Source organism: Mycobacterium sp. (genome assembly GCF_035506235.1).
Lineage (GTDB): Bacteria > Actinomycetota > Actinomycetes > Mycobacteriales > Mycobacteriaceae > Mycobacterium.
Genome location: NZ_DATJPU010000139.1, coordinates 1 through 45,254 on the forward strand (window position 1 = coordinate 1; position 45,254 = coordinate 45,254).

At 69.0% G+C, this 45,254-nt stretch carries 46 protein-coding genes and 1 pseudogene; 26 read left to right on the forward strand and 21 right to left on the reverse strand.

The features are described 5' to 3' along the window. Both VMD50_RS12600 and VMD50_RS12605 read left to right on the forward strand, forming a co-directional pair. A partial coding sequence (locus VMD50_RS12600; protein WP_325428085.1) for an AMP-binding protein occupies positions 1-1,272 on the forward strand: 1,272 nt, incomplete at its 5' end. Positions 1,273-1,436: 164 nt separating this feature from the next. Continuing rightward, positions 1,437-2,234: an IclR family transcriptional regulator gene (locus tag VMD50_RS12605; RefSeq protein ID WP_325428086.1), complete on the forward strand. Its 798-nt coding sequence runs from the start codon at positions 1,437-1,439 to the stop codon at positions 2,232-2,234. Here VMD50_RS12605 and VMD50_RS12610 read toward each other — a convergent pair. Continuing rightward, on the reverse strand, positions 2,222-3,061 hold the full coding sequence (locus VMD50_RS12610; protein ID WP_325428087.1) for a polysaccharide deacetylase family protein: 840 nt from the start codon (positions 3,059-3,061) through the stop codon (positions 2,222-2,224). The two genes, VMD50_RS12605 and VMD50_RS12610, sit on opposite strands and share 13 nt — an antisense overlap. A gap of 205 nt (positions 3,062-3,266) precedes the next feature. Here VMD50_RS12610 and VMD50_RS12615 point away from each other — a divergent pair, with 205 nt between their 5' ends. Continuing rightward, entirely contained in the window at positions 3,267-5,096 is a 1,830-nt protein-coding gene (locus VMD50_RS12615; protein ID WP_325428088.1) for a PE family protein, read from the forward strand. On the opposite strand, the gene phtC is transcribed toward VMD50_RS12615, so the two are convergent. The 5 genes from phtC to VMD50_RS12640 are packed head-to-tail and all read right to left on the reverse strand — an operon-like array spanning position 5,093 to position 8,615. Next, entirely contained in the window at positions 5,093-5,809 is a 717-nt protein-coding gene (gene phtC, locus VMD50_RS12620) for a 3,4-dihydroxyphthalate decarboxylase (protein ID WP_325428089.1), read from the reverse strand. The two genes, VMD50_RS12615 and phtC, sit on opposite strands and share 4 nt — an antisense overlap. After that, a complete protein-coding gene (gene hcaB, locus VMD50_RS12625; protein WP_325428090.1) occupies positions 5,806-6,600 on the reverse strand; it encodes a 3-(cis-5,6-dihydroxycyclohexa-1,3-dien-1-yl)propanoate dehydrogenase in 795 nt (264 codons plus the stop codon). The genes phtC and hcaB overlap by 4 nt, the downstream gene beginning before the upstream one ends. Then, positions 6,584-6,826, reverse strand: coding sequence for a dihydrodiol dehydrogenase (locus VMD50_RS12630; RefSeq protein ID WP_325428091.1), 243 nt, complete (start codon positions 6,824-6,826; stop codon positions 6,584-6,586). The genes hcaB and VMD50_RS12630 overlap by 17 nt, the downstream gene beginning before the upstream one ends. Further along, positions 6,823-7,338 carry a 3-phenylpropionate/cinnamic acid dioxygenase subunit beta gene (locus VMD50_RS12635; RefSeq protein WP_325428092.1) on the reverse strand — a complete coding sequence of 172 codons (516 nt, stop codon included), beginning with the start codon at positions 7,336-7,338 and terminating at the stop codon, positions 6,823-6,825. The genes VMD50_RS12630 and VMD50_RS12635 overlap by 4 nt, the downstream gene beginning before the upstream one ends. Further along, complete coding sequence (locus VMD50_RS12640) at positions 7,335-8,615, reverse strand: aromatic ring-hydroxylating dioxygenase subunit alpha (protein WP_325428129.1); 1,281 nt, start codon at positions 8,613-8,615, stop codon at positions 7,335-7,337. The genes VMD50_RS12635 and VMD50_RS12640 overlap by 4 nt, the downstream gene beginning before the upstream one ends. A 301-nt stretch (positions 8,616-8,916) precedes the next feature. Here VMD50_RS12640 and VMD50_RS12645 point away from each other — a divergent pair, with 301 nt between their 5' ends. The 5 genes from VMD50_RS12645 (at position 8,917) to VMD50_RS12665 (ending at position 13,044) form a co-directional block, all read left to right on the forward strand. Next, the gene (locus VMD50_RS12645; RefSeq protein WP_325428093.1) at positions 8,917-9,855 is read left to right on the forward strand and encodes a Rieske (2Fe-2S) protein; all 939 of its coding nucleotides are present in this window, start codon (positions 8,917-8,919) and stop codon (positions 9,853-9,855) included. Further along, positions 9,852-10,337: a hemerythrin domain-containing protein gene (locus VMD50_RS12650; RefSeq protein ID WP_325428094.1), complete on the forward strand. Its 486-nt coding sequence runs from the start codon at positions 9,852-9,854 to the stop codon at positions 10,335-10,337. The genes VMD50_RS12645 and VMD50_RS12650 overlap by 4 nt, the downstream gene beginning before the upstream one ends. A gap of 199 nt (positions 10,338-10,536) precedes the next feature. Beyond that, the gene (pcaH, locus tag VMD50_RS12655; protein WP_325428095.1) at positions 10,537-11,292 is read left to right on the forward strand and encodes a protocatechuate 3,4-dioxygenase subunit beta; all 756 of its coding nucleotides are present in this window, start codon (positions 10,537-10,539) and stop codon (positions 11,290-11,292) included. Continuing rightward, on the forward strand, positions 11,285-11,821 hold the full coding sequence (pcaG, locus tag VMD50_RS12660; RefSeq protein ID WP_325428096.1) for a protocatechuate 3,4-dioxygenase subunit alpha: 537 nt from the start codon (positions 11,285-11,287) through the stop codon (positions 11,819-11,821). Before pcaH ends, pcaG begins: the two co-directional genes overlap by 8 nt. Continuing rightward, entirely contained in the window at positions 11,818-13,044 is a 1,227-nt protein-coding gene (locus tag VMD50_RS12665; protein ID WP_325428097.1) for a lyase family protein, read from the forward strand. The genes pcaG and VMD50_RS12665 overlap by 4 nt, the downstream gene beginning before the upstream one ends. On the opposite strand, the gene VMD50_RS12670 is transcribed toward VMD50_RS12665, so the two are convergent. Further along, complete coding sequence (locus VMD50_RS12670; RefSeq protein WP_325428098.1) at positions 13,031-13,678, reverse strand: TetR/AcrR family transcriptional regulator; 648 nt, start codon at positions 13,676-13,678, stop codon at positions 13,031-13,033. The two genes, VMD50_RS12665 and VMD50_RS12670, sit on opposite strands and share 14 nt — an antisense overlap. Positions 13,679-13,845: 167 nt before the next feature. On the opposite strand from VMD50_RS12670, the gene VMD50_RS12675 reads away from it, so the two are divergent. The 3 genes from VMD50_RS12675 (at position 13,846) to VMD50_RS12685 (ending at position 15,837) form a co-directional block, all read left to right on the forward strand. Further along, on the forward strand, positions 13,846-14,583 hold the full coding sequence (locus VMD50_RS12675) for a polysaccharide deacetylase family protein (protein WP_325428099.1): 738 nt from the start codon (positions 13,846-13,848) through the stop codon (positions 14,581-14,583). A gap of 92 nt (positions 14,584-14,675) precedes the next feature. Next, complete coding sequence (locus VMD50_RS12680; RefSeq protein ID WP_325428100.1) at positions 14,676-14,957, forward strand: DUF1876 domain-containing protein; 282 nt, start codon at positions 14,676-14,678, stop codon at positions 14,955-14,957. A 76-nt stretch (positions 14,958-15,033) separates the two neighbouring features. Continuing rightward, on the forward strand, positions 15,034-15,837 hold the full coding sequence (locus VMD50_RS12685) for a ribosome hibernation promotion factor (RefSeq protein ID WP_325428101.1): 804 nt from the start codon (positions 15,034-15,036) through the stop codon (positions 15,835-15,837). An 87-nt stretch (positions 15,838-15,924) separates the two neighbouring features. Here the strand turns inward: VMD50_RS12685 and rtcB are convergent, their stop codons facing one another. From rtcB to VMD50_RS12720, 7 genes and pseudogenes are all read right to left on the reverse strand, one after another. Further along, positions 15,925-17,346 (reverse strand): RNA-splicing ligase RtcB, encoded by a 1,422-nt coding sequence (gene rtcB, locus VMD50_RS12690; protein ID WP_325428102.1) that lies wholly within the window; start codon positions 17,344-17,346, stop codon positions 15,925-15,927. A gap of 13 nt (positions 17,347-17,359) precedes the next feature. Further along, positions 17,360-17,782 (reverse strand): archease, encoded by a 423-nt coding sequence (locus tag VMD50_RS12695; RefSeq protein ID WP_325428103.1) that lies wholly within the window; start codon positions 17,780-17,782, stop codon positions 17,360-17,362. Between the two features lie 14 nt (positions 17,783-17,796). Continuing rightward, positions 17,797-18,474 (reverse strand): annotated as a pseudogene (locus VMD50_RS12700) (dienelactone hydrolase family protein); the annotation flags it as partial. A 23-nt stretch (positions 18,475-18,497) separates the two neighbouring features. Further along, positions 18,498-19,622: an Rv2629 family ribosome hibernation factor gene (locus VMD50_RS12705; protein ID WP_325428104.1), complete on the reverse strand. Its 1,125-nt coding sequence runs from the start codon at positions 19,620-19,622 to the stop codon at positions 18,498-18,500. Positions 19,623-19,714: 92 nt separating this feature from the next. After that, entirely contained in the window at positions 19,715-21,052 is a 1,338-nt protein-coding gene (locus tag VMD50_RS12710) for a nicotinate phosphoribosyltransferase (RefSeq protein WP_325428105.1), read from the reverse strand. A gap of 8 nt (positions 21,053-21,060) precedes the next feature. After that, on the reverse strand, positions 21,061-22,911 hold the full coding sequence (locus VMD50_RS12715) for an AMP-dependent synthetase/ligase (RefSeq protein ID WP_325428106.1): 1,851 nt from the start codon (positions 22,909-22,911) through the stop codon (positions 21,061-21,063). 84 nt (positions 22,912-22,995) lie between these two features. Continuing rightward, positions 22,996-23,256, reverse strand: coding sequence for a hypothetical protein (locus tag VMD50_RS12720; RefSeq protein WP_325428107.1), 261 nt, complete (start codon positions 23,254-23,256; stop codon positions 22,996-22,998). Positions 23,257-23,558: 302 nt separating this feature from the next. Here VMD50_RS12720 and VMD50_RS12725 point away from each other — a divergent pair, with 302 nt between their 5' ends. From VMD50_RS12725 to VMD50_RS12735, 3 genes are all read left to right on the forward strand, one after another. After that, positions 23,559-24,503 carry a GNAT family N-acetyltransferase gene (locus VMD50_RS12725; RefSeq protein WP_325428130.1) on the forward strand — a complete coding sequence of 315 codons (945 nt, stop codon included), beginning with the start codon at positions 23,559-23,561 and terminating at the stop codon, positions 24,501-24,503. A 95-nt stretch (positions 24,504-24,598) separates the two neighbouring features. Further along, the gene (locus VMD50_RS12730) at positions 24,599-25,081 is read left to right on the forward strand and encodes a flavodoxin family protein (protein ID WP_325428108.1); all 483 of its coding nucleotides are present in this window, start codon (positions 24,599-24,601) and stop codon (positions 25,079-25,081) included. Positions 25,082-25,084: 3 nt separating this feature from the next. Next, on the forward strand, positions 25,085-27,886 hold the full coding sequence (locus tag VMD50_RS12735; RefSeq protein ID WP_325428109.1) for an AMP-binding protein: 2,802 nt from the start codon (positions 25,085-25,087) through the stop codon (positions 27,884-27,886). Positions 27,887-27,959: 73 nt separating this feature from the next. On the opposite strand, the gene VMD50_RS12740 is transcribed toward VMD50_RS12735, so the two are convergent. Then, positions 27,960-28,226 (reverse strand): hypothetical protein, encoded by a 267-nt coding sequence (locus VMD50_RS12740; RefSeq protein ID WP_325428110.1) that lies wholly within the window; start codon positions 28,224-28,226, stop codon positions 27,960-27,962. Between the two features lie 210 nt (positions 28,227-28,436). On the opposite strand from VMD50_RS12740, the gene VMD50_RS12745 reads away from it, so the two are divergent. The 3 genes from VMD50_RS12745 to VMD50_RS12755 all read left to right on the forward strand — a co-directional run bounded on the left by VMD50_RS12745 (position 28,437) and on the right by VMD50_RS12755 (position 32,882). Next, entirely contained in the window at positions 28,437-29,714 is a 1,278-nt protein-coding gene (locus VMD50_RS12745; RefSeq protein ID WP_325428111.1) for an alpha/beta hydrolase family protein, read from the forward strand. A 10-nt stretch (positions 29,715-29,724) separates the two neighbouring features. Next, positions 29,725-31,128, forward strand: a complete 1,404-nt coding sequence (locus tag VMD50_RS12750) for a wax ester/triacylglycerol synthase family O-acyltransferase (protein WP_325428112.1) — start codon at positions 29,725-29,727, stop codon at positions 31,126-31,128. Between the two features lie 86 nt (positions 31,129-31,214). Further along, a complete protein-coding gene (locus VMD50_RS12755; protein WP_325428113.1) occupies positions 31,215-32,882 on the forward strand; it encodes an HAD family hydrolase in 1,668 nt (555 codons plus the stop codon). Here VMD50_RS12755 and VMD50_RS12760 read toward each other — a convergent pair. Beyond that, positions 32,879-34,291, reverse strand: a complete 1,413-nt coding sequence (locus tag VMD50_RS12760) for a WS/DGAT/MGAT family O-acyltransferase (protein WP_325428114.1) — start codon at positions 34,289-34,291, stop codon at positions 32,879-32,881. The two genes, VMD50_RS12755 and VMD50_RS12760, sit on opposite strands and share 4 nt — an antisense overlap. Positions 34,292-34,372: 81 nt before the next feature. Next, entirely contained in the window at positions 34,373-34,579 is a 207-nt protein-coding gene (locus VMD50_RS12765; RefSeq protein ID WP_325428115.1) for a hypothetical protein, read from the reverse strand. 211 nt (positions 34,580-34,790) lie between these two features. Between VMD50_RS12765 and VMD50_RS12770 the strand changes: the two genes are divergently transcribed. Next, complete coding sequence (locus VMD50_RS12770; protein ID WP_325428116.1) at positions 34,791-35,411, forward strand: SRPBCC family protein; 621 nt, start codon at positions 34,791-34,793, stop codon at positions 35,409-35,411. Between the two features lie 51 nt (positions 35,412-35,462). On the opposite strand, the gene VMD50_RS12775 is transcribed toward VMD50_RS12770, so the two are convergent. Beyond that, positions 35,463-35,897, reverse strand: coding sequence for an Hsp20/alpha crystallin family protein (locus VMD50_RS12775; protein ID WP_325428117.1), 435 nt, complete (start codon positions 35,895-35,897; stop codon positions 35,463-35,465). A gap of 137 nt (positions 35,898-36,034) precedes the next feature. On the opposite strand from VMD50_RS12775, the gene VMD50_RS12780 reads away from it, so the two are divergent. The 6 genes from VMD50_RS12780 (at position 36,035) to VMD50_RS12805 (ending at position 42,333) form a co-directional block, all read left to right on the forward strand. Beyond that, positions 36,035-38,155 (forward strand): adenosylcobalamin-dependent ribonucleoside-diphosphate reductase, encoded by a 2,121-nt coding sequence (locus VMD50_RS12780; RefSeq protein ID WP_325428118.1) that lies wholly within the window; start codon positions 36,035-36,037, stop codon positions 38,153-38,155. Between the two features lie 119 nt (positions 38,156-38,274). Continuing rightward, positions 38,275-38,706, forward strand: coding sequence for a CBS domain-containing protein (locus tag VMD50_RS12785; RefSeq protein WP_325428119.1), 432 nt, complete (start codon positions 38,275-38,277; stop codon positions 38,704-38,706). A 46-nt stretch (positions 38,707-38,752) separates the two neighbouring features. Further along, positions 38,753-39,904 (forward strand): site-2 protease family protein, encoded by a 1,152-nt coding sequence (locus VMD50_RS12790; protein WP_325428120.1) that lies wholly within the window; start codon positions 38,753-38,755, stop codon positions 39,902-39,904. Between the two features lie 24 nt (positions 39,905-39,928). Beyond that, positions 39,929-40,720, forward strand: a complete 792-nt coding sequence (locus VMD50_RS12795; RefSeq protein ID WP_325428121.1) for a universal stress protein — start codon at positions 39,929-39,931, stop codon at positions 40,718-40,720. Between the two features lie 174 nt (positions 40,721-40,894). Next, a complete protein-coding gene (locus tag VMD50_RS12800; RefSeq protein ID WP_325428122.1) occupies positions 40,895-41,587 on the forward strand; it encodes a GAF and ANTAR domain-containing protein in 693 nt (230 codons plus the stop codon). Then, positions 41,584-42,333 (forward strand): GAF and ANTAR domain-containing protein, encoded by a 750-nt coding sequence (locus VMD50_RS12805; RefSeq protein WP_325428123.1) that lies wholly within the window; start codon positions 41,584-41,586, stop codon positions 42,331-42,333. Before VMD50_RS12800 ends, VMD50_RS12805 begins: the two co-directional genes overlap by 4 nt. 4 nt (positions 42,334-42,337) lie before the next feature. Here the strand turns inward: VMD50_RS12805 and VMD50_RS12810 are convergent, their stop codons facing one another. The 3 genes from VMD50_RS12810 to VMD50_RS12820 all read right to left on the reverse strand — a co-directional run bounded on the left by VMD50_RS12810 (position 42,338) and on the right by VMD50_RS12820 (position 44,430). Further along, a complete protein-coding gene (locus VMD50_RS12810; RefSeq protein WP_325428124.1) occupies positions 42,338-42,937 on the reverse strand; it encodes an MBL fold metallo-hydrolase in 600 nt (199 codons plus the stop codon). A gap of 20 nt (positions 42,938-42,957) precedes the next feature. Next, positions 42,958-43,860, reverse strand: coding sequence for a universal stress protein (locus VMD50_RS12815; RefSeq protein ID WP_325428125.1), 903 nt, complete (start codon positions 43,858-43,860; stop codon positions 42,958-42,960). A gap of 138 nt (positions 43,861-43,998) precedes the next feature. Then, positions 43,999-44,430, reverse strand: a complete 432-nt coding sequence (locus VMD50_RS12820; RefSeq protein ID WP_325428126.1) for a DUF2249 domain-containing protein — start codon at positions 44,428-44,430, stop codon at positions 43,999-44,001. Between the two features lie 53 nt (positions 44,431-44,483). Here VMD50_RS12820 and fdxA point away from each other — a divergent pair, with 53 nt between their 5' ends. Together fdxA and VMD50_RS12830 are read left to right on the forward strand one after the other, a co-directional pair. After that, positions 44,484-44,840, forward strand: coding sequence for a ferredoxin (fdxA, locus tag VMD50_RS12825; RefSeq protein WP_325428127.1), 357 nt, complete (start codon positions 44,484-44,486; stop codon positions 44,838-44,840). Further along, on the forward strand, positions 44,837-45,254 hold a 418-nt coding region (locus tag VMD50_RS12830; RefSeq protein ID WP_325428128.1), incomplete at its 3' end, for a helix-turn-helix domain-containing protein. The genes fdxA and VMD50_RS12830, both read left to right, overlap by 4 nt.

Here is a 45,254-nt window from a genome sequence, read left to right on the forward strand (position 1 = left end):
GCGAAGATGCCCGGGCCGATGCGGCTCATCCACGTCGACGACGGCTCGGGCAACGACCCGCTGCCGGGGGCGGTGCGTTACGAGGAGCTGCTGGCGTCGGTGTCCGACGAGCCGCTCGACGTGGCGCCGTCGCCGGACGACCTGTATGTGCTTTACACCGGCGGCACCACCGGCATGCCCAAGGCGGTGCTGTGGCGGCAGCACGATATCTACGTCAATGCCATGGGCGGGCGGACGTTGGGCACCGGCGAGCCGGTGGCCAGCCTGGAGGAGATCGTCGAGCGGTCGCGGCTTGCGGGGCCGGGCTCGATGACCCTCGCGCCGCTCATGCACGGCGCGGCGCAGTGGGCGGCCTTCATCAGCCTGTGCGGCGGGCGGCCGTTCGTGATGCCACCGACCACCACCCGTTTCGATCCGGCCGAGGCGCTGGCGCTGGCCGGCCGCGAACGGGTGATGTCGCTGTCGATGGTCGGCGACGCCTTCGGGCGGCCGTTGGCCGACGAACTCGAGGCCGGCGATTACGACCTGTCCGGGCTGCTGGCGCTGGTCACCGGCGGGGCCGCGCTCAGCGCCCCGCTCAAGCAGCGGTTCGTCGAGCTGCTACCCCAACTGACGATCCTGGACGCGGGCGGCGCGTCGGAATCCGGCGCACAGATGATCCAGGCCTCCAGCCGGCTGCAGAGCGCGACCGGCCGCTTCGCCCCCAATCCCGGCGCGGTGGTGGTCAGCGAGGACCTCACCCGGATCCTGTCGCCGGGCGACGAGGAGATCGGGTGGCTGGCCCAGCAGGGCCTGATACCACTCGGTTACCTGGGCGATCCGGAGAAGACGGCCCGCACGTTCCCGGTGATCGAGGGCATCCGGCATTCGGTGCCCGGCGATCGGGCCCGCTGGCACGGAGACGGCCAGATCGAGCTGCTCGGGCGCGATTCGGTCACTATCAACTCCGGCGGCGAGAAGATCTTCGCCGAGGAGGTGGAGGCCGCGATCGCCGAGCACCCCGCCGTCTACGACGTCGTGGTGACGAGCCGGCCCAGCGCGCGATGGGGAAACGAAGTCGTCGCGCTCGTCCGGCTGGCCGACGGGGCGTGCGTCGATGCCGGCAGCATCATGGCCGAGGCCGCCCGCCATATCGCGCGCTACAAACTGCCGAAGGCGATCGTGTTCTGCGACCGGTTGCAGCGCTCGCCGTCCGGCAAGGCCGACTATCGTTGGGCGAAAGCACAAGTGGTGCAAGGTACTTTGAGCCGGGCGGTGCCTCACCCGTCATAGTGGCCTTCGCGGGGGAGGATGTGACGTTGTGTCCACCTCTGAGCGACAACGGCGGATTCCACGGGCGCAGTCAGTGGCTTGTCGCTCAGAGGTGGACAAAAGGTGTGCCCTTCCCGCGCCGTGACGGATGTGGCGACTGAAGCCGATGCCGCTACCGTGATGTCATGCAGAAGAAGCGGGAGCAGGCGGCCGGGAACGCCGATTCGCTTGCGCCGCAGTATCCGATCGAGTCGGTCGACAACGCGCTGAAATTGCTGCTGTTGTTGGGCGAGCGGTCCGAGATCCGGTTGAGCGAGGCCACCCGGTACCTGGGTGTCGCGCCGTCGACCGCGCATCGGTTGCTGGCGATGCTCGCCTACCGCGGCTTCGTCCGCCAAGACCCGGTGTCCAGGGTTTACCTGCCCGGTCCCTCGCTGACGGGCGTGGCTTTCGCAATCTTTGGCCGCCTCGACATCCAGCGATCGGCCACGCCGGTCATGCGTGGCCTCAGCGAACAACTGCGCGAATCGATTCACGTCGGGATGCTCGACGGTGCCAACGTCCGTTTCGTCGCCGCGGTCGAGGGTCCCGCGGCGGTGCGGGTGGCCTCCCGGCTGGGCCGGACCATGCCGGCGCATTGCACGTCGACGGGCAAGGTCATGCTCGCTCAGCTCGCGGAAACCGAACTGCACCAACTGTTTCCGGAGGAGGAGCTGGAACGCGTCACCTCCCATTCGATCGGCAGCCGCACGGAACTAAAGACCGAGCTCTTTCGCATCCGCGAGCGGGGCTACGCCGTCAATCGCGAGGAGAGCGAGGAGGGCGTCGCCTCCGTCGCGGTGCCCATACCGACCCGGGCCCCGGGCCTGCGGCTCGCGCTCAACGCCGCGGCACCGCAAAACCGGCTCGACAGCGCCAAATGCCCCGCCGTGGCGGCCGCTCTTGTCAAGGCCGCCAAGGAGATCGGCGATCAGCTCGGCTGAGATATCCGGCGCGGGATCTCCGGTCGCAGGAAGACGTCGTTGAGCGTGACGGTGCGCAGCCTGCGTGCCCGGATGATGTCGACCAGCTGTCCGTAAACATGGGTGACCGCCGGGTGGTTGAGGTGGCCGATCACGATGTTTTGCGCGTTGAAGGCCTCGTACGCCGTCCTGAGGATCTGGTTTTCGGAAAGCGCCGCGGAATCCCGTAGGTCGCCGGACCACAGCGTGGTCACCCGGTAGCCCAGCTCTGTGGCCACCGAGTCCACGACGGCATTGTGATGGCCGTAGGGCGGCCGGAAGTACGGGGCGGCGTCCACGCCGTAGGTGTTCCTCAGGAACTGGTCGGTGCGGCCGAGCTCGTCGGCGATTTGGCCCTTCGACAGCATGGTCAGGTCGGGATGCGTCCACGTGTGGTTGGCCAGCTGAATCTGTCCCGATTCCACCAGCGGCCGAAGCAACGGGGCATTGTCGGTCCACGAGTGATAGGCGCCGGTGACGAAGTAGGTGAGCCGCACGCCGGTGTCCTTGGCGAATTGCGTGTAAAGCCGCACCACGTCGGTGTCGGCGCCGTCGTCGACCGTCCATGCCAGGAGGTCACCGTTGCCCGGGAGCTTCTTCAGCACCCCGCCGCCGGGCAACTCGACGCGCGACCGGGGGTCCGGTGGGGACAGGATCGGCGGCAACACCGGAGCGGCCGGGCGCGCCGCGGGGACGTCGGCGCGCGCCATCGTCTCCTTGGGTCCGCCGGCGGACGACCACGAGATCCCGGTGACCGCGACCGTCGCGGCCACCGCGGCCAGGAACCGCCGCCGGTCGAGATCGCTCACGACAGCCGAGGCTAAGCCCGTTGCCACCGCAATCCGGGCACATCCGTCGGGTGTCGTGCGCTCGATGCGAACCTGTGACATTCCGCTAACCGGTCACGCTGAGCACTCGAAGTTGTTGGCCCGCAGGCATTCCGTGCAAAGCGCGATATGGCTGCCACAGTGGGAATAGTCTTTGCCGAATCGTCCTGTGTTGATGGGAGACCCCATGTCATTCCTTCTTGCGATGCCGGAGATAATCTCCGTGGCGGCCACGGATTTGAAGGGCATCGGCTCAGGTCTCAGCACGGCCAACACGACCGCGGCGGCCACGACGACACAGGTGTTGCCGGCCGCGGCCGACGAGGTGTCGGCGGGCATCGCCGCGGTGTTCGGCGGCCACGCTCAGGCCTACCAGGCGATCAGCGCCCAGGCGGCGGCGTTCCATGAACAGTTCGTGCAGGCCCTCAACGGCGGCGCCGGCGCCTACGCCGCCGCCGAGGCGACCAACGCGCAGCAGGTGATGATGGGTGCGGTGAACGCGCCCGCCCAGGCATTGCTGGGGCGCCCGCTGATCGGAAATGGCGCCGATGGCGCCGCGGGAAGCGGCGCGAACGGCGGGGCCGGCGGGCTGCTGTGGGGCAACGGCGGCAGCGGCGGCTCGGGAGCGGCCGGGCAGGCGGGTGGCAATGGCGGCAGCGCGGGGCTGCTCGGCAACGGCGGGTCCGGCGGCGCGGGCGGTGCGGGCCAAGCGGGCGGCAGGGGCGGTAACGGCGGGTGGCTGAGCGGTAATGGCGGGAGCGGTGGCCAGGGCGGCGCCGCCACAGCGGGCTTCAGCGGCGGCATGCCCGGGCGCGGGGGCGACGGCGGCAGCGCCATGCTGTTCGGTGCCGGCGGTGCGGGCGGTCAGGGCGGCACCGGCCTGGCCGGGGCAAACGGCGTCAATCCAACGATTAGCGGGCAGGCCGCCACCGGCAGCACCGGCAGCAACATCTTCAACAGCAGCGATGGCTCTTCCTTTGGCTTCAACGGTGGTGATGGCGCCGACGCCGGCCTCGGCGCCACCGGCGGCACCGGCGGTACCGGCGGCTCGGCGTTGGCGAACGGTACCTCCAACGGCAACGCCGTCGCAGGCGATGGCGGCACCGGCGGCGCGGGCGGCAACGGGGGCGCCGGCGGCGTGGGCGGGAACGCCACCTTTGGCTTGACGGCGCAAGGTGGCGCGGGCGGTAACGGGACCAACGCTTCGGCCCCCGGCGGGGCGGGAGGCGCCGGCGGCGACGGCGGGCGGGCCTCGACATTCGGTTCTAGTACGTCCGCCTTCTCCGGGGCGGGCGGTGGTGGTGGCGGCGGCGCCACGGGCGTGTCGGGCGGCACGGGTTCCGTGGGCGGCGCGGGCGGTAACGGTGGTCATGGTGGGATGCTGGCCGGCACCGGCGGGGCCGGCGGCGCCGGCGGCACCGGCGGCGTTGGCGGCACTGGAGCCGATGGCGGCGGTGGCGGCGTTGGCGGCGGTGCGGGATCGGCCAATGCCGGGCTCAATGCTGCCCAGGCCGTTGGCGCTCCGGGTGGCGACGGTGGCGCAGGTGGTTCCGGTGGCACGGGCGGAGACGGCGGTGCTGGCGGCGCCGGCGGAACCGGCGGTGCGGGAGGGCTCTTCGGCGACGGCGGCGCCGGCGGCAACGCCGGCGTGGGCGGTCACGGCGGTGAGGGCGGCGGCGGGGGCCTCGGTGGTGGCGGCGGCCATGGCGGGGACACCTCGGCTATCTCCGGCGGCACGTCCACCTTCGGCGGCGGTGGCGGTGATGGCGGCTCTGGTGGTGACGGCGGCAACGGTGGCAACGGCGGTGGCGCCGGCACGGTCGGCATCGGCGGCACCGGCGGGCTATTCGGCCAGGCGGGAACCAACGGCGCGGTGGGAAGCGGCGGTACCGGCGGTGGCGGCGGCAGCGGGGTCGACGGCGGAGACGCGGGCACGCACGGGGCCGGGACAACGCACGGAAACGACGGCACGGCCGGCACCCCGGGCAGCGACGGTTCGCAGGGTCAGGACGGCTAACCCAACCGCGCGATCTCGTGCCGCCAGGCCGCCTCGATGTTGAAGCCGGAACCCAAGTCGGGCAGGTCGTCCCAATCGCGTTCGTCGATGTCGCGCAGCGTGCCGCCGGCCGCGCGCACCCGCAACGACATCCGGGCCAGCGCGTCGACGCTGATCGCCTGCACCACCGCCTGCTGAATAGTGTTGGCGGCGCTGGTGATCCCGTGCCCGCGCAGGATCACCACGGGCCGGCCGCGCATCGCCGCCGCCATTTCCTTGCCCAGCGTCGAGGTTCGGATCAGCACGGCGCGTTCGTAGACCGGCACGCCGCCGCGCGCGAGCCACGCGCCGGTGATGTCGTAGGCGCCGTAGATCGGCCTCAGCGTGATCCCGGCGAGGTCGGCGGCGACGACGGCGCGCGGGTGCAGGTGCGCGACGGCCCGGTATGCCGGGTTGGACAGCAGGGTTTCGACGTGGATCGGCAGCTCGTTGGGGACGCGATAGCCGTCGAGTTCGCCTGCGGCGCCGGCGGTTCCGCCGAACGTGACGAGCCGGACGTCGGCGGGGCGGGTGAACGCCACCCCGGCGTCGGTGTCGCTTCGGCACCGGACGAGTAGGCGCTCGTCGTCGACCCGCAGGCTCAGGTGGCCGAGCATGCCGTCGACCAGGCCGCGGGCCGCGGCGACCCGGCAGCCCTGCGCCACCAGGGCGCGATGCTCCTCCAAATCGCTCATCGTGTTCCAACCAGCCCGAATCCGCCGTCGGGATGGACGGTTTCGCCGGTGATGCCGCGGGATCGGTCGGAGGCCAGGAACACGAAGCTCCAGGCGTGGTCCGCGCCGGTGAGCGCGACGTTGAGTGCGGTGCGCGCAGCCATGTCGCGCGCCCGGTCGGGGGTGTCGTCGAGGCGGACACCGTCGAGCCCCAGGCTGGCGAGTCCGCGCAGGTCGGTGTTGAGCGTGCCGCCCGGCGCGACCCCGTTGACCCGAACCTCCGGCGCGAGTTCGTGGGCCAGCGTTGCGACCAGACCGCGGACGGCGAACTTGGACGACACGTACAGCACGCCGCCGCGGCCGGGATGGTACGACGACGTGGACTCGGACAAGACGATCGACGACCCGGTGCCGGCCCGCAGCGCGGGCAGGGCCGCCTTGACGGACTGCAGGTGACTCAGGACGTTGGTGCGAAACATCTCGTCGAACGCGGGCGAGAGCGCCTCGGCGTCGATGTCGCCGATGCCCCTATAGAAATCGAAGATTCCGACGCAGTTGACCAGCGTGTCCAGCCCGCCGAAGGCCTCCACCGCGGCGGCGACGGCGCGGTCGTTGGCCGCCGTGGTGATGGCGTCGCCCTCGACCACCGGGACACCCGGCAATTCATCCCGCAATCGTTCGCACTTGCCGCAATCCCGTTCCAGGGCGGCGACTTTGGCGCCCTCGGTGCGAAACGCGTCCAGCACGGCGCGGCCGATTCCCGAACCGGCGCCGACGATCAGGGCGCGCTTGCCCTCAAGCCATCCGGTCATCGCCGCCCTCCGGCTCGTCGGGCACCAGCGGCGCGCCGCACTTGCCGACCATGGTCGCCAGCGTGCGGGCGTTCTGCCAGGTCAGCGCCTCCAGTTCGAGCGCGTCCAGGCTGATCGACCGCCCCGTTTTAGTGGCGCTGATCAGCAGCCGCGATCCGTTGCGGGTGTCCACCCGACGCACCGCGACCTCGGCGAATTCGTTTGCCACCGTGATGGGTTCGTTCACAGGAACACCGCCAAATTTTGCATCCGCAAGACGGACTCGTCGACAAAGATGGTGCGGCGCGCCAGCTTCCAACGATCGTCGCACCGCCGCAGCAGGTCCTCGCGGCCGCAGGACACCAAGGCGCCCTCGTTGACGTCGCCGCGGCTGCGGAAGAGTAGCTCGGCCGATTCGACGGCCAGGTGCATGTCATCTTCGACAAACGTGCGCACGTTGGTGATGAAGTGCCGCAGCCGCGACGGGGGGTCCTCGGTCCAGGCGTGCTCGGTGGAAAAGCGGGCGACCCGCTGGCGCAGCGAGTAGTTGTCCTCGTCGAAGTGGGCCATCCCCGGTGACGTGTCGAACCCGGCGCCCCGCGCCGTGGTGACCCTTACCGGCATCACGTAGCGAATGTCGTCGGTCAGGGTGTCCAGCCACGCGTCGTACTGCTGGGCGTCCAGCAGGTAGGCCTCGTCGACCAGGAACTGGTGCGCCTGCAGGTGCCGAATGTCGTTAAAGGGCAGGGCTTTTCTCATGACAGGTAATCCGCCCACAGCCCGAGCAGCGCCCGCTGGTTGTACTCGTTGTAGCCGACCTGGGCGCGCCCCGGCCCGTGGAAGGACTCGGCGGGCAGCGCCTCGACGACGGGGCGGTCGTCGGAGAGCAACCCCATCCGGCTGTTGAGCAGCAGGCGGCGCGCCATCGATCCGCCCGCGGTGGTGGTCAGCGACACCCAGTTCTCCACGTCGTCTTGTTCGAACATTCCGGTCGACCCGAAGCACATCAAATATGCCTTGTAGGAATCACGTTTGTATTGCGGGGGAGCGGCGGAGTCCACCGCGAACCATGAGCACACCTCGGTTTCGTTCTCGCTGATGGGCTGCCACAGCCGGATCGAGATGAAGGGCAGCACCTCGTCATCGCGGTCGCGCACCTTGGGCCAGTTGTGCACGAAGCTCAGGTTCGGAAAGCAGGTGGCCGCCGAGATCATGAACCCGTCCTCGCCGACCACCCGCTGCTGCCGCGGCGTCCAGACGTCCTTGATCCGGCCGATCATCTCGTCGGGATAGCCGACGTAGCGCATCCGCTCGTCGAAGTCGCCCGGCGGAAGCTTGTAGGTGGTTCCACCGCCGCGGTGCGCCCAGTACGTCGCTCCGTCCTTGCGCTTCTGGGCTTTTGGCTCGCGGAACAGGCCGATGTCGACGATCGAGGCGTGCGTGTGCGGGGTGTGGTACATGTCGCCGGCGAAGTTCTCGGCGCCGATCTTCCAGTTCGCCGGGATCCGCCAGCGCTGCGGGCCCCGCACTTCCAGGCCGCCGGCGCTCTGCTTGGTGTAGAAGTCCAGGTAGAACCGGAATTCGCCGAGGAAGTCCTCAAGCGGTTCGGCGGCCGGGTCCATGCTGATGAACATCAGGCCGTTGTAGCTCGCGAAATTCGGTGCGGGAAGCAGGCTTTGGTCATTCCGGGGTAGCCCCTCGTCGCCGCCGTAGGCCTCGCGGTGAAACGGCAGCCCGGTGAGCCGGCCGTCGTTGCGGTAGGACCAGCCGTGGTAGGGGCAGCGGAAATTGGAGGCGTTGCCCATCTCCGCCCGGCACACCTGCATGCCGCGGTGCAGGCACATGTTGAACAGGGCCCGGATATCGCCGGCGCAATTGCTGATGATGAACGAATCGTCGAGAACCCGGCGCACCACGTAATCGCCGTCCTGCGGGACCTCCGATTCGTGGCCCACGAACGTCCATGCCCGGCCGAACAAACGCTCCCGCTCCAGCGCGAACAACGCCTTGTCGTTGTAGATGTGGGCGGGGATCATCCCCCGCCGAACATGGTCGAAAACGTTACCAAGATCCGTCACACGCACCTCTGCAGCACAGAAATATATTCTGCTAATTAGAATCCCGCACCCGGTCCGCCTGGTCAATGCCCGCGGCCAGCCACTTCGGAGCATCCTTTTGGCTAATTCACAGGTGGCCGACCCCGGAGGATTCACGGTGCGCGGCTACGGTGGTCACGTCGGACCCGGTGCGCATGTGAGCGCGAGTTAACGCCCGGGTTATCGCCGATTTTGCGTGCATTGCTGCCTTATGGTGCTGCATCTGAGGAAGGACGGTGTCATGGTGGATCGGTCCCGGGGGGCCGGTGCCCGGTTGCGGGGACTCGGACCCCGAGTGCTGTCAGCAATCGGGCGGCAAGAGTGGCTGGATCGGCCGAGCTATCGGTTCGAGCACCTGCTCAGCTTCGGCTACAACGCGCTGGGCGGCGCGCGCAACACCGTCACCAACGCGCTGCACGGCGTCTGGCTGGGCCACCCGGTTCATCCGCCGCTGGCGTCGCTGACGAGCGGGGCGCTGGGCACGACGGTGGCGCTGGACGCGCTCAGCCTGCTGCCCGGTCAGCGGCCCAGCGAGGTCCGCGACGCGTCGCGGTTCGCGACCCGCGCGCTGGGGGTGGGGATCCTGGCCAGCATCGGTTCGGCGATCACCGGCACCACCGACTGGCAGCACACCCACGAGGAGGACCGCCGGGTGGGACTGGTGCACGGCCTGGTGAACCTCGCCGCCACCGCGCTCTACGCGCAGTCCTGGTGGGACCGCCGCCACGGCCGGCGTGGCCGTGGCATCGCGCTCACCGCGGCCGGCTATGCCATCACCCTCGGCGGCAGCTACCTCGGCGGGGCCCTGGTGTTCGAGTCCGGCATCGGCATCGACCAGTCGGGCGAGCGGCTGCGCACCAAGGAGTGGACGCCGGTGTTGCCGGCGAGCTCGCTGAACGGCAAGCCGGTGCGCGTCGTGGTGGACGGCGTGGGATTGGTTGTGTGCCAGACGAACCCGGGGAAGGTGTCGGCCTTCGGTGAGTTCTGCCCGCACCTGGCGGCCCCGATGGCCGACGGCTGGATCGATCGTGGCCGGGTCGTGTGCCCCTGGCACGGCTCGTGGTTCGCGGCCGAGTCGGGGGAGGTCCTGCGTGGCCCCGCGGCGGCCCCATTGCCGTGTTACGAGGCCAGGCTGATCGACGGAATGGTTGAGGTGCGTGCCGAGGAGGTAGCGAAGTGAACGCCTATGACGTGTTGAAAGAGCACCACATCGTGATCAAGGGGCTGGGCCGCAAGATCAGCGAGGCGCCGGTGAACAGCGAAGAGCGGCATGCCCTTTTCGATGACTTTCTCGTCGAACTCGACATCCACTTCCGCATCGAGGACGACCTGTACTACCCGGCGCTCAAGGACGCGAGCAAGCTGATCGCCGTCGCCCATGCCGAGCATCGTCAGGTGGTGGACCAGCTTTCCGTTCTCCTCAAGACGCCGCAGAGCGCGCCGGGCTACGAAGACGAGTGGAACTCGTTCAAGACGGTGCTGGAGGCGCACGCCGACGAGGAGGAACGCGACCTGATTCCCGCTCCGCCCGAGGTGAAGATCACCGACGCCGAGCTCGAGGAGCTGGGCGACAAGATGGCCGCCAAGATGGAGCACTACCGCGGCTCCGCGGTGCACAGGCTGCGCACCAAGGGCCGGGCCGCGCTGGTACGCGGCCTCTAGCGGCGATCGCAAGCGCGGCGCAGCCGGGCGCTGCGGGTCGTCGCCATTGGTCGCTAGCGGCGATCGCAAGCGCGGCGCTGGGGGCACCTCCCGCTTGCGGGGGACCGGGCGCTGCGGGTCGTCGCCATCGGCCTCTAGCGCGCGACATCACGCGACTAACGGGGGGTCAGCCGCGTGATCGGGGGTAGCCTCACGGCTGATGAGCGCCGAGGTTGTCGCGTCCCAGGAGGAGATCACGGCGGAGATTGCCGCCCTGGGCTCGGGTGAGGTTGCCGGCGATCCCGCGCGGCCGCGGCTCGACTACCCGCCCTACCGCAGCACCGCCCTGCGCCACCCGAAGCGGCCCCCGCTGGTCGTCGACCCGGAGGAGCTCGAACGGGAGGCGCCGTGCTTCGGCAGCCAGGACGTCGGCCCGCTCGACGCCGACCTGACCGCGGGCCACCCGGGTGAGCCGCTCGGGGAGCGGATCATCGTGACCGGGCGGGTGCTCGACGACTCCGGCGGCCCGGTGGCCGGCCAGCTAATCGAGATCTGGCAGGCCAACGCCGGCGGCCGTTACCGTCACCAGCGCGACCAGCACCCCGCCCCGCTGGACCCGAACTTCGTCGGCGCCGGCCGTTGCCTCACCGGGCCCGACGGGTCCTACCGCTTCCTGACCATCAAGCCCGGCCCCTACCCGTGGCGCAACCACCACAACGCCTGGCGGCCGGCCCACATCCACTTCTCGGTCTTCGGAACGGCTTTCACGCAGCGGCTGGTCACCCAGATGTACTTCCCGGGCGACCCGCTGTTCGGCCTGGATCCCATCTTCCAATCGATCCCCGATCCCGCGGCCCGCCAACGGCTGATCGCCCGCTACGACCACGGCGTCACCCAGCCCGAGTACGCGACCGGCTACCGCTGGGACATCGTGGTGTGCGGAGGACGCCGAACCTGGAGCGAGGACGATGGCTGAATTGCCTTGCACCCCTGGGCAGACGGTGGGGCCGTTCCTCGGCCTCGGGCTGCCGTTTCCCGGTGACAGCGACCTGGTCGCCGCCGGGCATCCGCAGGCCGTCCGGTTGCACGGCACGGTCTACGACGGCGCCGGCGAGGCGGTGCCCGACGCGCTGGTCGAACTGTGGCAGCCGGACGGCGCCGGCCGCATACCGCGACGGGCCGGCTCGCTGCGGCGCGACGGCGCGGCGTTCACCGGCTGGGGCCGTTGCGCGACCGACGCGGCCGGGCATTACGGGTTCACCACGGTGGCACCCGGTTCGGACTCCGGGCGAGCCGCCTTCTTCGCCATTGCCGTCTTCGCGCGCGGGCTGCTGGACCGGTTGTTCACCCGCGCCTACCTGCCCCACGACGCCGTGAACGCCGACCCGGCGTTGGCCCCCCTGGTCTGTACCCCCGAAAGCGCCTGCGCCGCATACCGTTTCGATATCCACCTGCAGGGACCGAACGAGACGGTGTTCCTGGCGTACCGGGGCGATCGGCGATGACCAACCTGCTGTGGCCCGGCGACCAGCGGGCCGGCGAGCACATGACGGACCGGGCGCTGCTGGCGGCGATGGTCGCGGTGGAGTCCGCGTGGCTGGGCGCGCTGGCCGCCGCCGGCCTGGCGCCCGGTGAAGGTGCCGGCGCGGACCTGCCGAACCTGGTGGGCGACGACGACCGCGAGTCGCTGGCGGCCGCCGCGGAGGGCGGCGGCAACCCGGTCATCGGCCTGGTCGAACTGCTGCGCCGGCGCGCCGCCCCGGCCGTGGCCCCGTGGATTCACCGGGGACTCACCAGCCAGGACGTCCTCGACACCGCCCTGATGCTGGGCGTGCGCGCCGCCGTTGACGACCTCATGGCACAACTGACGCAACAGCTTTCGGCGCTGTCCGCCCTGGCCGCGGAGCACCGGGCGACCCCCATGGTGGCCCGCACCCTCACCCAGCACGCGGCGCCCACCACCTTCGGCGCCAAGGCGGCCGTCTGGCTGAACGGGGTCGCCGACGCGTTCGAGCGGCTGCGCGGGCTGGTCACCCCGATTCAGATCGGCGGTGCCGCCGGGACACGGGCCGCCGCGACGGAGCTGGCGACGCTGATCGGCGCGGCCTCCGACCCCGCGGCGCTCGCCGACGGGCTGGTGCGAAGCAGCGCAACCACTTTGGGATTGCCCGTCCGACCGCCGTGGCACACGACGCGGACGCCGGTCACCGCGGCCGCGGACGGCTTCGTCGGGTGCACCGACTGCTGGGGCCGCGTCGCCTCGGACGTCGTGACCCTGGCCCGCCCGGAGATCGGCGAACTGAGCGAGCCGGCGGGGGAAAACCGCGGGGGATCGTCGTCGATGCCGCACAAGCGCAACCCGGTGTTGTCGATCCTGATCCGGCGGGCCGCCCTCGCGGCGCCGCCACTGGCGGCCACGCTGCACACCGCCGCGGCGCTGGCCAACGACGAGCGGCCCGACGGTCCGTGGCACGCCGAGTGGGACACCCTGCGCACCCTGGCGCGCCGGACCGTCGTCGCCGGATCCCAGTGCGCAGAGCTGCTGGCCGGTCTGCGGGTCGATTCCGCGCGGATGGCCGAAAACCTCGCCATGGCAGACGTTTACGGCGAGCAACGGGCGATCGCGGACCTGGCCGGCAAGGCCGCGTCGGCCACCTACTTCGGCGCCGCGGACCGCTTGATCGACGAGAGCCTGGACCGCGCCGTGCGGGTCCTCAAGAGCCGCTAGCCGCCAGCGCCTTGCCGCCGTCTTCGTAAATGCTGGCCAGCCAGATGTGCACGAGGGTGTCGATCACGCGGTCCTCGGGGATCGCCGGTTCCTCGGTGGTGAACGTCGCGGCCATCACCCGCTCGCTCAACATGTTCAGCGCGACGGACAGATCCTCGGCCGGGTAGGTCTCGGGAGCGGCACCGCGCCGGCGCTCGGCCTTGATCGCCGCCGTGGTGTGGGCGATCCACTTCTGCATGAGCGCCGACCACAGCTGCCGGACCTCGGGGTTGGTGGCTTTCGCGGCGGCGCCGGCCACCGCGACCGCCCGGTGCGAGCCCGACACCTCGAAGAACGCCTCGATGCGCGCCCGCCAATGCGTCGCGGGGTCGCCGAACAGCTTGCCGCCCAGCGCCGCAAGCGCCGCGTGCGCCTTGGCGTTCATCTGATCCAGCAGCGACAGCAACACCGCATTCTTGGATTGGAAGTAAAAGTAGAAGGTGGGGCGGGAGATGCCCGCTCCTCTGGCCAGGTCGTCGACGGAGAAGTCGGCCAGCGGCCGTTCCTGCAGGAGCCGCTCGGCGGTGGCCAGGATCGCTTGTTCGCGGTCGTCACCCGAATGGTGGGATGGACGGCGGCCTCGGGAGGCGTGCATCTACTCGCCCTGCCTGAGGTCGGACACGTCAGTTACTTTATGGACGCGTCGATATATGTCAACGAAATTGTCGATTAATATCGACGGTTATTTTATCGACAAATCCGGATTTGTTTCACGACGACAGTCCCGGTTGGCGCGGGCTTCGCGGTGGTACAACTGATTGCATGCCGTGCATCGATCGGCGCGCGATGTTGTCCGCCATTGCCGCGGGTGTGCTGGCGATCATCACCAGGGCTCCGGTGGCCGCCGCATTCCCGATCCGTTTGAACATCCCGATGGGGCCGGTCCCCGCGCCCGCGGTCGTCATCACCCGCGTGCCCGGGGGCGACAACCGGATCGCGCTCACCGTTGACGACGGCGTCAGCACTTCCGTGGTGGCCGCGTTCGCGCAATTCGCCCGGGACAGCGGAACCCGACTCACCTTTTTCGTCAATGGCGCCAACCCCTCCTGGTCGGTGAATGCGCCGGCGCTTCGGCCCCTGGTGGATTCCGGGCAGGTGCAAATGGCGAACCACACCTGGTCACACCCCTACCTGAATCGTATGGCGCTCACCGCCGCCGGTGATCAGATCAGACGCAATGCCGATTTCCTGCGGACCACCTACGGCGCGGATGGCACCCCGTTCTTCCGTCCGCCCTTCGGGGTCCACAACGGCGACATCGACCGGGTGGCCGCCGACCAGGGCTACACATCGATCACCATGTGGAGCGGGGACGTCGGCGATTCGGCACCCGAAAGCGAAAGCAGCCTCGTCGCCCGCGCGGCGCAGTCGTTCCAGCCGGGCCGGATCGTGCTCATGCACGCCAACCTGCCCACGATCACGCGGTGCTACGGCCCACTGCTGGACCTGATCCACAGCCGCAACCTGCAGACCACCACGCTCAGAGAGGTCTTTGCCTGACGAACCTGATGACTTTCGCCCCTACTTCGCGCCGGCCCGGTGATGGTCGCATCTAATCGGGCAAATCAGTCGGCAAGACAAGGAGACTGGCGATGACGGGCAAGGACGAAGGCAGCAGGGCCTGCCAGATCGACGTGCTGATCGAAGAGCACGATGAGCGTACCCGGGCAAAGGCAAGGCTGGCCTGGGCGGGCAAGGACTTCGTAGGCATCGGTTTGGCGCGACTCGACCCCGCCGACGAGCCGGTGGCGCGGATCGGCGACGAACTGGCGATCGCCCGCGCCCTGTCGGATTTGTCCAATCAGCTAATGGCCTTGACCTCCACCGACATCCAGGCCAGTACCCACCAGCCGGTCACCGGCCTGCACCGCTGAACGTGCGACCGAGTGCCGCGTTCGCGGTGACCTTCGGCCCTACAGCAACGAATTCGAAAGAGCGTAGCAACGAATCATGAGACAGAGACCCGATTTACCGGCCCTACTGGATGTCCAGGTGACGACGCATGGTCAGCTGCCCGACGCCGAAGACTATGCGCGGACAAAGATCGGCGAGCTCGGTCGCTTCACCCATGAACCGGTGCTGAACGCGCATGTCAGGTTGAGTGAGCACGGCGATCCGGCGGTGGCCCGCCGCGTCATCGCGCAGGCGAACCTCGACGTCAACGGCCGGCCGGTCCGCGCGCAGGTGGAAGGCGTCAACGCCCGGGAGGCGATCGATCTGCTCGAAGCGCGGCTTCGTCGTCGACTGGAACGCGCCGCCGAGCATTGGGAAGCCAGGCGAGGCGGCATCCCCAAGGTCGCCCCGCACGAATGGCGCCATCAGTCCGAGCCCGCGCACCGGCCGAACTACTTCCCGAGGCCCGAAAGCGAACGCCGAATCATGCGGCACAAGTCGTACAGCCTGCCCGCCTGCACCATCGACGAGGCCGCCCTGGAGCTGGAGCTGCTCGACTACGACTTCCACCTCTTCACCGAGAAGGGCACCGGGCAGGACAGCGTGCTGTATCACGAGGGGCCCACGGAATACCGCCTGGCGCAAGTCAATCCGGAACGGGTGGACGAGCTGGCGCCGTTCGACACGCCGCTGACCATCAGCCCGCAGCCGGCACCGCGGCTCACCGTGGACGAGGCGATCGAGCGGATAGGCCTGCTCGGCCTGCCGTTCCTGTTCTTCGTCGACGCAGCCCGCGACCGTGGGAGCGTGCTGTATCACCGCTACGACGGGCACTACGGCCTCATCACACCGGCCGGCTGAGCGCCGGCGACCTGCTGACAGGCGCCCATAGGCCGCGGCGGTCCCGGAAACACCCCCCATCCGGGACCGCCGCTTCACCCTTTCGGGTCATCCCTTGACGCACCCCAGGGGAACCAGGCGAGCGACTTTGCGGGCAAGCCCACCATGATGGCTGACGTCGACGACCGCGTCGATGTCTTTGTACGCCTCGGGTTTTTCCTCGGCCAGCCCCCGGCGGGAGGTGCCCCGAACGATTATGCCGCCCTCGGCGAGGCGGGCGCGCACCTGATCGCCGCTGGTGTGGCGCGCCGCCTGCGAACGGCTCTGCACGCGCCCGGCACCATGCGCGGTGGAAAAGAACGCGGGGTTGCCGGCGACCCCGGCGAGCACATATGACGCCGTGCCCATCGTTCCCGGTATGAGCACGGGCTGGCCGACGGTCGCCAGGTCGGCCGGTAGTTCGGGATGATGCGGCGGCAGCGAACGGGTCGCACCTTTTCGGTGCACGCAAACGGAGCGCGGCTGACCATCGATGGCGTGCACCTCGATCTTGGCCAGGTTGTGCGAGACGTCGTAGACCAGGTCCAGGGCCGTCCGGACTTCCTCCTCGAACACCCGACGCGTCGCCTCGGTCAGAAGCTGGCGGTTCGCGCGTCCGTAATTCGCCGCCGCGGCCATAGCCGCGAGATACGCCTGGCCCTCGGGAGAGCGCACCGGCGCGCACGCCAGCTGGCGATCGGGCACCTCAATCCCATAGCGGCCCATGGCTTTTTCCATCAGCCGGACATGATCGGTGCAGACTTGGTGCCCCAGCCCGCGCGAGCCGGTATGGATCATGACGCAGACCGTGCCTTCGGCCAGTCCCAGTTGCGCGGCGGCGGCGGGGTCGTGGATGCGGTCGACGGACTGGATTTCGAGGAAGTGGTTGCCCGAGCCGAGGCTGCCGACCTGCTCGAGCCCGCGTTCGACCGCCCGTTCGCTGACCGCGGCTACGTCGGCTCCGCCCATGACGCCGCCGTCTTCGCACCGTTCGAGGTCGCGTGCGACGCCGTGCCCCTGCTCCACCGCGAACCGGGCGCCGCCAATGAGCACCTGCCGCAACGCGTCACGGTCGGGTAAGCGCCACACACCCTCGGTGCCCACGCCGCGTGGTATCGCTCGATCGAGCCGATCCATGACCGCGGACAGCCGTGGTCGCAGCCGATCCCGGTCAAGTCCCCGGCTAACCAAAAGCCTTACCCCGCAGGAAATATCGAAGCCCACGCCGCCGGGGGAGACGACCCCGTCATTGTCGACGTCGGTGGCCGCCACACCCCCGATCGGAAACCCGTACCCCCAGTGCACATCGGGCATCGCATACGACGCCCGAACGATCCCGGGCAGCGTGGCCACGTTGGCCACCTGGATCAGGGCCATGTCAGCGGGGTCGCTGGGCAGCAGCGACCTGGAGGCGAACACAATCCCGGGCACTCGCATCGCGCCCTCCTGCTCGATGCGGAACCGGTACGGCGTCTCCTGGGTGATCTTCATGCGCCGACCTCATTCACACATCGAGTGTCACCAGGCACCGCCAGCCGTGGCGGCCGCGCGAAAACCGAAGATCGTTGAGTGACACCGCCTTGGGGACAGCGCCCACCTGGGCCGCCCGCCCCGCATCTGTCATCTCGAACGTCGCCTCGACCCCGCCATCGACATCCCGAAGCTCGAGGTCCACGGGTGCTTCAGCGGCGGTGTCGAGCCGATAGATGACTTCGTCAAGCACGGCGACCAAGAGGTCGTCGTCGCGATCGGCGATGAGCCGGCGCCGGCTCTGGTGATCCGCCTGCGCCGATGACAAGTCGAGGAAGCTTTCGACGGTGCCCAGCACCGCCTGCCGGATGCACCCGTTGCGGGTCGGTGCCCAGGCTTCGATCCGCAAATCCGCCGTATGCGGCACAGCCCGGTGTCCGGAACCGCTGTGCGCCATGGCTTGTGATCGATCTAGTGTCCAGGCTGGGCCAGGTGGTCGATGAACCAGTCGCGGGCCAGTACGGCCACTTGCCCGAGCGCGCCCGGCTCCTGGAAGAGGTGGGTGGCACCTGGAACGACGGCGACCTCACACTCGGCCGGGATCTCCGCTTGCGCCTGCCGGTTGAGCCGCAGGACCGTCTGGTCGTGTCCGCCCACGATCAGCAGGGTCGGGGCGCGCACGTTGCGCAGCGACTCGCCGGCCAGATCCGGGCGCCCGCCGCGGGACACCACCGCCGCCACCTTGACCCCCGGGTGCGCGGCCGCGGCCAGGGCAGCGCCCGCGCCGGTGCTGGCCCCGAAGTAGCCGACCGGCAGTGACGCGGTGTCGGGTTGGGCGGCCAGCCAGGCCGTGACGTCGACCAATCTCCGCGCGAGCAATCCGATGTCGAAGACGTTGGCGCGGTCGCGTTCCTCACCGGGCGTCAGCAGGTCGAACAGCACGGTGGCGAGCCCGGCCTCGTTGAGGACCTCGGCGACGAATCGATTGCGCGGGCTGTGCCGGCTGCTGCCGCTGCCGTGCGCGAAGACCACCACACCCTTCGGGTGCTCGGGGATGGTCAGGTGACCGGCCACCGACACCGGCCCGGCGGCCACTTTGATTTCCTCGTCACGTTGATTCATATTCGCTCCCGACATTGCTGTATCCCGACATCGCTCACTCCCGAAAGGGCTTATGCGCCAACGCGCCTGACCGCGTCACTCGCGACGTATCGCAGCAGCGCGCCGACCCCGTCCGCGGGCCCGATCCGGTCGCCGGCCGCCACCAGCGAGGCGCCCACCGCGATCGCGGCGAACGGCAACGCCTCGTCGGCCCGCGCCACGCGCCGCACCGGCTCGCCGAAGTCGGACAGGGCGTCGGCATCGGGCGCCAGCGTGGTGAGCGCCTCGCCGGTGACGACGGTCGCGTCGCCCAGTTCGCCGACGAACAGCGTGTCGACGTCGCCCTCGCGCAGCGCCGCGCACACGGCGGTGATGCCCTGGGCCGCCAGGCCCGAGCCGCGCCCGATTTCGGCCTCGAACCGATCGGCGAGCTCGGCCAGCTCGGCGTCGCGGCGCCGGGCGAACTCGGCGGCCGTCACCTGGCGGACCTCATCCTCATCGATACCGCTCTTGCGGGATCCGGCGTGTAACTCCGACACCCGGCGGGCCACCCGTCGCGGCAATTGCGCGATCACATCCACCCGCGAGCTGACCTCGCCGCACAGGAACACCACCTCGGGGTCGTCCTGGTCCACCAGTCGCGTGAGTTCGTCGGCGACCGCGCGGCAGTTCATGCGGATGGCTTCCTCGGTCGTGTGCTGGAAGTCGCCGTAGCCATTCCAGCCGGCGGTGGCCGGCTTGTGCACCGGATATCCGCCGCCCTCGATGCTGGTGGAGCTGACGGCGTCCCCTTGATGAAGGGTGATGTCGGCGCCGGTGTGATCGACCGCGGCGAACACGTAGGTCGGGTGCTCGATCTCGAACTCGATCAACGGCACGATGTAGGGGTAATCCGACAGGCGAACCACCGTGCCCGGCGGCGGGCTGACGAGGGGTTCGCTGATCAGCAGCTGATCGGCGGTCGCGATCAGCGCGCGGCCGCGCCGTCCCACAGCCGGCCGGTGGTGTAGCACGGCTTCCTCGAGCTTGCCGACGAGCGCCCCGCTTCCCCCCAGGTCCTTGAGCTGCTTGCCGATGTCGCTCCATTTCGTTTCCAGCTGCTCGTCGGCATCCGGAGTGTCGTGCGTGTCGTCGAAGTAGACCGAGGCAAACGGGCCCTCCGCTTTCACCAGCCACCTAAAGCGATCCGATCGCATGCCATCCCTTTCCTCCGTCGCGCCACGATGTTGGCAACCGTATGGAGTGCGAACGGGGCTGCGGCAGGGTCATTAGCCCCCAGCTACGGGTCTTAGGTCACCGAGGCGTCGCGACGAAGCCGCGCCAGTTCGGCCGCGATCCCGGGGCTGATGTCCACCGGGTAGGACCAGCCGGTGGCGTCCAGCGAACGAAGGTAGGGCGGAAGCCGATCGAGCTGCCAGCGCGCCCAGACTCGCGCCGCCTGCACCCCGGGATCGTGAACGCGCCGGCCGCCTTTCATGACCTGCACCAGCAGCGGCTCTCCGTCGAGGTCTTCGTCGGGCCTGCCGATCGTGTCGCCGCCGAAGGTCCCGTGGTCGAGCCGGCGCACCTGCTTGCGCCCCGGATAGATCACCTTGCCACTCGACAACTTGGTCCGCCCGGCGCCGTCGTACTCCACGAGCTTGTATGCCATGTCGAGGGCGGGCGCATCCTGGGCCACAACGACTTTGGTGCCGACCCCGAAGGCGTCGATGGGGCAGCCGTCGTCCAGCAGCTTCGCTATGCGGTACTCGTCGAGACCCGAGGAGGCGAAGATTTCCACCTTGTGCAGACCCGCCGCGTCGAGCTTTGCGCGGGTCGCCTTGGACAGCGCGCCGAGGTCCCCGGAGTCGAGCCGGACCCCCGCGATGCGGAGGCGGTCGCGATGCCTGGCCAGTTCGATGACGTGGTCGACGCCGCGCAACGTGTCGTAGGTGTCGACGAGCAGCGTGGTGTCCGGGTAGAGCCGGGCGAACGCGTCGAACGCGTCGAGCTCGCTGTCGAAGGCTTGAACGAAGCTGTGGGCCATGGTGCCGAACGCCGGGATTCCGTACTCACGGGCCGCGAGAAGGTTCGACGTGCCCGCCAGCCCGGCGATGTAGCAGGCTCGCGCCACCTTGAGCGCCGCGTCGGTGCCGTGCGCGCGCCGCGCACCGAAGTCGACCACCGGTCGGCCGCGAGCGGCCTCGACGACACGGGCGGCCTTGCTCGCGATGACGCTTTGCAGGTGAATCTGGTTGACCACGAAGGTCTCGGCGAGTTGAGCCTCCACGATCGGGGCGATCACCTGCACGATCGGCTCATTGGGAAAGACCACAGTCCCTTCCGGCACCGCCCACACGTCTCCCGTGAAGCGCAGCGCCGCGAGGGAGCGGAGGAATTCCTCGGTAAAAAAACCCAACCCGCGCAGGTAGTCAATCTCCTCCGGCCGGAATCGGAACGCCTCGAGGAAGTCGAGCACGTCGGACAGGCCGGCGGCCATCACAAACGACCGCCCGGGCGGGAGCTTGCGGAACATGGTCTCGAACACGGCCGTCCCCGACATGCGTTCGGCCATGTACGCCTGCGCCATGGTGACCTCGTAAAGGTCGGTGAAGAGGGCCGAATAGCGCTCCGGTTCGTCGGGCACGCGGTTTCTCAGGCGGACGGACGGTCGTAGAGAGCGGTGAGCCGGTCCGCGAACTTCTCGATGACCACCTTCCGGCGAAGCTTCAGGCTCGGCGTGAGATCGCCGGACTCGACGGTGAGTTCGCGGTCGAGGATCGCGAACCTCTTGATCTGCTCCCAGCGATTCAGCTCCAGGTTCAGCGCATCGATGTATCCGGCGATCAGTTCCTGTGTCTTCTCGTCACTGGCGATCTCGGCGAGCGACTTGCCGGCCAGGCCGTTCCTACCGGCCCACTCGGCGATCGCTTCGCCGTCGAGGCTGACCAGCGCCACGCAATAGGGCTTCCCCTCGCCGTAGACCAGCAACTCGCTGGCGTACGGGCACAGGCCCTTGAATTTTGCATCGATCACCGACGGTGCCACGTACTTGCCCTGCGAGGTCTTGAACATGTCCTTCTTGCGGTCGGTGATCCGCAGGTAGCCATCGTCGTCGATCTCACCGATGTCGCCGGTGTGAAACCAGCCGTCCACGTCGAGCGCCTCGGCGGTGGCGTCCGGGAGATCGTGGTACGACGTCATCAAACCCGGTCCCCTGAGCAGGATTTCGCCGTCGTCGGCGATCCGGGCCTCGGTGGCCGGGAACGGCCACCCGACCGTCCCGAACCGGTAGGCGTGGGGGCGGTTGATGAATGATGCCGCCGCGGTTTCGGTCAGCCCGTAGCCCTCCAGCACGATGATGCCGACGGCGTCGAACCATCGCGCGACGTCACGGTCCAGTGCGGCGGCCGCGGAGACGAAGAACCGCAATCGGCCGCCGAACCGCTCGCGGATGGTGGAGAACACCGCCCGGTCGGCCACCTTGTAGGCCAGCGAAGCAAGCACCGATGGGTTCTTGCCGGCTTGCCGGGTTTCCGACACCTTCATGCCCAGCCCGATCGCCCAGTCGAACAGCTTCTTGCTGAGCCTGCCCCGCTGGGCGACCATGTCCTCGATGTGGGCGTGCGCCTTCTCGAAAATGCGTGGGGCCGCGCCCATGAAGGTGGGCCGCAGGGTCGCGAGGTTATCGACGATCCTCTCGACGCGGCCGTCGATCGCGGTCGGGTAGCCGATTTGCAGCGCCAGCGCCAGCATCACCTTGCCGAAGGCGTGCGCCAACGGCAGCCACAGGAAGTTGAGGTCGTCCGGGCGGAGGATGCCCAGCGCGTCGATGGCCGCGGCGGTGTACGTCCAGGCGCCGTGGGTGAGCCGCACACCCTTCGGCCGCCCCGTGGTGCCGGAGGTGTAGATGAGGCTGGCGAGCTGGTCCGGACCGATGGTGGCGACACGGCCATTGATGACATCGGGGGAGTCGGCCAGCAGTTGCTTGCCCATCTGCTCCAGTTCGGCGAGCGTCATCACCCAGTCGCCGTCGCCGTTGCCGTCGATGATCACCACCTTGCCCACGTCGGGCAGTTCGGCGCGGTGCTCAAGCAACTTGTCGACCTGGGTCTGGTTTTCGGCGACCACCACCCGGCTGCCGGAATTGGCCACGATGTACGCGACGTCGGTGGCGTTCGTCGTCGGGTACACCGTGGTGGTCGCCGCGCCGGCGCACATCACGGCGAAATCGACGAGCACCCACTCGTAGCGCGTCGACGACGCCAGCGCCACCCGGTCCTCGGAGGCGATTCCGAGTGCGATGAGCCCACCGGCGATGTTGTAGACGCGTTCACCGACCTGCCGCCAGGTCATGCTCTCCCAGCTGTGGTCCTGCGGATACCGAAACGCCTCCGCGTCCGGGGTGGCCTCGACGCGGTGGAGGAACATGTGCGCCACCGACGGCGCGCGCTTCTCGAGCTTGGTGAAGTCGGGCCGCTCCATCGAGGCGAGTGGTGTGTTCATGGTGTCAACCTTCGATCCTGCTGTGGCCGAACCCGTCGCGGATAGTGTCGAAAGTCCCGCAATGGCGACTTGTGGCCGGCGCGCTCAGCCGGCAACCGCTACCCGAACGGACAAACGCTCGCCGATGGCATACGCCCCGGCCCAATCGCCTCCGCGCACCGCGCGCTCGAGGTCGTCGACCAGCGGGCTGCGCGCGCCCAGCTCGGCCAGCCACGCGGAGACCGTGGCCGTGATCTCGTGTGCCGCCACCCGGGCGGTATGCCCGTCGTGCAGGCAATCGGTCAACTGATAGACCGTGGTCGCCTGCCTGCGCTGTGGCCAATGAGGCCGCCATGTCGAGTACATTTTCGTTTCTCCCGGTCGTGTCCCGGTTCGCCGTACCGCTTCATCCGACCACCGGTACGGGCCGCGCCGTAGAGGCCAAGAGCACGACTACCGCGATGCTTTGGTCTCGCGTTGGACTCGCCGAAGTCCCGGCGCGACAGGGTCTTTTGTCACTGCGCATACCCGCGAACTGCCCGGGCGAGGGCGGCGCCGGTCGCGTACCGTACATCGAAGTGATGACGGATTATGCGGAGCCCGCTTGCGGGCGTGCCGGGACGCCCGGCGCAAGCGCCACCGACGTCGAGAAATTGTCGGCACTGGACATGTTCGCCGGAACGCCGGCGAAGGACCTCGCGGCGTTGGCCGCCCAACTGCGGCCGCTGCGGGCGGCCGCAGGCGAGGTCCTGATGCGCCAGGGGGAAAAGGCGTCTTCGTTCGCGATCATCACGTCGGGCCGGGTGGAGATCCGGCACGCCGGCCCGGACGGCCAGGTGACGGTCACCGAGCTGTCACCGGGGACGATCGTCGGCGAAATCGCTTTGCTGCGAGGCAAACCCAGAACGGCGACGGTGATCGCGAAGGACGACGTGCGGGGCTACGTCGGATACGACGGCGCCTTCGATTGCATGCTGGCCACGCCCGTCGTCGCCGAACGGCTGGTGCGCACCGCGCGGCAGCGCCTGGTCGCCTACATCGACCCGATCCCCGTGTCGGCCAGAGACGGCACCGGGTTCCTGCTGCGCCCGGTCCTGCCCGGTGACGCCGAGCGGTTCAAGAGCGATGGTTCGTTTTCACGGGAGACGCTGTACCGGCGCTACCAGGGCGGCGCTCCGACCGCGGCGCAGCTGGACTACCTGTTCGAGGTCGATTACGTCGACCATTTCGTCTGGGTCGTCACGGCCTGCGCGGACGGGCCGGTCATTGCCGACGCCCGCTTCATCCGCGATGAAGACGACCCGAGGTCGGCGGAGGTCGCGCTCACCGTCGCGGACGCCTACCAGAACCGCGGGATCGGGACGCTGCTGCTCAGCGCGCTGGCGGTCGCCGCGCGCGTCGACGGCATCGAGCGCTTACACGCCCGGGTGCTCGCCGACAACCCCCCGGCGCGCGCGCTGGGAAACAAGGTCGACGCGCGGTGGGAGCCCGAGGAACCCGGGGTGATCACCACGACCGGGGAAATCCCGGACCTCGATGAGTTACCCCTCGATCGCGACACCCTCCAGAAGGTCCAGCGCGTGGCCCGCCAGGTGATCCATGCGTTCGACTGAGGGGACCACCAGCGACCCCGAAGTGACTTATGCCCCGCGCCTTCGTGCCTTTGCGCCCTTGCCGGGTGGCGCGGCGCGCGCCCAGCATGAACCCCATGAAGTCGCTCATCGTCTGCGTTTCCAAATCGCACGGCAATACCCGGCGCGTGGCCGAGCGGATGGCTGAGGTGCTGGACGCCGAGGTCGTCGAACCCGAGTCGGTCGACCCCGAAACGCTCCGCCAGTACGACCTCGTCGGCTTTGGATCCGGGATCTACTATATGGCGGTAGACGACAGGCTGCGGAAGCTGATACGCCGCCTCCCGACCGTCGCCAACATCCGGGCGTTCACCTTCTTCACCAGCGGCGCCCGGGAAGTTCCGCTGCTGGACTACAACAAGCCGGTCCGAAAGCACCTGGAAGCAAAGGGCTTTGAGGTGCTCGGTTCGTTTTCTTGCCGGGGCTTCGACACCGTCGGGCCGTTCGGGTTCATCGGCGGGATCAACAAGGGACGACCCAACGACCACGACCTCGATCGGGCCGCGGCCTTTGCGGCGCGCATTCGCGAACGGGCCGGGGGGTCGGCGGCCGCGTCATGACCGATGGCAAGCCAAGAGTGCGCCGCTGACATCCTCGCGCTGGTGCGCGGCATCGTGGCCGAGGTGCACCCACATGCCAAGCCGCCATCGGTAACGCTCGACAGCACTTTCGACGACCTGGGCATCGGCAGCCTGGAGCTGGGCGAGCTGTTGCTGCGCGTGCAGGACAAGTTCGGGGTGGCGCTGCCGCCGCACATCCTGGCGACGGCGGAGACGCCGCGTGATCTCTTGACGGCCGTCGGGCGGAGCCGGCCCGCCCTGGAAGTGGACCGCGCGCGGGGCCGGGGCCCGGTGTCACCCCCGGTCACCGCCCCGGCCGGCCTGGTGCCCGAAACGGCGGCAACCCTGAACGACGCCCTCGCGTGGCATGTCGGCGCGACGCCGGGCCGGACACACATCCGCATCCTCGACGACGCCGACGGCACCGCCGACAACGCCGACGTCACCTATGCCGCGCTGCACCGGGAGGCCGCGGCCGTGGCGGCCGGCCTGATCGCGCACGAGGTGATGCCGGGCGAGACGGTCGCCATCATGTTGCCCACCTGCCGCGCCTATTTCGCCACCTTCGCCGGGGTGATCCTCGCCGGGGCCGTCCCGGTTCCCGTCTACCCACCGGCGCGGCCCTCGCAGCTGGCCGACCACCTGCGTCGCACGACGGGCATCCTCGCGAACGCCCGCGTCACCCTGCTGGTCACCGTGCCCGAGGCCGTCACCCTCGGGCATCTGCTGCGCGCGAACGTCGAAAGCCTTCGTCACGTCGTCGTCCCCGAATCCCTCACCGGCGCAAGCGAAGACCCGTTGCCGCCCATGCCGGTACCGCGGGCCGACGATCTCGCGCTGGTGCAGTACACCTCGGGCAGCACCGGACAGCCCAAGGGGGTCGCGCTCACGCACCGCAATCTGCTGGCCAACATCCGGGTGATGGGTCAGGCCGCGGCGGCGTCCGGGTCCGACGTGTTCGTCAGTTGGCTGCCGCTGTACCACGACATGGGTCTGATCGGCGCGTGGCTCGGCTGCATGTATTTCGGCGTCCCGCTGGCGGTGATGAGCCCGCAGTCGTTCCTGATCCGACCCTCGCGGTGGCTCTGGGCGATCCACGCCAACGGGGCAACCATGTCGGCCGGCCCGAACTTCGCCTACGAGCTGTGCCTCAACAAGATCCGCGACGACGAGATCGAAGGGCTCGACCTGAGCTCCTGGCGATTGGCCTACAACGGCGCCGAACCCGTCAGCGCCACGACCATCGAGCGGTTCGGTGATCGGTTCTCCCCTTACGGTTTTCGCCGCGAGGCCATGACGCCCGTGTACGGGCTGGCCGAGTCCTCGGTGGGCCTGGCTTTCCCGCCGTTGGGGCGGGGCCCGCTCGTCGACCGGATCCGCCGGGACGCATTCGTGCGTTTCGGGCAGGCCGACCCGGCGAAGCCGGGCGAGCCGGACCTCCGTTTCGTCGCGTGCGGCCGGCCCTTGCCGGGCCACGAGATCCGCGTCGTCGACGCCGCCGGCAACGAGCTGGGGGACCGCCGTGAAGGCCGCGTCGAGTTCCGCGGTCCGTCGGCCACCGCCGGATATCTCAACAACGCGGCCGCGACGCGCGCACTGTTCCACGGCGACTGGCTGGACACGGGTGACCTCGGGTACATGGCCGATGCCGACCTGTACGTCACCGGTCGGGTCAAGGACGTGATCATCCGGGCCGGCCGCAACCTGCACCCGGCGGAGCTCGAAGAGGCCGTCGGCAACCTTCCGGGCGTCCGCAAGGGGTGCGTCGCGGTGTTCGCCTCGCCTGACCCGGCGGGGGGCGCCGAACACCTGGTCGTCATGGCCGAGACCCGAGCGACCGGAGACGACGCCCGCGCCGCACTGCGATCCGAAATCGCGGCTACCACAGTCGATCTGCTGGGCGTGGCGCCCGACGACGTGGTACTGGCGCCGCCGCGCACGGTGCTGAAGACCTCGAGCGGCAAGATCCGGCGGGCGGCGAGCCGGCAGCTCTATCAGGCCGGGAAGGTGGGCGCGCGCCCGCGTGCGGTGTGGTGGGAATTGGCCCGCCTTCGGCTGCGCGGCGCGGTGCCCTCGATGCGCCGCGCCCGGCGCGCCGCGGGTGCCGTGGCCTTCGCCGCCTACGCGTGGGCGGTGTATACGGTCCTCGGCTTGTCAGTGGTCCTGTTGTTGCTGCTGCTACCGCGGCCGCGGTGGCGCTGGAAGGCGGCCCGGGCGGCGGCGCGGCTGCTGGCCCGTCTCACCGGAACGGCGATCACCGCGCACGGCCTCGACCACCTGCCCGCGAACACCTCCATCGCGGTGGCCAACCATCCCAGCTGGATCGACCCGCTGGTGCTGGCGTCGGTGCTGCCGGAGCGGTTTCACTTCGTCGCGGCCGAAGTGCTTGAGCATCAGGGGCTCAATGGATTCGTGCTCAGGAGGCTGGGCCACCAGTTCGTGGAGCGCCACGAGCGCGAACACGGCGTGGCCGATGTCGGGCGGCTCGCCGCCCTGGTGCGAGCCGGGCAGTCGCTCGTCATTTTCCCGGAGGGCCGGCTGGCGCGTGCCCCCGGTTTGCGGCCTTTCCACATGGGGGCATTCGCGGTGGCCGCCCAAACCGGCGTGCCCGTCGTCCCGATGGCCATCCGCGGAACCCGCACAATATTGCGGCCGGAACACCATTTTCCGCGGCGGGGCGCCGTCGACATCGCGGTTGCCGAGCCGATCTGGTCTTCGGGCACCGACTGGACGGCTGCGGTGGACTTGCAGCGCGCCGCCCGCAAAGTCGTCTTGGACCTGTCGGGGGAGGCGGACGTCGAATGACCAGTATCGACAAAGCAGATGGCCGGGCGGTGCCTCGTCGCAACCGCCCGGCCATGCTTGAACCGCCGTCGGTTCACTCGCTGGGCTTGGTTGCCGCCTGACCGGCGCTGTGCACCACGTTGCGGAAGAACTCGATGCGGGCGGCGCTCAACTGCTCGGCGAGGTCCAGGGCGGCATCGACAACGGTCTTGCGCCGCGACTGCTCGGGGAGCACGGGACTGATCTGATCGACGAACTTGCGCACGGCCTCGATTGCCTGCTTGCGGCCGTTCTCGACGGATTCGAGCACGTCGTCGGAAAGTTCCGCCCAGCGCGGCTCGGATTTTTCGGGTGCTGCCATTGTCACTCCTAGTGTTCGGGTCTTTACGGCTCTGTGCCGAGGCTCCACGTTACGACTGTCGGGGGCACCGGCACGAGTGACTAAAGTCCTGCGCATCCGATCATTCGTCCCCGAGCCGGATGATCTGTGCCTGCCGGTCAAGGACTTTCGCGACTTTGGCCGGGCCGTAGGTCCCTAACGCGCCGGATCGGCGGGTGTTAGCGTGCCGCCATGGCCATACCCGACAGCCATGAACGCGAAGGAACGGGCGCTCCCCGCCGGAGCCCGCCGGCCGTCAATGGCTTGGGCAAGGCCGTCGAACCGTTCACCGGCACCGGTCGGTACGTCGCGCAGTCGTGGCGCGATTACCTCGACAACACACCGAGCGAACTTCCGATCGCACGGCCCACCCTGGCCCTGGCCGCCCAGGCCTTTCGCGACGAGATCGTGCTGATGGGCCTGAAGGCACGCCGCCCCGTCAGCCGGCCCGAGGTGTTCGAGCGCATCACCGGCGAGGTGGTCGCGGGGCTGCAGTTCTACGGCAAGAGGGGATGGCTCGACCACCCGAAGCGATTCTTCGGCGCGCCGCCGCCGCTTTCCGACGTCACGGTCCGAAAGGTCAAGGGGCGCACCCGCTCTCTCTATCGCATCTCCTTCGACAGCGGGTATCTGCCGCGGCCGGGTGAACCGGGCGCGGAACGGTGGATGAGCTACACGGCGAACGACCGCGAATACGCGCTGGTGCTCCGCCATCCCGAACCACGGCCCTGGTTGGTGTGTGTGCACGGGACGGAGATGGGGCGGGCCGCGCTGGACCTCGCCCTGTTTCGCTCCTGGAAGCTGCACGACGAACTCGGCCTGAACGTCGTGATGCCGGTCCTGCCGATGCACGGGCCACGGGCCCGCGGCCTGCCCAAGGGCGCAATCTTTCCCGGAGAGGACATCCTCGACGACGTGCATGCCACGGGTCAGGCGGTGTGGGACATCCGGCGGTTGCTGTCCTGGATCCGGTTGCAGGAGCCCGAGTCGCTGATCGGGTTGAACAGCCTTTCACTCGGCGGTTACATCGCGGCGCTGGTCGCGAGCCTCGAAAAGGGCCTCACCTGCGCCATCCTCGGTGTTCCGGTGGCCGACCTGGTTCAGTTGCTGGGGCGCCATTCCGGGCTCGGTGCGGACGACCCCCGCCGGCGCACGATGGAACTGGCCGAACCCATCGGACGGATGACGTCGCCGCTGTCGCTGACCCCGCTCGTGCCGATGCGGGGCCGTTTCATCTACGCCGGCGTCGCCGACCGGGTCGTGCATCCGCGTGAGCAGGTGGTCCGCCTCTGGGAACACTGGGGTAAGCCCGAAATCGTCTGGTACCCCGGCGGTCACACGGGGTTCTTCCGGTCGCGTCCGGTGCAGAACTTCGTGTGGGATGCGCTGCGGCAGTCCGGGCTCCTCGATGCGCCGGCGGCGCGGCGCGAGCGCCCCGCGCCGCCGGCGCGGCGCGACCGCCCGGCTTAGGCGCGAAGAAATGGATCCGCTGGACCCGCTGGACGTGGCGATGATGGCCGCGGAGCTGGTCGCGAGCCCGATGCATGTCGGCGCCGTGCTGATCCTGTCGCCACCGGAAGACGCCGGCCCCGACTACGTCGACGACCTGTACCGCGAGGCCCTCGCCGGCAACGATTCGATCGATCCCAGGCTGTGCCGGTACCCGCGCCGCGGCGTGGACACCGGCGGCGTGTGGGTCTGGCGCCACGTGGACAACCTTGACCTGAGCCAACATTGCCGGCGCAGGACCGTCCCGGCGGGCCGCAACGAGTTCTGGCGGCTCATCGGCGAGCTGGACGCCGAGCGGCTCGACCGGTCCCGCCCGATGTGGATGTCGTATCTGATCGACGGCGTCGACGGTGGCCGCTTCGCGTTCTACATCAAGGTGCACCACACGGTCATCGACGGGGTGGCCGGCTTCCAGATGATCGCCGACGCACTGAGCAGCGATCCGGAACGCCGGTCGATGCCGCCCTTCTATGCCGACCGCCGTCACGTGTCCTCTCGGCAGCCGGCGGCGAGCGGGCTGGCGTCCCGCCTTGTCGCGCCGGTGCGGTCGCTGCTAGGCGCGGCGACGTCGAGCGTCGGGCTCATCGGTCGGGCCGTCACGGGGGAGATTTCGAACGTCTTCGACACGCTGGTTGGGCACACCACCGTGCTGCCCTTCGAGGCGCCCTACACGCGGTTCAACGGCCGCCCGGGGCGGGGTCGTGCCGTCGCGGCCGGCAGCTGGGCGAAGGACCGCATCCGGGCGGTGCAGCGGGCCACGGGCGTCACCGGCAATGACGTGGTGACCGCGATGGTGGCCGGCGCGGTGCGCCGCTGGCTGCTTCAGCGTGGGGAGCTGCCCAGGCAATCGCTGGTGGCGATCTGCCCGATCACGGTGCGCGCCCGCGAGTACGACGCCGCAAATGACCGGCACGGCAACATGTTCGGCCTCTGGCTGTGCCCGTTGGGCACCGATGTCGATGACCCGGCCGCGCGGCTGGATTTGATCCACCGATCGATGTCGGAAGGGAAGCGCTGGGTTGCCAGGCGCGGATCGGCGGCGTCGCTGCTGACCACCGCGCCGAGTATCGCCGCGACAGTGGTCGTCCCGCTGCTGTCGTTCACGCCGAAGGTCCGCACCGGATACAACCTGCCCATCTCCCACGTGCCCGGTCCCGATACCGAAATGTATTGGAACGGAGCCCATGTCGACGAAATGTATCCGGTCTCGACGGTCTTCGACGGTATGGCCTTCAACGTGACGACGTGTTCCTACGCCGGCCGGGTCGGATTCGGCTACGTCGCGGGCGCCGAGCTGATGCCCGACATCGACACGCTGATCCCGCTCACCGAGGAGTGCCTGACCGAGCTCGAATCGATCGTGAGGGTGGGTTGAGCGGACCCGGAGGGCATTGCGACCGGGGCCAAACGGCCCTACAAAGCTCCGTGCGCCGGCCTTAGGTTCGGGCATGGGGAAGGCAGATGGGAAAGGCTGTGGCATTTTTCAAGGTGGTCGCAGTCGACCTCGACGGCACCATTGCATCGGGCGGTGACCTGTCCCCGGAAGCCTTGGAGGCGATCGACAAGGCGCGGCGCGACGGGCTGGCAATCGTGCTCGTGACGGGCCGCATCGGAGCCGAGCTGCATGCCGAATTCCCCCGGATCGCCGACCACGTCGATGCGCTGGTACTGGAAAACGGCGCGGTCGTCGTCCTCGACGGACAGACGCACGCGCTGGCGGAACCGGTCGACCACGGCCTTCATGAGGCGCTCGCCACCCGGGGCGTCCCGTACCGGCGCGGCGAGGTGCTGGTGGCCGTTGACGGGGAGCACGCCGCGACCGTCGTCGAGGTGATCGGCGAGCTCGGGATGGATTACCAGATCGTGCGAAACCGGTCCGCCCTGATGGTGCTGCCGGCGGGCACCACCAAGGGCACCGGGCTGACCGCCCTCTTGGCCAAGATGAATCTGTCCCCCCACAACACCGTCGCGGTCGGCGACGCCGAGAACGACTTGTCGTTGCTCGGTGCCGCCGAGGTCGGTGCCGCCGTGGCCGATGCCGTCCCGTCGGTCCGGCGATTCGCCGATGTCGTCCTCGATCAGCCGGATGGGGCGGGTGTCGCCGAGCTGCTCGCGCAGCCGTATCTCGCAGGGGCGCAACGCTGGTGCCCGCCGCGCCGCTGGGTCGACATCGGCACCTTTGACGACGGGAGCACGACCCGATTGCCGGGAAGTCAGGGCCGCATCGTGGTCACGGGACCGGCCGCGTCGGGAAAAAGCTACCTGCTCGGCCTGATGGCCGAGCAATGGATCCTGGCCGGTTATTGCGTGCTCGTCATCGACCCCGAGGGCGATCACCTGCAACTGCAGCAGCTCAACCAGGTGCAGGTCCTCGACGGCGGTCACCGCCTGGCAGAGCCGGCCGAGATCGTCAACGCGTTGCGTCCGAACTCCAGCACCGTGGTGGATCTGTCGGGACTGGCCGAGCCGAGAAAGAGCGAGTATGTGCGGCGACTGCGGTCAACCGCCGAGGCGCACCGCCAACAGCACGGATTCCCGCACTGGGTCGTCTACGACGAGGCCCATCTCCTCGGCAGCGACGAGGAAGCGCACTGGGCGCGTCGCGGCGGTTACGTTTTGTGTTCGTTTGCCCCCGCATCGCTTCCCCCGCGTGAGATCGACAACAGCGACGTCGCGCTGACGCTTACCGGCGCCGACATCGCGGCCGACATCGCTGCGCGACGGAGGGCCACCATCCGTTTCGGATCGCAGCCGCCCCGTGGGTTCACCATCGCGGAGCGCCGTACCGCCCACGTCCGGCACCGGCACAAATATGCCGATATCCGGCTTCCACCCGAACGGCGATTCTACTTTCGGCCGACCAACGGCGAATGCATTCCCGCGGCCGCGAGCATGCACGACTTCTGCAATGCGGTAAGACACCTCGACCAGCAGGCACTCGAATACCATCTCGAACGAGGCGACTTCTCGCACTGGCTCGAAGGGACCATCGCCGACAAGGACCTCGCGTTGCTGGTGGCGGCATGGGAGGACGAGCTGGAGGCCCAACGCGCCGCCGACGTCGAACGCATACGCGATCAACTCCTGCACGCGGTCGAGAAGCGTTACCTGCCCTCGGAACAACGCTAGTTGGCCAGCCTGGCCGGGTGACCGCTTCGCTTCCTTGCCGGCTTGCGTGCCAGGGCGCGGGTCACCAGCCGTGCGACGCCGAGTTCGATGCCGCTGGCAAGCTCGTCGACGTCGGGTGTGGCGTCGTAGTCCGCGGTGACGCCGAAGACCAGCTCGTCGACGTAGGTCAGCATGCTGATCACGGTGCGCAACTGCATCGCGATCGGCGGGATCGGCAGCAGTTCTTCCACCGGGCGGCCGAGCACCTGCAGCCGCTGGCGGGGGCCCGGCACGTTGGTCGCCAGGGTGACGATGCTGCGCTGCGGCAGCCGCGTCAACAGCCGAATCGCCCACGCGCTCACCACGAACGGCAGGTAATTGGTCAGCGTGACGAAAGTGCTGGCGGCTTGTCGCTCGCCGCTGCCCTTGAGCCTGTCCAGCCGGGTGTGGACGAGCCTGAGCCGCTTCACCGGGTCCTGCTGCTCGACGGGCAGCGATGACAGCATCGCCGAGACGCGAACATCGGTGCGGTTCATGGCGTCCGGCGCGCGCACCGACACCGGGACCAAGGTGCGCAGCGAGTTGCGCCGGGGTTTCTCACCGCGACGCAGCAGCATGGTGCGGAAACTGTCGGTGATCGCCGCGAGCGCCACGTCGTTGAGCGTCACGCCGAAGGCCTCGCACACGGTTTCGACTTCCTTGAGTGACACCCGCGCCGCGCCGTAACGCCGCATGTTGGCCACAGAGCCGTGCAGCGACGATCCCGCCGCCGGCATCGCCAGGCCGGTGACTAATTCGGCTGCGCCCCTTGCCGTCTGCGCGGCGGCCGCGGTGGTCGCCAGGGACGCGCGCCATAGCCCGCCGGCCCAGGTCAGCGGATTGCGGCTGAGTCCCGCCGACAAGACGATGGACGACGGCAGCTCCTTGGCGGCGCGGATGTCGCCGGCGAACGTCTCACCCGCGCCGGGGTCGGCGAGACTGCTCAACATCTGCACGGTGGCGATCCCGTCGGCGATGCAGTGGTGGACCTTGACCAGGGCCGCCCACCGCCCTTCCGGTAGGCCCTCGATGACCCAGCACTCCCACAACGGGTGGTCGCGATCCAGCCTGCGCTCCATGAGGTCGGCGATCAGCCGGAACAACGCGGCGTCGTCACCGGGGTGCGGCAGCGCCGCCCGCCGCACGTGATGGGCGATGTCGAAGTGGTCGTCGTCGATCCATTCGGGTGCCGCCAATTCGAGGGGGTGCTTATGCACCAGCTGCGTGAACCGGGGGACGCCTCGTATCCGTTCGCGCACCGCCGCGGTGAACGTCTCCACGTCCGGCATCGGCCCATCGATGACGGCCAGCGTGCCGATCGCCAGACTCAGGTGCCGGTCGGCGTCTTCGGCCTCCAGGAAGCTGGCTTCCATGGTTGATAGCTGTTCCATCGGCGCTCATCTCCGATCCACGGCGGTCCGCATTACTATGCGGCCGCGGCGCGGGCGTCGATAGTGCCGTTGGTCCCAAAGCTAGGAGCGCGACGCGGCACTCACCTGGGCCATGATGCGATCCAGCACGATCATGGACAGATCCCCGTCGTCGGCGACACGGGAAAGCCCGCGCCGACGCAAGAAGGTGTCCAGGCGCCGATCGGGAGACCAGTCCGCATAAATGGGGCCGAGGTAGCGCGAGACCAAGAATTCCCGCGCAAGGGCGTCGACGTCAGTATCAGTCAATAACAACGGTGGGTTGGGACCCATAACCGTCATGCTCCTTTGTTCAGCCGCAACCGCCGCAGCCAAAGTTACGTCAGCCGAGGTGATTATTCCGTCACGCGGAGGTTGCGGATAGGGTCCAAAGTCCTCGATGGCGCGCGGGGAACATTGGCGTCGGCGCAAGGACCATTGACCCTGGCGGACGGCGCGGCCACTCACCGAGACTGGCGTCATGGCCAACAACGCGATGAGACGGACCACCGAGGCGGCGGCGCTGCTCGGGCTGCTGTATGGCGCGCGGCAGTACTACCGCAATTGGGGCGCGACCAAGGCCGAGTGCCGGATGGTGCTGCCCGGCGACAGGTCGGTGCCGGATCCGGCCATTCAGACAACCGAGGCCGTATACATCGATGCGCCGGTATCCGCGGTGTGGTCCGAGCTGTTGCGGGCGGCTCAGCGGCGCCGCGACGACGATTCACACCCGGAATCTCAACCCCTTGCGGTCGGCGACGTCGTGCGCGTGGCGCCCGAGGGCTGGATGGGCCTACCCGACGGGGTGACGTTGACCGTCGCCGAGCTCGTCGCGGGAAAGTACCTCGTGCTCAACGCCACGCGAGCGGATCTGCGCTGGAATGCGGTGTGGTCCTTCCACGTTCAGCCGCATTGGGAAGACCGGGTCCGGCTCCTCACCCGCGCCAGGATCGCCCTGCGCCACCCCGGCGAGGTGTTTGCCATGGAACTGGCCAGGCCGGTGATCGCCATGGGCACACGAGCTTTGTTGCTCGGCATCAAGAACCGGGTCGAGCGGTCCCAGATGACGACGCCGACAGAAGAGGCCGTTGAACTCGGTTGATTGCCCATCGGAACGGGCCCGGGATCGCGATCCCGGGCCCGTTGCTTCCGGCTAGCTGGTGGCTACCTGCACATGCTTCTCGGCGGGTGAGGGTTTCGAAACGCCCACGGAAACAGTGAGGATGCCCTTGTCGTAGGTGGCCTTGATGTCGTCCTCGTCGGCGCCGGCCGGCAGCGAGACCGTGCGGACAAACGAGCCGTACGAGAATTCCGACCGGCCGTCGAATTCCTTCTTCTCGCTGCGCTCGGCCTTGATCGTGAGCTGACCGTCGCGGACGGTGATGTCGACGTCCTTGGCCGGGTCGATGCCCGGGATCTCGGCGCGAACCACGTAGCGACCGTCGGTCATCTCGTCCTCCAGCCGCATCAGCTTGGTGTCGAACATCGGGCGGATGCCGGCGAACGAGGGGAACGCCGCCAAGAAGTCCGCAAACTCGGGAAACAGCGAACGCTGTGACTTCTGGGTCGCAGGAAGGCTGGTGGTCATTGTGTTCTCCTGGAGTGTTATGAGTGCCTGAAACGACGCTTAAATCCGATCACGCGGGCCGATGCGGCGATAGGGACTCAAGTCCCCATTGGGTTTCGAGGTACCGGATTTCGGTGAAAGGCGGCGATACTCGGGAGATGGGGAGCCGGCCGGGGACTGCGGAGCGGCCGCCGAGCGTTCGGCAACGCGACGGGCGCCTGGTGCCCTTCGACGCGGGCCGCATCGAGGCCGCGATCGCCGCGGCCGCGCGCGAGGCCGGGCACGGGGACCGCGCGGCGCCGGGCAGGGTCGCCAGGTCGGTCGCTGACGCGCTGGTCGCGCCGCCGCGCCGGCCCCGCGCCGCCGTCGCGACCGTGGAGGAGATCCAGGACCTCGTCGAGGCCCAGCTCGTCGCGGCGGGCCTGGACGACGTCGCCCGCGCGTACATGGTCTACCGCCAGCACCATGCCGAGTTGCGCGCCGCGAAGGCGCTGCTGGGCGTGCGCGATGAGCTGAAGTTGAGCATGGCCGCGGCGACGGTGCTGGGCGAGCGCTACCTGCTCTGCGACGAGCGCGGCAGGCCGACCGAATCGACCGGGGACATGATGGACCGCGTCGCCAGCTGCGTCGCGGCGGCCGAAGACGGCTTCCGGCGCGGCTCCTCGGCGATGTGGGCGGAGCGATTTTCGGCGCTGCTACGCGGCCTGGAGTTCCTGCCGAATTCGCCGACGCTGATGAACGCGGGCACCGAACTGGGCCTGCTGTCCGCGTGTTTCGTTCTGCCCATCGAGGATTCGCTCCGCTCGATCTTCGGCGCGCTCGCCCACAGCGCGGAGATCCACCAGGCCGGGGGCGGCACCGGCTATGCGTTCGGTCACCTGCGTCCCGCGGGCGATCGGGTGACCCGCACCGGGGGCACGGCGAGCGGGCCGATGTCTTTCCTTCGGCTCTTCGACACCGCGGCCGGCGTCGTCTCGATGGGCGGCCGGCGGCGCGGAGCGTCGATGGCGGTGCTCGACGTTTCGCACCCTGACATCTACGAATTCGTCAGTGCCAAGGCGGATTCTCAAAGCGCGCTGACCCAGTTCAACCTCTCGGTGGGCGTCACGGACGCGTTCTTGCGAGCCGTCACGCGCGGCGGGGAGCACCGGCTGGTCAACCCGCGAACCGGCAAGACGGTCGCGCGGGTGCCCGCCGCCGACCTGTTCACGGCAATCTGCGCGGCCGCGCACCGATGCGGCGACCCGGGATTGGTGTTCCTCGACGCCGTCAACCGCGCCAATCCGACGCCGGCGCGGGGCCGGATCGAGGCAACCAACCCGTGCGGGGAAGTTCCGTTGCTGCCGTACGAGTCGTGCAACCTGGGCTCCATCAACCTCGCCCGGATGGTCAGCGGCGGCGGCGTCGATTGGGATCGGCTCGCGCAGGTCGCCCAACTGGCCGTGCGCTTTCTCGACGATGTGATCGACGTCAGTCGCTATCCCATCCCGGAGATCGAGGCGGCCACCCGCGCGACCCGCAAGGTCGGGCTGGGCGTCATGGGGTTGGCGGAGATGTTGGCCGGCTTGGGGATTCCCTACGACAGCGAGCGAGGCGTTCGTCTGGCCGGCCGGATCGCGCGCAGCATCGAGCAGGCGACGCAGGCGGCGTCGGCGCGGCTGGCCGAGGAGCGGGGGCCGTTTCCGGCGTTCGGCGACAGCCGGTTTGCGGGCTCGACGCCGCGGCGCAACGCCCAGCTCACCTCGATCGCCCCGACCGGCACGATCTCCCTGATCGCGGGCACCACCGCGGGGATCGAGCCGATGTTCGCGATCGCCTACACCCGCTCCGTCATCGGGCGGCGCCTCCTGGAGGTCAACCCATGCTTCGATCGGCTCGCCCGCGACCAGGGGTTCTATCGTCCCGAATTGATCGCCGAGATCGCCCGCCGCGGCGGCGTGCGCCAGTACCCACACCTGCCCGCCGAGGTCCGGGCCGCATTTCCGATCGCGGCGGAAATCGCTCCGCAGTGGCACCTGCGGATGCAGGCCGCCGTGCAGCGGCACGTCGACGCGGCGGTGTCCAAGACCGTCAACCTGCCCGCCGATGCGACCGTCGACGATGTCCGCTCGCTCTATCTGGCGGCATGGAAGGCGAGGGTCAAAGGCATCACGGTTTACCGTTACGGCAGTCGGCCCGGACAGGTGCTGACCTATGCCGGCCCGGCCACCGAACAAGCGCCGCTGTCCGCCGGCCCCACCTTCAGCGGCGGCTGCGTGGGCCACATCTGCGAGTTCTGACCGGCGGACCGGGCAGGTCCATTGGCCGCCGGCGCAAGGTCAAACGACCCTAGTCGCGGCCACGGCGCCGCCTTAGTTTCAGCTGCAGGGTGGATTCGGACCCCAGCGAGGAGGATGCAATGACCACCGCACGCGACATCATGAGCGCCGGAGTGACCTGTGTTGGCGAGCACGAGACGCTAAGCGCTGCGGCCCAACACATGCGCGAGCGCGATATCGGCGCCCTGCCGATCTGCGGCGACGACGACCGGTTGCACGGAATGCTCACCGACCGCGACATCGTGGTGAAAGGTCTGGCGGCGGGCCTGGACCCGAACACCACGACGGCCGGGGAGCTGGTCCGGGACAGCGTCTACTACGTCGACGTGAACGCGAGCATTCCCGAGATGCTCAACGTCATGGAAGAGCATCAGGTCCGCCGGCTTCCGGTCATGGAAAACGACCGCCTGGTCGGCATCGTGACCGAAGCCGACATCGCCCGGCACCTGCCCGAGCACGCCATCGTCCAGTTCGTCAAGGCGATTTGCTCACCTCTTGCCATTTCCGGCTAGCGGCGTCTGAAAGGCTCAGCCGGCCAACGACTTTGGAGGTCAGAAAGTGCGCGATGCGATACCGCTGGGACGGGTCGCCGGTTTCCCGGTAAAAGTGCACTGGAGCGTGCTGGTCATCCTCTGGCTGTTCACCTGGAGCCTGGCGAGCACGCTGCCCAGCGCCGTCAAAGGGTATTCAACCGCGGCCTATTGGCTCGCCGGGGCCTGCGGCGCGCTGATGCTGCTGGCCTCGCTGTTGGCCCACGAACTCGCGCATGCGATCGTCGCCCGCCGCATGGGGGTAGCCGTGGGCAGCGTGACGCTCTGGCTGTTCGGCGGGGTGACCACGCTCGAAGGCGAGGCGAAGACACCGAAAGCGGCCTTCCGGATTGCCATCGCGGGCCCCGCCACCAGCCTCGCGCTGGCGGCGATGTTCGGCGGGCTGGTCGCGGTGCTGCGCAGCGTGGGGGCCGCTCCCATCGTCGTGGCCGTTGCCTCCTGGCTGGCCGTCATCAACCTGCTGCTGGGCCTGTTCAACTTGTTGCCGGGCGCCCCGCTGGACGGCGGGCGCGTCTTGCGCGCCTACCTGTGGCGCCGGAACGGTGACCCCGTGCGCGCCGGCATCGGCGCGGCACATGCCGGACGGGTTGTCGCGTTCGTCCTGATCGCATTGGGGTTGGCCGAGTTCGTGGCGGGCGGCGTCGTCGGCGGCGTCTGGCTGGCGTTCATCGGCTGGTTCATCTTCGCCGCCAGTCGCGAGGAAGAAACGCGGATAACCACCCAACAGCTTTTCGCCGGGATGCGCGTCTCCGACGCGATGACCGCCCGGCCCCACACCGCTCCCGGATGGATCACCGTCGACGATTTCATCCACCGCTATGTGCTGGGCGACCGCCACTCGGCGTACCCGGTGGCCGACCGGAACGGGTCGATCGTGGGGCTGGTCACGCTGAGCCAGCTCCGCGACGTCGCGCCGGGCCGACGCGGCACCACCAGCGTGGCTGACATCGCCCTGCCGCTGGACGCGGTGCCGACCGCGGGACCGCAGGAGCCCCTGACGGGACTGCTCGAGCGGATGGCACCGGTCGGCCCCCGCAGCCGTGCGCTGGTGATCGACGGCGGCGACGTGGTCGGCATCATCACGCCCAGTGACCTCACCCGGCTGATGGATGTCTACCGGCTCTCCCAGCCGGGACAGGCCTTGGCGGGCCATTCCTGACGGCCGAAAGGTGTTGGCAGGCTTATGAAACCGATCATCGTCGGCATCGATGGCTCGGCGGCGGCCATCGCGGCCGCGCTGTGGGGTGCCGATGAGGCGATCAGCCGTGGTGTGCCGGTGCGCCTCGTCGCGGTCATGAAGCTGACACACCCGTCCACCGACGACTACGCCCGTGACCTCGCGCACGCCGAGAAGTCGCTTCGCGAGGCGCGGTCCGCGATAGAAGCCGGCCGCAAGACGGTCACCATCGAAACCGACATACTGCGCGGTCCGGCCGGGCCGCTGCTGGTGGAGGCATCCTCCGATGCCGAGATGATCTGCGTGGGATCCGTGGGGATCGGGCGCTACGCCCGCTTGATCCTGGGTTCGACGGCAACCGAGCTCGCCGAGAAGGCGCATTGCCCGGTGGCGGTGCTTCGCACCGATGTCGAACAGCCACCGCCCGACATCAACTGGATCGTGGTCCGGATGACCGACGCACCCGACAACGACATCGTCGTCAAATACGCTGTGGCGGAAGCGAGATTGCGCCGGGCGCCCATGCTGGTGCTCGGGGGCCGGCCGGAGGACCTCACCGAACATGCCGACGGCGAGTTCGAACGGCGGGTGGAGGATTGGCGGCGGCGCCATCCCCAGGTGCGCGTCTACCCGATCGCCACGAAGGACGCCATCGCCGGTTTCCTGGCCTCCAATGATGAACGAGTCCAGCTCGCGGTGATCAGCGGCAGCGAGGCCAACCAGCTGGCGCGGCTCGTCGGGCCCTACGGGCATCCACTGTTCCACCACCCCGAATGTTCGGTGCTCGTCGTCCGCTAGAAGCCTGCTGTGCTGCGCGAAAGTGACGTTTGGCACTTACGCCTCGGCCCCCACGCGGCAATGATCACCGGGTGCCGACGTGCTCCACAGGAAGGGTGATCAGCGGTGCTCGGTGATCGGACCTCCCGGATCTGGACATCGATCGCGTTGCTCGCGCGGCGCGAAGGATCCTCGATGTCGCCGAGGCACGCGTGCATGGCATGCGCCGAGGCGGTCGGTGTCAGCGGTGCCGGGCTCGTTTTGGCGAGCGGCACGGGGTCGTTGGAAACGGTGTACGTCACCGATTCCCATGCCGGTGCGGCCGAAGAGCTGCAGGCGACCGTGGGCGAGGGTCCAGGCATCGATGCCCTCGAGTCGGGCAGGCCGATTCTCGTCGGCGATCTGGCCGCACCGCTGAGCAACAGCCGCTGGCCGATGTTCGCGGCCGACGTGGGCCGGCTCGGGGTCCGCGCCATGTACAGCCTTCCGCTGGCGCTGGGGGCCATCCGGGTGGGGGTGCTCGACCTCTATCACGACGCCCCGGGCCACCTCGACCAGGAACAGCTGATGGACGCCTTGATCTACGCCGACACCGCGTTGCTGCTGGTGCTCGACGCCGAGTGCGGCATCACCACGCCGGCGGACGGTGACCATCCCAACGGCCTCGGCCCGGTGCTGTGGCACGCGGAGGTTCACCAGGCGGCGGGCATGATCTCGGTGCAACTCGGCGTATCGGTCCTGGACGCGCTGGTCCGGCTGCGCGCGTACGCCTACGGCCACAGTGCGCAACTCACCGACGTCGCACGCGCCGTCGTGGAACGCCGGCTCCGATTCCGCCCGGACGACGCGACACCCGCGGCGGGCCGGGGAGGGCGGGGGCAGCTATGACCGGTCCGCAGCCCGCCCTCGCGAATTCGTTCGTCGAACTGGCGGACACGCTCGTCGCCGACTTCGACCTGATCGACTTTTTCCACCTGGTGACGGTGCGCACCCAGCAGACCCTGGGGGTGGAGGCGGTCGGCCTCCTGGTCGCCGACAATCACGGTGGCCTCAACGTCGTCGCCGCATCCAGCGAGCAGGCCCGCGTGCTGGAGCTGTTCCAGCTGCAACACGCCGAAGGTCCGTGCCTGGACTGCTACCGGAGTGGGCGGCCCGTCAGTTGTCCGGATCTTTCCACGGAATCCGACCGGTGGCCGCATTTCGTGCCGAAGGCCCTCGACATCGGGTTCGCCGCCGTCCATGCGGTGCCCATGCGGTTGCGCGACGAGGTGATCGGCGGAATGAACCTGTTCACCGCGACGCGCGGTTGTCTTGATCCCGAGCGTCTCGCCGTCGCCCAGGCGCTGACCGACGTGGCGGCCATCGGGCTGCTGCAGGAGCGCGCCATAAGTCAGCGAGATCTGCTGACCGAACAGTTGCAAACCGCGCTCAACAACCGCCTGAGCTTCGAGCAAGCGAAAGGCATTCTGGCCGAACGCGGTCGCATCATGGTCGGTGAGGCGTCCGAACTGTTGCGCAGGTACGCCCGCCGTCACAATCGGAAGGTGACCGACGTGGCCGACGCCGTCGTCCGCAACGATCCCGCCATCGCCGACCTTGTGGATCGTGTGGGCGGCATAGCGCCGATCGACTGATCGCTCAGCGGATCCGGTACTCGGCGCCGTCGCGGCCCCAGGACCCGAACGGTGGCCGCTCGCCCCGATCGATTGCCCGGATGCTCGGCCGTCCGATGTGCGCGAAGACCAGTCGGCGCACGCCTGCCCGGCGCGCGACGGTCGCGACGTCACGCACGCAGGCATGCCCGCCGACACCGCCGGCGAATCGAATCGGCTTGTCCCATCCGGCGGCGTCGGCGAACAAGAGATCCACGCCGGCCGCCCAGTCGGGGAAGGTCCAGAATTCGGGCGCCCAGGCCGCACGCTGCCGCGCGGTTTCGATGAGATACCCGTAGGCCGGATGAGACGTGTGCCGCACCGGTAGCGGCCGCAGGGCCACGCCGCTGGCCTGAAACGGTACAACCGCTGGGCGCACGCCGAGTTCGCCCGCCCGCGTGCGGATTTCGGGCATAAGTTCGGCGTGCTCGTCGCTGACCAGCCACGCGTCCAGGGGCGGGGCGGGATCCGCGCTGCCTCCGCCGTCGAGCATCACCCGATGGCCGCACCAGCTCACCGACAGCCCGGCCGGACGATACCGGGGCGAGTTCATCGCCCCGACGCCGACAAGCACCAGCCGCGGCATCTGGCGGGTCGCGGCCGGAACTAGGCCACGGCCTCGCGCGCCACGATGACCGGCACCCGCGCCATTTGGGCGACGGTTTCGCTGACCGAGCCCACCAGCATCCCGGCGAATCCGCCTCGGCCCCTGCTGCCGACGACGACCAGCTGGGCCTCTCCGGACGCCTCGACGAGCCGGCGCGCGGGCTCAGCCTGCACGACGACTCGCGCGACCTGGACGTCGGGGTACTGTTCCTGCCAACCCGCCAGCCGCTCGGCCAATACCTCTTCGGCCATGGATTGCGTTGCGGGCCAATCGATGCCGGGCCACTCCGAGATGTCGAGATCACTCCAGGAGTGCAGAGCGACCAGGCCGGTGTGGCGGCGCGAGGCTTCGTCGAAGGCGATCGCGGTAGCCAGCTCGGACGCCGGCGAACCGTCGATGCCGACCAGCACGGGCGACTGAGCGGCGGTGGGCGTCGACGGGTCCTCGTCGTGGACGATCGCGACCGGGCAATGGGCATGACGCAGCAGGGCCGAACTGACCGAGCCGAGCAGCCGACCGGGCCAGCGCCCGCTGCCCTGTGCACCCATCACCACCATCTCCGCCTCTTTGGACAGGTCGATCAGGGTGGGAACGGCGCCCGACAACAGGATTTCGGTTTGGACCCCGGCGGGACCGCCGGGCGCGGTCGACTCTTCGACGACCTTGAGCGCGCCGTCGATGAGCCGGCGACCGTGATCCTGCTGCCAGTGCATCACGCCGGCCGGCAGTGGCGTCCGCAGCCACGTCGAAACCTCCGGCGAAACCGCGTGAACGAGCGTCAGCGGGATTTTTCTCAGCGCGGCCTCGCGTGCCGCCCACTGCACCGCGACCCGCGCGGCCGGCGAGTCGTCGATGCCCACGACGATTCCCATGGGTCCCACAGCTGCGTTGCGCGATGACATGGCGTGTCCCCTATTTCTCGGCTGTGTCCTTCACGCACGACGATATTGAGGCGGACGCGTTCGACGTCAGAGCCGTTTGTCACCAGCCGCGCGGGCACAAGGCCCGGGACCTGCCGCAGGCTCACGAGCAAGCAGACATCAGACGGCTTGCCGTGCGGACGGTTTCGCCGCCGGCTCCAGCACGAGCACTTGGCGCCACCGGTGCACGGACACCGCCCCGGTCGCGTCGGGCTCGGCGCCGGGGCTGACATCTTCCCCCGGCGACGATGCGGGCGGAACGCACGAGGAGGAGCGTGGGCTGAAATCGTTGGTGTAAGCCAGGATTCGGGGCAGCGGGGTAGAGGTGAGCCTGGTGATCCGGATCCGCCAGACCCGGGGCCCCTTCTCGAGGTAGTCCCAGCCGTAGCTGCCGGGGTGATCGGCGTCGAACTCCTGCCGCAGGTGCTTGGGGTCGTGGTTGTTCACCAGCACGAAGGACTCACCGACCGCCAGCGCGCCGAAGGCCGCAAAGATCGTCGGGTGCTTGTCCGGCTTGCGCAGCTCGCGCACGTCAACTTCGTTGTCTGCCACTAATTCTCCGTAGTCCTTGGTTTGTACAACAGATTTTGTGTAAACTCTACCGCATGACGTACGTGATCGGAAAGCCGTGCATCGACGTGATGGACCGGGCCTGTGTCGACGAGTGTCCGGTGGACTGCATCTACGAGGGCGGCAGGGCGCTCTACATCCACCCCGACGAGTGCGTGGACTGCGGCGCGTGCGAGCCGGTGTGCCCGGTGGAGGCGATCTACTACGAGGACGACCTGCCCGGGGAGCTGACGCCCTACCTGGCCGATAATGAGGCGTTCTTCACCGAAGTGCTGCCCGGTCGGGACGAGCCGCTGGGGTCGCCGGGCGGGGCAGCCAAGATCGGTGCCCTCGGTGTCGACACACCGTTGGTCGCGGGCCAGCCCAGGGTCGACGAGAGCAAAGGAGCGTGAGCCGGATTACGTCAGTCGGAGAACCCGCCGGTCACCGCCGCCGTGAGGTGCTGCGGTTATTGCGTTCGTCGCCCGCACCGATGAGCATTCTCGCGATCGCCGAGGATCTCGGCGTGCATCCCAACACCGTGCGTTTCCACCTCGACAGCCTGCTCGGCGACGGCCGGGTCGAGCAGGTCGAGCCCGGCCGCAAGGGGCCCGGGCGCCCACCGCTGATGTTCCAGGCGGTCCGGCAGATGGACCGCGGCGGAACGCGCCACTACCGGCTCCTGGCCGAAATCCTGACCGAGGCGCTGGCCGCCGACCGCGATCCGCGCAGCAAGGCGATGGCCGCGGGCCGGGCGTGGGGACGCAACGTGGAACTGGCCCCGGAGCCGTCGGCGCCGCCCACCAGCGCCGAGGACGCCATCGACC

Coding starts and splice junctions, on each gene's coding strand:
- VMD50_RS12605 (WP_325428086.1), top strand. CDS start 1,437: ATGCAGAAGAAGCGGGAGCAGGCGGCCGGGAACGCCGATTCGCTTGCG.
- VMD50_RS12615 (WP_325428088.1), top strand. CDS start 3,267: ATGTCATTCCTTCTTGCGATGCCGGAGATAATCTCCGTGGCGGCCACG.
- phtC (WP_325428089.1), bottom strand. CDS start 5,809: ATGAGCGATTTGGAGGAGCATCGCGCCCTGGTGGCGCAGGGCTGCCGG.
- hcaB (WP_325428090.1), bottom strand. CDS start 6,600: ATGACCGGATGGCTTGAGGGCAAGCGCGCCCTGATCGTCGGCGCCGGT.
- VMD50_RS12635 (WP_325428092.1), bottom strand. CDS start 7,338: ATGAGAAAAGCCCTGCCCTTTAACGACATTCGGCACCTGCAGGCGCAC.
- VMD50_RS12640 (WP_325428129.1), bottom strand. CDS start 8,615: ATGATCCCCGCCCACATCTACAACGACAAGGCGTTGTTCGCGCTGGAG.
- VMD50_RS12645 (WP_325428093.1), top strand. CDS start 8,917: ATGGTGGATCGGTCCCGGGGGGCCGGTGCCCGGTTGCGGGGACTCGGA.
- pcaH (WP_325428095.1), top strand. CDS start 10,537: ATGAGCGCCGAGGTTGTCGCGTCCCAGGAGGAGATCACGGCGGAGATT.
- pcaG (WP_325428096.1), top strand. CDS start 11,285: ATGGCTGAATTGCCTTGCACCCCTGGGCAGACGGTGGGGCCGTTCCTC.
- VMD50_RS12665 (WP_325428097.1), top strand. CDS start 11,818: ATGACCAACCTGCTGTGGCCCGGCGACCAGCGGGCCGGCGAGCACATG.
- VMD50_RS12670 (WP_325428098.1), bottom strand. CDS start 13,678: ATGCACGCCTCCCGAGGCCGCCGTCCATCCCACCATTCGGGTGACGAC.
- VMD50_RS12675 (WP_325428099.1), top strand. CDS start 13,846: ATGCCGTGCATCGATCGGCGCGCGATGTTGTCCGCCATTGCCGCGGGT.
- VMD50_RS12680 (WP_325428100.1), top strand. CDS start 14,676: ATGACGGGCAAGGACGAAGGCAGCAGGGCCTGCCAGATCGACGTGCTG.
- VMD50_RS12685 (WP_325428101.1), top strand. CDS start 15,034: ATGAGACAGAGACCCGATTTACCGGCCCTACTGGATGTCCAGGTGACG.
- rtcB (WP_325428102.1), bottom strand. CDS start 17,346: ATGAAGATCACCCAGGAGACGCCGTACCGGTTCCGCATCGAGCAGGAG.
- VMD50_RS12695 (WP_325428103.1), bottom strand. CDS start 17,782: ATGGCGCACAGCGGTTCCGGACACCGGGCTGTGCCGCATACGGCGGAT.
- VMD50_RS12705 (WP_325428104.1), bottom strand. CDS start 19,622: ATGCGATCGGATCGCTTTAGGTGGCTGGTGAAAGCGGAGGGCCCGTTT.
- VMD50_RS12715 (WP_325428106.1), bottom strand. CDS start 22,911: ATGAACACACCACTCGCCTCGATGGAGCGGCCCGACTTCACCAAGCTC.
- VMD50_RS12720 (WP_325428107.1), bottom strand. CDS start 23,256: ATGTACTCGACATGGCGGCCTCATTGGCCACAGCGCAGGCAGGCGACC.
- VMD50_RS12725 (WP_325428130.1), top strand. CDS start 23,559: ATGTTCGCCGGAACGCCGGCGAAGGACCTCGCGGCGTTGGCCGCCCAA.
- VMD50_RS12730 (WP_325428108.1), top strand. CDS start 24,599: ATGAAGTCGCTCATCGTCTGCGTTTCCAAATCGCACGGCAATACCCGG.
- VMD50_RS12735 (WP_325428109.1), top strand. CDS start 25,085: ATGGCAAGCCAAGAGTGCGCCGCTGACATCCTCGCGCTGGTGCGCGGC.
- VMD50_RS12740 (WP_325428110.1), bottom strand. CDS start 28,226: ATGGCAGCACCCGAAAAATCCGAGCCGCGCTGGGCGGAACTTTCCGAC.
- VMD50_RS12745 (WP_325428111.1), top strand. CDS start 28,437: ATGGCCATACCCGACAGCCATGAACGCGAAGGAACGGGCGCTCCCCGC.
- VMD50_RS12750 (WP_325428112.1), top strand. CDS start 29,725: ATGGATCCGCTGGACCCGCTGGACGTGGCGATGATGGCCGCGGAGCTG.
- VMD50_RS12755 (WP_325428113.1), top strand. CDS start 31,215: ATGGGAAAGGCTGTGGCATTTTTCAAGGTGGTCGCAGTCGACCTCGAC.
- VMD50_RS12760 (WP_325428114.1), bottom strand. CDS start 34,291: ATGGAACAGCTATCAACCATGGAAGCCAGCTTCCTGGAGGCCGAAGAC.
- VMD50_RS12770 (WP_325428116.1), top strand. CDS start 34,791: ATGGCCAACAACGCGATGAGACGGACCACCGAGGCGGCGGCGCTGCTC.
- VMD50_RS12775 (WP_325428117.1), bottom strand. CDS start 35,897: ATGACCACCAGCCTTCCTGCGACCCAGAAGTCACAGCGTTCGCTGTTT.
- VMD50_RS12780 (WP_325428118.1), top strand. CDS start 36,035: ATGGGGAGCCGGCCGGGGACTGCGGAGCGGCCGCCGAGCGTTCGGCAA.
- VMD50_RS12785 (WP_325428119.1), top strand. CDS start 38,275: ATGACCACCGCACGCGACATCATGAGCGCCGGAGTGACCTGTGTTGGC.
- VMD50_RS12795 (WP_325428121.1), top strand. CDS start 39,929: ATGAAACCGATCATCGTCGGCATCGATGGCTCGGCGGCGGCCATCGCG.
- VMD50_RS12800 (WP_325428122.1), top strand. CDS start 40,895: ATGTCGCCGAGGCACGCGTGCATGGCATGCGCCGAGGCGGTCGGTGTC.
- VMD50_RS12805 (WP_325428123.1), top strand. CDS start 41,584: ATGACCGGTCCGCAGCCCGCCCTCGCGAATTCGTTCGTCGAACTGGCG.
- VMD50_RS12810 (WP_325428124.1), bottom strand. CDS start 42,937: ATGCCGCGGCTGGTGCTTGTCGGCGTCGGGGCGATGAACTCGCCCCGG.
- VMD50_RS12815 (WP_325428125.1), bottom strand. CDS start 43,860: ATGTCATCGCGCAACGCAGCTGTGGGACCCATGGGAATCGTCGTGGGC.
- fdxA (WP_325428127.1), top strand. CDS start 44,484: ATGACGTACGTGATCGGAAAGCCGTGCATCGACGTGATGGACCGGGCC.